The sequence below is a fragment of the Campylobacter upsaliensis genome, assembly GCF_900637395.1.
GTDB classification, from domain to species: Bacteria; Campylobacterota; Campylobacteria; order Campylobacterales; family Campylobacteraceae; genus Campylobacter_D; species Campylobacter_D upsaliensis.
Window position 1 is genome coordinate 1,209,794 of sequence record NZ_LR134372.1, and the last position, 57,671, is coordinate 1,267,464.

The 57,671-nt window shown below is 34.6% G+C and carries 52 protein-coding genes, 1 tRNA gene and 1 other RNA gene (1 of these 54 cut by a window edge); 24 read left to right on the forward strand and 30 right to left on the reverse strand.

Annotated features, from left to right (window positions below; translation table 11 throughout):
* Positions 1–1,177, reverse strand: partial view of a fibronectin type III domain-containing protein gene (locus EL158_RS06065; protein WP_027303592.1) — the 5' portion only. The gene continues 44 nt to the left of window position 1, outside the view; only the first 1,177 of its 1,221 coding nucleotides appear in the window; it begins with the start codon at positions 1,175–1,177; the stop codon falls past the left edge of the window.
* The gene (locus EL158_RS06070; RefSeq protein ID WP_027303593.1) at positions 1,125–2,102 is read right to left on the reverse strand and encodes an RluA family pseudouridine synthase; all 978 of its coding nucleotides are present in this window, start codon (positions 2,100–2,102) and stop codon (positions 1,125–1,127) included. The genes EL158_RS06065 and EL158_RS06070 overlap by 53 nt, the downstream gene beginning before the upstream one ends.
* 75 nt (positions 2,103–2,177) lie before the next feature.
* Between EL158_RS06070 and EL158_RS06075 the strand changes: the two genes are divergently transcribed.
* The 11 genes from EL158_RS06075 to EL158_RS06120 all read left to right on the forward strand — a co-directional run bounded on the left by EL158_RS06075 (position 2,178) and on the right by EL158_RS06120 (position 10,709).
* On the forward strand, positions 2,178–3,278 hold the full coding sequence (locus tag EL158_RS06075; protein ID WP_004277653.1) for an FtsW/RodA/SpoVE family cell cycle protein: 1,101 nt from the start codon (positions 2,178–2,180) through the stop codon (positions 3,276–3,278).
* Positions 3,279–3,329: 51 nt separating this feature from the next.
* Positions 3,330–3,406, forward strand: a tRNA-Ile gene (locus EL158_RS06080).
* Between the two features lie 169 nt (positions 3,407–3,575).
* Positions 3,576–4,283: a YebC/PmpR family DNA-binding transcriptional regulator gene (locus EL158_RS06085; protein ID WP_027303594.1), complete on the forward strand. Its 708-nt coding sequence runs from the start codon at positions 3,576–3,578 to the stop codon at positions 4,281–4,283.
* On the forward strand, positions 4,280–4,429 hold the full coding sequence (locus tag EL158_RS08555) for a hypothetical protein (protein ID WP_164715687.1): 150 nt from the start codon (positions 4,280–4,282) through the stop codon (positions 4,427–4,429). The genes EL158_RS06085 and EL158_RS08555 overlap by 4 nt, the downstream gene beginning before the upstream one ends.
* Positions 4,429–6,213: a motility associated factor glycosyltransferase family protein gene (locus EL158_RS06090; RefSeq protein WP_126361535.1), complete on the forward strand. Its 1,785-nt coding sequence runs from the start codon at positions 4,429–4,431 to the stop codon at positions 6,211–6,213. Before EL158_RS08555 ends, EL158_RS06090 begins: the two co-directional genes overlap by 1 nt.
* Entirely contained in the window at positions 6,194–8,053 is a 1,860-nt protein-coding gene (locus EL158_RS06095) for a motility associated factor glycosyltransferase family protein (RefSeq protein ID WP_174705426.1), read from the forward strand. The genes EL158_RS06090 and EL158_RS06095 overlap by 20 nt, the downstream gene beginning before the upstream one ends.
* Positions 8,047–8,529: a peptidylprolyl isomerase gene (locus EL158_RS06100; protein ID WP_027303597.1), complete on the forward strand. Its 483-nt coding sequence runs from the start codon at positions 8,047–8,049 to the stop codon at positions 8,527–8,529. The genes EL158_RS06095 and EL158_RS06100 overlap by 7 nt, the downstream gene beginning before the upstream one ends.
* Positions 8,529–9,137: a DedA family protein gene (locus EL158_RS06105; protein ID WP_027303598.1), complete on the forward strand. Its 609-nt coding sequence runs from the start codon at positions 8,529–8,531 to the stop codon at positions 9,135–9,137. Before EL158_RS06100 ends, EL158_RS06105 begins: the two co-directional genes overlap by 1 nt.
* Positions 9,134–9,910, forward strand: coding sequence for a threonine/serine exporter family protein (locus EL158_RS06110; RefSeq protein WP_027303599.1), 777 nt, complete (start codon positions 9,134–9,136; stop codon positions 9,908–9,910). The genes EL158_RS06105 and EL158_RS06110 overlap by 4 nt, the downstream gene beginning before the upstream one ends.
* Positions 9,907–10,410: a threonine/serine exporter family protein gene (locus tag EL158_RS06115; RefSeq protein WP_027303600.1), complete on the forward strand. Its 504-nt coding sequence runs from the start codon at positions 9,907–9,909 to the stop codon at positions 10,408–10,410. Before EL158_RS06110 ends, EL158_RS06115 begins: the two co-directional genes overlap by 4 nt.
* 44 nt (positions 10,411–10,454) lie before the next feature.
* Positions 10,455–10,709, forward strand: a complete 255-nt coding sequence (locus EL158_RS06120) for a TFIIB-type zinc ribbon-containing protein (protein WP_004275760.1) — start codon at positions 10,455–10,457, stop codon at positions 10,707–10,709.
* Here EL158_RS06120 and argS read toward each other — a convergent pair.
* The 15 genes from argS to cetC form a co-directional block, all read right to left on the reverse strand.
* A complete protein-coding gene (argS, locus tag EL158_RS06125) occupies positions 10,706–12,298 on the reverse strand; it encodes an arginine--tRNA ligase (protein WP_027303601.1) in 1,593 nt (530 codons plus the stop codon). The two genes, EL158_RS06120 and argS, sit on opposite strands and share 4 nt — an antisense overlap.
* 9 nt (positions 12,299–12,307) lie before the next feature.
* A complete protein-coding gene (tatA, locus tag EL158_RS06130; RefSeq protein WP_027303602.1) occupies positions 12,308–12,544 on the reverse strand; it encodes a twin-arginine translocase TatA/TatE family subunit in 237 nt (78 codons plus the stop codon).
* A gap of 1 nt (position 12,545) precedes the next feature.
* Entirely contained in the window at positions 12,546–13,163 is a 618-nt protein-coding gene (gene gmk / locus EL158_RS06135) for a guanylate kinase (RefSeq protein WP_027303603.1), read from the reverse strand.
* Positions 13,160–14,578: a hypothetical protein gene (locus EL158_RS06140; protein WP_027303604.1), complete on the reverse strand. Its 1,419-nt coding sequence runs from the start codon at positions 14,576–14,578 to the stop codon at positions 13,160–13,162. Before EL158_RS06140 ends, gmk begins: the two co-directional genes overlap by 4 nt.
* A gap of 54 nt (positions 14,579–14,632) precedes the next feature.
* The gene (gene fliR, locus EL158_RS06145; protein WP_027303605.1) at positions 14,633–15,400 is read right to left on the reverse strand and encodes a flagellar biosynthetic protein FliR; all 768 of its coding nucleotides are present in this window, start codon (positions 15,398–15,400) and stop codon (positions 14,633–14,635) included.
* Positions 15,387–16,022, reverse strand: a complete 636-nt coding sequence (locus tag EL158_RS06150; RefSeq protein ID WP_027303606.1) for an ABC transporter ATP-binding protein — start codon at positions 16,020–16,022, stop codon at positions 15,387–15,389. The genes fliR and EL158_RS06150 overlap by 14 nt, the downstream gene beginning before the upstream one ends.
* A 1-nt stretch (position 16,023) precedes the next feature.
* On the reverse strand, positions 16,024–17,100 hold the full coding sequence (gene tsf, locus EL158_RS06155) for a translation elongation factor Ts (RefSeq protein WP_004277669.1): 1,077 nt from the start codon (positions 17,098–17,100) through the stop codon (positions 16,024–16,026).
* Positions 17,100–17,888 (reverse strand): 30S ribosomal protein S2, encoded by a 789-nt coding sequence (gene rpsB / locus EL158_RS06160; protein WP_004277670.1) that lies wholly within the window; start codon positions 17,886–17,888, stop codon positions 17,100–17,102. Before rpsB ends, tsf begins: the two co-directional genes overlap by 1 nt.
* A 156-nt stretch (positions 17,889–18,044) precedes the next feature.
* Positions 18,045–19,172: a c-type cytochrome gene (locus EL158_RS06165; RefSeq protein WP_027303607.1), complete on the reverse strand. Its 1,128-nt coding sequence runs from the start codon at positions 19,170–19,172 to the stop codon at positions 18,045–18,047.
* Complete coding sequence (locus EL158_RS06170; RefSeq protein ID WP_027303608.1) at positions 19,169–20,419, reverse strand: cytochrome b; 1,251 nt, start codon at positions 20,417–20,419, stop codon at positions 19,169–19,171. Before EL158_RS06170 ends, EL158_RS06165 begins: the two co-directional genes overlap by 4 nt.
* Before the next feature lies 1 nt (position 20,420).
* Positions 20,421–20,924, reverse strand: coding sequence for a ubiquinol-cytochrome c reductase iron-sulfur subunit (gene petA / locus EL158_RS06175; protein WP_027303609.1), 504 nt, complete (start codon positions 20,922–20,924; stop codon positions 20,421–20,423).
* 113 nt (positions 20,925–21,037) lie between these two features.
* Positions 21,038–22,897, reverse strand: coding sequence for a tRNA uridine-5-carboxymethylaminomethyl(34) synthesis enzyme MnmG (gene mnmG / locus EL158_RS06180; RefSeq protein ID WP_027303610.1), 1,860 nt, complete (start codon positions 22,895–22,897; stop codon positions 21,038–21,040).
* Between the two features lie 55 nt (positions 22,898–22,952).
* A complete protein-coding gene (gene cetB / locus EL158_RS06185) occupies positions 22,953–23,447 on the reverse strand; it encodes a bipartate energy taxis response protein CetB (protein WP_027303611.1) in 495 nt (164 codons plus the stop codon).
* A 2-nt stretch (positions 23,448–23,449) separates the two neighbouring features.
* Entirely contained in the window at positions 23,450–24,835 is a 1,386-nt protein-coding gene (gene cetA, locus EL158_RS08900) for a bipartate energy taxis response protein CetA (protein WP_027303612.1), read from the reverse strand.
* An 85-nt stretch (positions 24,836–24,920) separates the two neighbouring features.
* Complete coding sequence (cetC, locus tag EL158_RS06195; protein WP_027303613.1) at positions 24,921–25,415, reverse strand: energy taxis response protein CetC; 495 nt, start codon at positions 25,413–25,415, stop codon at positions 24,921–24,923.
* Between the two features lie 205 nt (positions 25,416–25,620).
* On the opposite strand from cetC, the gene EL158_RS06200 reads away from it, so the two are divergent.
* Positions 25,621–26,946: a cation:dicarboxylate symporter family transporter gene (locus EL158_RS06200; RefSeq protein WP_051529113.1), complete on the forward strand. Its 1,326-nt coding sequence runs from the start codon at positions 25,621–25,623 to the stop codon at positions 26,944–26,946.
* Here EL158_RS06200 and EL158_RS06205 read toward each other — a convergent pair.
* Positions 26,943–27,767 (reverse strand): inverse autotransporter beta domain-containing protein, encoded by an 825-nt coding sequence (locus tag EL158_RS06205; protein WP_081788082.1) that lies wholly within the window; start codon positions 27,765–27,767, stop codon positions 26,943–26,945. The genes EL158_RS06200 and EL158_RS06205 overlap by 4 nt on opposite strands.
* A gap of 132 nt (positions 27,768–27,899) precedes the next feature.
* Between EL158_RS06205 and EL158_RS06210 the strand changes: the two genes are divergently transcribed.
* Positions 27,900–29,417 carry an inorganic phosphate transporter gene (locus EL158_RS06210; protein ID WP_027303616.1) on the forward strand — a complete coding sequence of 506 codons (1,518 nt, stop codon included), beginning with the start codon at positions 27,900–27,902 and terminating at the stop codon, positions 29,415–29,417.
* Here EL158_RS06210 and mnmH read toward each other — a convergent pair.
* The 8 genes from mnmH to EL158_RS06250 all read right to left on the reverse strand — a co-directional run bounded on the left by mnmH (position 29,395) and on the right by EL158_RS06250 (position 34,742).
* A complete protein-coding gene (gene mnmH / locus EL158_RS06215) occupies positions 29,395–30,399 on the reverse strand; it encodes a tRNA 2-selenouridine(34) synthase MnmH (RefSeq protein WP_027303617.1) in 1,005 nt (334 codons plus the stop codon). The two genes, EL158_RS06210 and mnmH, sit on opposite strands and share 23 nt — an antisense overlap.
* A complete protein-coding gene (locus tag EL158_RS06220; RefSeq protein WP_027303618.1) occupies positions 30,383–30,871 on the reverse strand; it encodes an HIT family protein in 489 nt (162 codons plus the stop codon). Before EL158_RS06220 ends, mnmH begins: the two co-directional genes overlap by 17 nt.
* On the reverse strand, positions 30,871–31,653 hold the full coding sequence (gene trpC, locus EL158_RS06225; protein ID WP_027303619.1) for an indole-3-glycerol phosphate synthase TrpC: 783 nt from the start codon (positions 31,651–31,653) through the stop codon (positions 30,871–30,873). Before trpC ends, EL158_RS06220 begins: the two co-directional genes overlap by 1 nt.
* Positions 31,640–32,920, reverse strand: coding sequence for a tetratricopeptide repeat protein (locus EL158_RS06230; RefSeq protein ID WP_027303620.1), 1,281 nt, complete (start codon positions 32,918–32,920; stop codon positions 31,640–31,642). The genes trpC and EL158_RS06230 overlap by 14 nt, the downstream gene beginning before the upstream one ends.
* Positions 32,893–33,267: a YkgJ family cysteine cluster protein gene (locus tag EL158_RS06235; protein ID WP_027303621.1), complete on the reverse strand. Its 375-nt coding sequence runs from the start codon at positions 33,265–33,267 to the stop codon at positions 32,893–32,895. The genes EL158_RS06230 and EL158_RS06235 overlap by 28 nt, the downstream gene beginning before the upstream one ends.
* Complete coding sequence (locus EL158_RS06240; protein ID WP_027303622.1) at positions 33,245–33,958, reverse strand: tRNA1(Val) (adenine(37)-N6)-methyltransferase; 714 nt, start codon at positions 33,956–33,958, stop codon at positions 33,245–33,247. The genes EL158_RS06235 and EL158_RS06240 overlap by 23 nt, the downstream gene beginning before the upstream one ends.
* A gap of 13 nt (positions 33,959–33,971) precedes the next feature.
* Positions 33,972–34,330, reverse strand: a transfer-messenger RNA (tmRNA) gene (gene ssrA / locus EL158_RS06245).
* A 1-nt stretch (position 34,331) separates the two neighbouring features.
* Positions 34,332–34,742 carry a histidine phosphotransferase gene (locus EL158_RS06250; RefSeq protein ID WP_027303623.1) on the reverse strand — a complete coding sequence of 137 codons (411 nt, stop codon included), beginning with the start codon at positions 34,740–34,742 and terminating at the stop codon, positions 34,332–34,334.
* A gap of 253 nt (positions 34,743–34,995) precedes the next feature.
* Between EL158_RS06250 and EL158_RS06255 the strand changes: the two genes are divergently transcribed.
* The 5 genes from EL158_RS06255 (at position 34,996) to motB (ending at position 44,547) form a co-directional block, all read left to right on the forward strand.
* On the forward strand, positions 34,996–36,282 hold the full coding sequence (locus EL158_RS06255) for an arsenic transporter (protein ID WP_027303624.1): 1,287 nt from the start codon (positions 34,996–34,998) through the stop codon (positions 36,280–36,282).
* A gap of 128 nt (positions 36,283–36,410) precedes the next feature.
* Positions 36,411–40,328 (forward strand): S6 family peptidase, encoded by a 3,918-nt coding sequence (locus EL158_RS06260; protein ID WP_027303625.1) that lies wholly within the window; start codon positions 36,411–36,413, stop codon positions 40,326–40,328.
* 51 nt (positions 40,329–40,379) lie between these two features.
* Entirely contained in the window at positions 40,380–43,019 is a 2,640-nt protein-coding gene (gene polA / locus EL158_RS06265) for a DNA polymerase I (protein WP_027303626.1), read from the forward strand.
* A 14-nt stretch (positions 43,020–43,033) separates the two neighbouring features.
* Positions 43,034–43,810 carry a flagellar motor stator protein MotA gene (gene motA, locus EL158_RS06270; protein ID WP_027303627.1) on the forward strand — a complete coding sequence of 259 codons (777 nt, stop codon included), beginning with the start codon at positions 43,034–43,036 and terminating at the stop codon, positions 43,808–43,810.
* 2 nt (positions 43,811–43,812) lie between these two features.
* Positions 43,813–44,547, forward strand: a complete 735-nt coding sequence (motB, locus tag EL158_RS06275) for a flagellar motor protein MotB (protein WP_004277694.1) — start codon at positions 43,813–43,815, stop codon at positions 44,545–44,547.
* Here motB and dnaJ read toward each other — a convergent pair.
* Positions 44,544–45,659, reverse strand: coding sequence for a molecular chaperone DnaJ (gene dnaJ, locus EL158_RS06280; RefSeq protein WP_027303628.1), 1,116 nt, complete (start codon positions 45,657–45,659; stop codon positions 44,544–44,546). The genes motB and dnaJ overlap by 4 nt on opposite strands.
* 168 nt (positions 45,660–45,827) lie before the next feature.
* Between dnaJ and rpoD the strand changes: the two genes are divergently transcribed.
* Positions 45,828–47,681, forward strand: coding sequence for an RNA polymerase sigma factor RpoD (gene rpoD / locus EL158_RS06285; protein WP_027303629.1), 1,854 nt, complete (start codon positions 45,828–45,830; stop codon positions 47,679–47,681).
* A gap of 20 nt (positions 47,682–47,701) precedes the next feature.
* Here the strand turns inward: rpoD and tpx are convergent, their stop codons facing one another.
* The 3 genes from tpx to EL158_RS06300 are packed head-to-tail and all read right to left on the reverse strand — an operon-like array spanning position 47,702 to position 51,118.
* On the reverse strand, positions 47,702–48,229 hold the full coding sequence (gene tpx / locus EL158_RS06290; RefSeq protein ID WP_027303630.1) for a thiol peroxidase: 528 nt from the start codon (positions 48,227–48,229) through the stop codon (positions 47,702–47,704).
* 10 nt (positions 48,230–48,239) lie between these two features.
* On the reverse strand, positions 48,240–49,052 hold the full coding sequence (locus EL158_RS06295) for a substrate-binding domain-containing protein (protein ID WP_162149162.1): 813 nt from the start codon (positions 49,050–49,052) through the stop codon (positions 48,240–48,242).
* Positions 49,053–49,096: 44 nt separating this feature from the next.
* Positions 49,097–51,118, reverse strand: a complete 2,022-nt coding sequence (locus tag EL158_RS06300) for an ATP-dependent helicase (RefSeq protein ID WP_027303631.1) — start codon at positions 51,116–51,118, stop codon at positions 49,097–49,099.
* A 113-nt stretch (positions 51,119–51,231) separates the two neighbouring features.
* Here EL158_RS06300 and EL158_RS06305 point away from each other — a divergent pair, with 113 nt between their 5' ends.
* The 5 genes from EL158_RS06305 (at position 51,232) to EL158_RS06325 (ending at position 57,630) form a co-directional block, all read left to right on the forward strand.
* Positions 51,232–52,161, forward strand: coding sequence for a hypothetical protein (locus tag EL158_RS06305; protein WP_027303632.1), 930 nt, complete (start codon positions 51,232–51,234; stop codon positions 52,159–52,161).
* Positions 52,162–52,173: 12 nt separating this feature from the next.
* Positions 52,174–54,786, forward strand: coding sequence for a valine--tRNA ligase (locus EL158_RS06310; protein ID WP_027303633.1), 2,613 nt, complete (start codon positions 52,174–52,176; stop codon positions 54,784–54,786).
* Position 54,787: 1 nt separating this feature from the next.
* Positions 54,788–55,795, forward strand: a complete 1,008-nt coding sequence (locus EL158_RS06315) for a methionine ABC transporter ATP-binding protein (protein WP_027303634.1) — start codon at positions 54,788–54,790, stop codon at positions 55,793–55,795.
* Positions 55,780–56,697 carry a methionine ABC transporter permease gene (locus EL158_RS06320; protein WP_027303635.1) on the forward strand — a complete coding sequence of 306 codons (918 nt, stop codon included), beginning with the start codon at positions 55,780–55,782 and terminating at the stop codon, positions 56,695–56,697. Before EL158_RS06315 ends, EL158_RS06320 begins: the two co-directional genes overlap by 16 nt.
* Positions 56,698–56,856: 159 nt before the next feature.
* Positions 56,857–57,630, forward strand: a complete 774-nt coding sequence (locus EL158_RS06325; RefSeq protein WP_027303636.1) for a MetQ/NlpA family ABC transporter substrate-binding protein — start codon at positions 56,857–56,859, stop codon at positions 57,628–57,630.
* Positions 57,631–57,671 lie beyond the last annotated feature (41 nt).

Sequence of the window (57,671 nt, forward strand, 5' to 3'; positions counted from 1 at the left end):
CAAGCTCATCAATAGCAATCACTTCATAACTATACTCTACTCCCGCTAAAGCTTTAATATCTCTTAGTCTTTTTTCTTTAATTCCTTTAAAAACAGCGTTTTGCTCCCCACCATAACGCTTGACTTCATATTCTACGGCTCTATTATCATTATCCGCCCACTCTAGCACAATGCCTTCGCTTGTGATTTGTGCTAAAATAATGCTAGGACTAGCAGGAAGACCCAAAGTCTTACCCTCGACACCCTTTTTAGGCATAGGACTTTCCAAGCCGTCTTTATCGACCATAGTGATTTTATATTGCTTACTTTCTCCAGCACCTTGCACTATATCTTCATAGCTGTTTTTATCTGTTTTTGCTAAAAGCGTAAAAGGTAAAAAGCTCGAGCTTGTCGCATAAATTTTAAAATAAGAAAAATCCTCATACACAGGCGAATCCCAGCTTAGCATAATCTTTCCATTAAGATCATTACTTGCACTTAAATGCGTTATTTCAGGCGGCAAAGCTTTACTAGTTGAATTTAACACTTCGCTAGGCTCACTTTGAACCCCATCAAAGGTCAAAGCACTTACTCTATATAAAAAATTTTCATTTGCCTTAACCTCATCGATAAATTCAGCACTCAAGCGGTTTTTCACTTCGCCTATTTTTGCAAATTTTTTATCCTCCACTTTCTTTTTTTCAATAATATAGGCATTAACCCTTAAATCCGTATGCGGACGCCAAATAAGCTTAATGCGTTCAGGTAAATTTGTAATCGCTTGCACAAAAGCTAAAGGCTCTGGGCGAGGCTGGGTTGCAATTTCTATTATCTGTCCTTCTTCTGAAAAATGTCCTTGCTCATTAAAAGTTTTCATCATATATTGATATTTTGTGCCACTTTCTAATTTTGTATCAACATAATGTGTTTGAAATTTGTCCTTAATAGTCGCTACAAGCTTCATTTGCGGCTCTTTTTCGCTTGAGCGGTAAAGATAAAAGCCTTGTATATTCTCACCATACAAAGGCTCCCACTCAAAAGCGACATTACTAAGATCGCTTATACTTTTAAGACTTTGCACTTTTGGCAAACTCTCATTTAACTGCGTTTGCTTAGGCGTGGTAAGTTCAGCCACACTACAAGCACTAAATAAAAGAGTTAAACTCGCCAAGCAAATGCTCAAGTGAAATCGTCTCATCATCTTCTCCTATTAAAAGTTTTTTTTCTAAAATTTCTTTAAAATCTTCCATTAAAGGCGCTTTAACAAAAACTAGCTCCTTTGTTCTTGGGTGTTTAAAATACACAAAATACGCATGTAACATCACTCTGCAAATTTCATTTCCCTTATAACCATAAAGCGTATCGCCTAAAATATGGCGGTTGATACTTGCTAAATGCGCCCTTATTTGATGCGTTCTCCCGCTAAAAAGCTTTGCTGCGATTAAATTGATATCTTTAGCAAGTGCCAAATTTATAAAAGCACTTTTAGCCTCTTTTGCCTTAATTTTTGGACTATAATTTTCTCTCTCAATCGCAATTTTTTTAATACGATTTTGCGTACTTCTTGTTAAGGCTTTATTGATGATTATTTTATCCTCTTTTAGTGGCAAGTCAATTAACGCAAGGTAAATTCGACCCAAGCTTTTATCTTGCAATTGCTCACTTAATCTTTGATGAGAAAAATTATTTTTCGCAATAATAATCGCCCCACTTGTTTCTTTATCTAGCCTATGCACAAGCCCAGCGCGAAGCTCTCCTGCCAAATTTGAAAGGGCATATTTTTTCGCAAGTAACCAATCGATTAAAGTCGCCTCCTTCACGCTACTTGCACCGTGAACAACCAAATTTTGTGGCTTATTTAAAACAAGCACATCTTCATCTTCAAAAAGAACATCAACCTCAAAATTTACTTCATATTGCGTTTTAAGTTCTTTTTGCGGCAGGGTTTTAAGCGTGATAATGTCGCCGTTTTTAAGCTTGAAGGAATTTTTATTTTGAATTTTATCATTGATTAAAACGGCATTATTTTCTATCAGTAAGCTAACTTGCGAACGACTTTGATTAAGAATTTTAGCAAGTTTGACATCTAATCTTGCCTCTTCATCAACTAAAAAAGTCTGCATTTTATTTTATCTTTCCTTAGCGTAAGATTTAAAATTCTAGCGTATAATTGCGTATTTTATCACAAAAGGCAAATTTTGTTTAAACTTGACAGAAGAATACTTACGCATTTTGACTATATCCAGCCCATACTTATCCTGCCTATCATTATGCTTTCTTTTTTTCTCATTTATGAAGCAAGTGCTAGATTAGCCGAAAAGCAGTTTATTTACATTTGTGTGGGCTTTTTGACCTTTTCTTTTTTCTTTCTTTTACCGCTTAGAAGATTTATTTGGCTTATCCCTGTGCTTTATTGGATTAATATCGCTTTGCTTTTGAGCGTAGATTTATTTGGCGTAGAAAATTTAGGAGCAAAAAGATGGCTTGCTATCCCTTTCACCTCCTTTACTATCCAGCCTTCTGAACTTTTTAAACCTGCTTTTATCTTAATGTTAGCTTATCTCATCTATCAAAATCCCCCACCAAAAGAAGGCTATGGAGTTAAAGATTTTATAAAATTAAGCTTTTTTATTCTTTTGCCCTTTCTTCTCATCACACAAGAACCGGACCTTGGAACAGCAAGCATTCTTTTAATAGTAGGCTTTGGTGTGCTTTTTATCATAGGGGTAAATTATAAAATTTGGCTTAGCATTTTTTTAGCCCTTGCCCTTGCCTCACCGCTTATTTATACACATTTTTTAAAACCCTACCAAAAGCAAAGAATTCACGATTTTTTATCCGAAAAACCAAGCCATCAAGTCGCACAATCTATCATCGCCATAGGTAGCGGAGGACTTAGCGGTAAGGTGCAAGATGAAGCTACGCAAACGCACTCTAAATTCCTACCCATTTCAACGAGTGATTTTATCTTTGCTTATGTTGTGGAGCGTTTTGGCTTTTTTGGAGCTTTATTTTTGGTGCTTTTGTATGCTCTACTCATTTTTCATTTATTAAGTTTAAATTACAAATTTAAAGAAGATTATTTCACACGCGTTGTGATTAATTGTGTCGCCTTATTTATCTTTATTTACACGGCTGTTAATATTTCTATGACCGTGGGTTTTGCACCGGTAGTTGGTGTGCCTATGCCTTTTTTTAGCTATGGAGGAAGCTCTTTTACAACCTTTATGGTCTTTTTTGGCATTTTACAACATTTAATTACCTTTAGATTTTTTTGGACGGATAAAATAAAAGGTTAAATTTCTTTTTAAGGATTTTAAGCTATAATTTCGGCTTTAAACTAAGCCAGTGGATTTATAGCTCAGTTGGTTAGAGCAACCGGCTCATAACCGGTTGGTCGCAGGTTCGAGTCCTGCTAAATCCACCATTATTTTATTCTATATTTTCACTAACCCCTTTCAAATATCTACAAAATAAGTATTTTTAAAAATTAAAAATTTTATCTTCATCTTTTTATTGCAAACATTAAATTTTTAAACACCCTTAAAGCCTTATTATTTTATACTTTCATCTTTAAAACACTAAGAAAGGACACTATGGGACGCGCATTTGAATACCGCAGAGCCTCAAAAGAAGCTAGATGGGACAAGATGAGTAAGCTTTTCCCTAAACTTGCTAAAGCCATACAAGTCGCAGCAAAAGAAGGTGGGAGCGACCCTGATATGAATCCTAAATTGCGTTCTGCCATCGCCACCGCTAAGGCAAATAATATGCCAAAAGACAACATTGACGCCGCAATCAAAAGGGCAAGCGGTAAAGATAGTGCGGAGATTAAAAGCATACATTATGAGGGCAAAGCCCCGCACGGAGCTTTGATAATGGTCGAGTGTATGAGTGATAATCCAACTAGAACCGTGGCTAATGTCAAGGCTATCTTTAACAAAAACGGCGGAGAAATGCTACAAAATGGGGCTTTAGGCTTTATGTTTGCTAGAAAGGCAGTTTTTCACTTAGAAAAATTTGAGGGCGATTTGGAGGAGCTTGAGCTTGACCTCATCGATGCAGGACTTGAGGAGCTAAATCAAGACGAAGAAGAGCTTTTAATTAGCGGTGATTATACCGCTTTTGGAGAATTAAGCAATGCCATTGAGGCTAAAAATTTGGTCGTTAAAAAAGCAGGGCTTGAATATGTGCCAAATTCGCCTGTAAGTTTTAATGAAGAGCAATTAGCCGATATAGAAAAATTGCTCGATAAATTAGAAGATGATGACGATGTCCAAGCTGTTTATACAAATATAGAATGAATACTTTAGAAAAAAATTTAAACGCCCTTGAAAACCAAACGCTAAAATTAGAGCTAAGAGACATTAAGCATACGCACATTAAACCCGTCTTTGGAAAAGATAGTTTAGAACTCAACTTTTCGAATTTAGAGGGGGGGGGGGGGTGATGTATCAAAATCCCTTAGTCGAGCTTAAGCAAAGCCTAGAATTTTATAATGAGCAATTTGCGTTTTATCCTGTGCTTTATTTTTACGGCTTTGGCAACGGGCTTTTATTTAAAGCCCTACTTCAAAGCCCTTATCATAAGCATTTGGTGGTTTTTGAAAGAAATTTAGAGCTTTTATGGCTGTGCTTGAGTCTCATTGATTTTTCAAAAGAGCTAAAAGAGCAAAAACTCATCATCTATCATCAAACAAATAATGAAATTTTAAGAGAGCTTTGCACAAAAGAACCTTTTTTAGCTTATGCTAAGACTTGCATTTTGCATTTGGGTGCTAAGTATTATGAAAATTTTCAGCAAGATTATGAAAGGCTTGAGCTTGATTTACAAGAAACCTTTTCTCAAGCGATGTTTAGCAAGGGAAATAACCTAGAGGACGCCTTGCAAGGTGTGGGACATTTTATCCACAATCTCCCTGCAATTTTAAATAGTCCTAGTATCAAAGAGCTTTTAAACAAAAGGCAAAACATTGCCAAAACTGCCATTATTGTAAGCACAGGACCAAGCCTTATAAAGCAACTTCCGCTTTTAAAAAAGTATAGAGAAAAAGCCTTAATTTTTTGTGCGGATAGTGCTTATCCTATTTTAGCAAAGCATAATATTAAGCCTGATTATGTGTGTATGGTTGAGCGTCCTGAAATCACGGCGGAATTTTTTAAGCACGATTTTAGGGATTTTGATGAGGGGATTTGCTTTATCCTTAAAAGTGTCGTGCATCCAAACGCTCTTAAATATATGGAGCAATACAAAAGAAACTATATTGTATTTAACGAAACCCTGCCTTTCATCAAGGCTTTTAGGCTCGATGCTTTTGCCCTGCATTATGGAGGTCCAAGCGTAGCGAATTTAGCTTTTGTGCTATCTTTATGCTTGAAAGTGCGAAATATCATTTTAATAGGACAGGACTTAGCCTATGATGAAAATGGCTTTTCACACCCTAAAGATTATCAGCACGGGCAAAATTACGAGAGCGAAAGTAAGAAATTTAGCGTTTTAGCTTATGGTGGGGAAGGTTTTGTAGAAACAAATTTGTATTGGAATATGTTTAAACATAGCTTTGAAGCCGATATTTTAGAGGCTAAGAAATGGCTTGATATTGACATTTTTAACGCCACAGAAGGTGGAGTCAAAATAGAAGGAACGATAGAAAAGAGCTTTAAGCAGTGTTGCGAAGAACTTTTAAAAGAAGAGCTAAAAAGACCTTTTGAGAATTTAAATTCCTTAAACCAAACCAAGCAAGACGAGCTTTTACTCAAATGCTATGCTAAAATTTATCAAAGTTTAAGTTTAAGCAAGGCATTTTTACAAGAGCTTGAAGAAAATGAAGGTGAAATTCAAAAAGCCTACGAGACTTTTTCTCTTTCTAATCCTCAAACCTTCAAAGAAACACAACAAAATTTAGTCCAGCTTATTGAAAATTGCAAAGAAAAGATAGAGAAAAATAAAAAAGACAAGGCTATTTTATTTGATGTTTTAAACCCTCTCCTAGCGCAATTTGAATTTGATCTTGCTACGATTTTGGTGCAAAATGCTAAAAATATCCAAGAAAATTATCAAAAAACCCTCCTTTATGCTAACGCTCATTTAAGTTTAATCTCCCTAGCAAAACAAGGCTTAACGGAGCAAAAAGAAACGATTATCAAGCACCTAAGCCCCCTCGAAAATGCTCTAACTCATCTTAATCCTTACAAAGATAAAATAAAGGAAAAATATGCAAGAAGCACTCTTTAACGCAAATTTAAACGCCTTAAAAAATCCTCTTTTAAAACAAGAGCTTCTTAGCATAAAAGAAAGCAAATTTAAACTCATCGTAGGCAAAAATGAACTTGATGTCAATTTGCTCGATGAGGGGGGGGGGGGGGTGATGTATCAAAATCCCTTAAGTGAATTGAAGCAGAATTTAGAGCGTTACACTGATAAATTTGCCCTTTATCCTGTGCTTTATTTTTACGGCTTTGGCAATGGGCTTTTATTTAAAGCCCTACTAGCAAACGCTCATTTAAAACACATTGTCATTTTTGAAAGAGAGCTTGAAATTCTTTACACTATCTTTCACCACATTGATTTTTCAAAAGAACTAAAAGAGCAGAAAATCTTACTTTTTAACGCTAACACTATAAGTGCTGAGGAGCTTCGCTGTCTTTGCTACTTAGAGCCTTTTTTTAGCTATGCTAGAGTGTATTTTCTAGAGCTTTGTAGTGATTATTATGAAAAATTTAGCGATGATATTATAAAGCTTAATCAAACCCTACTTCAAAGCTTTACCTACGCCATTTGCTCTCAAGGAAACGATCCGCTTGACTCCTTACAAGGCATAGAGCAATTTATCCTCAATCTCCCCGCCCAGCTAACTCACCCAAGTCTTAAAGAATTCCTAGATAAAAGACGCAATATAAGCAAAAACGCCATTATCGTAAGCACAGGACCAAGCCTTATAAAGCAACTTCCTCTTTTAAAAGAGTATAGAGAAAAAGCCTTAATCTTTTGTGCGGATAGTGCTTATCCTATTTTAGCAAAGCATAATATTAAGCCTGATTATGTGTGTATGGTGGAAAGAAGTGATTTTACGGCGGAATTTTTTAAGCACGATTTTGGGGATTTTGATGAGGGGATTTGCTTTATTTTGGTTTCTTTAGTGCATCCCAATGCTCTTAATTATCTTAAAGATAAAAATTATATTCTTATTAATAAAACTTTAAATTTCGCACATTTTATGGATTTTAAAGAATATGATTTTGAGCATCCGCTTTCTAATGTCGCCTGTATGGCTTATTCTCTTGCTTGTGAGCTTGGTGCTAAAAATATCATTTTAATAGGACAGGACTTAGCCTATGATGAAAATGGCTTTTCACACCCTAAAGATTATCAGCACGGGCAAGATTATGAAAAAGATAGTGCCAAATTTGGCATTTTAGCTTATGGAGGAGAGGGTGAAGTTCTCACTCACACCACTTGGCTTTTATTTAAGCAAAATTTAGAAGATATTATTTTACGCCAAAGCCCCACCTGCTACAATGCCACAGAAGGCGGTGCTAGGATAGAACATTGTATAGAAAAAAGCTTTAAGCAATGCTGCGAAGAACTTTTAAAAGAAAAGCTAAAAAGACCCTTCCCACCCCTTACAAAATCAACAAATTCAAAAGAACTTTTGCAAAAAGCCTATCAAAAAATCATTTTAGCTCTAAAACATAGCGATGAATTTCAAATCACACTTTCACATTTTCATAAACGCTTACAAGAAGAAATTTTAAAGCTTGAAAGTGTTAATCTAAAGCATTATGAACTTGAAATTTTAGACGAAATTCAAAACTCTCTTTCACACACTAAGGAAAAATATTACGAATTATTTGAACTTTTAAGTCCTTACATTACCCAGTTTAAACTAAATCTTGCTAGAATTTTGGTTTTAAATCCAAAAACCTTAGAGGATCAATTTAATAAAAACTTAATTTTATTGCAAGAAAATTTAAAGTTGATAGAATTTATCTTTCAAGCTTTACAAACGCTAGATTTAAGATTAGAAAACGCTCTAAAACTTTTGGAAAACGCCATAAAGGAAAATCAATGCTAAAAACCATAGATACAAGTAAAGTTAAAGATTACAAAGGCGCAATCATCAAAACCCAAAAAGGCGACATCAAACTCAAGCTTTTTGGCGAAGAAGCTCCGCAAACGGTGTGCAATTTTGCAAATTTAGCCAAAGAGGGTTTTTATAAAAATTTAAACTTTCATCGCGTTATAAAAGACTTTGTGATTCAAGGAGGTTGCCCACACGGAAATGGCATAGGCGGTGCCGGTTATGAAATCATTTGCGAGTGTGATGACCAAACACACAAGCATTTAAGAGGCACGCTCTCTATGGCACACGCAGGACGCGATACGGGCAGTTCGCAATTTTTCATCACACATAGCCCACAGCCTCATTTAGACGGCGTTCATACCGTTTTTGGACAAATTGACGAAAAAGACAAGGAAAGTCTTAAGGTCTTAGACTCCATTAAACAAGGAGATAAAATCATAGATATTGAAATTTTAAGCCAAATTTAATGCAAGAAATTTTTAATTTCATCATCGAAACAGCCAGTGCGTGGGGCTATCTTGGCATTATTATCTTAATGACCATAGAAAGTTGCTTCATACCCTTTCCTAGCGAAGTTGTGATGATACCTGCTGGCTATTTAGCACATAAGGGAGAGCTTGATTTTAGTCTTTGCATTTTGAGCGGGGTTTTTGGTTCTGTTTTGGGAGCTTTAATTAATTATTATCTTTGTTTTTTTTGGGGGAGAGATTTTATCTTGCGTTATGGGCGTTTTTTTGGCATTACAGAAGAAAAATTTGCTAAATTTGAAGTTTTTTTTAATAAGCACGGCGAATTTTCTACTTTTGTTTGTCGTTTGCTTCCGGGCATTCGTCAATACATCTCTATGCCAGCAGGCTTGGCTAAAATGAGAGTGATTAATTTTGTCATTTTTACCGCTGCTGGAAGTGGAATTTGGGTCAGCATACTTGTATTTTTGGGCTATTTTTTAGGAGAAAATGAAGACTTGATTAAAGAATATTTACATCAAATTTTACTTTTTATCTTGCTTTTTGTTCTCATTGCTAGTCTTATTTATATCAAAATTAAAAAACCTTTTACTAAAGAAAAGCGATGAAAAAGCCACAAGTTCAAGCCTTAAGCGACTTTCTAACAGAATACACAAAGCTAATGTTAAGCTCAGGCACTTACACAGCAAGGGTTTCAAAATGTGTCGAAAGAATCGCACAAATTTACGGCTATGAGGTTAATATTAACTTTTTCTTTCATCATTTTTCTATCAATATAGTCGATAAAGATGATAATTCCATTAATCGCACTTATATCATACCCAACAAACACGCATATTTGAATTTTAAGCTTATTTTAGATTTAAGTGCTTTAAGTTGGGCGATTTATGATAAAAAATACACATTAGAAAACGCCAAAAAACTTTTTTATCAAATCAGCACGCAAAAAAAGCATCCCTACGCCTTAACTTTGTTTCTCGTCTCACTTGGAAATGCCGCTTTTTGTAGGCTTTTTGGAGGAGATTTTGGGGGCTTTTGTTTAGTGTTTTTAGGCACACTTGCAGGACTTAGCTTAAGATATATTTTAACCAAAATTAAAATTGATTTAAGAATTCAATATGTCATTTGTGCTTTTATTTCATCGTGGATTGTTTTTTTAGGAGTCGATACAAATTTAACAAAAGAAGCCGATATAGCTTTAGGTTCAAGTATTTTATATCTCATACCGGGAGTATTTTTCATCAATTCTGTTATCGATATTTTAAAAGACCACATTTTAATGGGACTTAGTCGTATTATTAGCGTTGTGATTTTAGTATGCTGCATTGCTATGGGGATTTATACAACCTTAAGTCTTTCAAATTATGGGATTTTACAATGAGTGCCTTGCTTAATGATATGCTTTTTGCTGCAATTGCTGGATTTGGCTTTGCTTATGCTTGTAATCCTCCCTTAAAAACGCTCATTTTTTCAGCCCTACTTGCTGCTATCGCACACGGATTGCGTTTTGCTTTATTAAATTATTTTCATTTTCAAACCCTAGCCATAGCGACCTTTATGGCTTCTTTTTGCATAGGCTGTTTAGGGATTTTATGTGCTAAAATCAGCAAAACCCCCGCTGAAATCATCACTTTCCCAGCCCTTATCCCTATGATACCCGGAATTTACGCCTATCAAGCCATTTTATATCTTTTCTCTTTTATAAGAAGCGAAGATTTGCAAGCTAAAACAAATTTCTTAATTGGCTTTTTTGACCATTTTTTCACAGCTCTTTCTGTAACCCTAGCCTTAGCTGTTGGCGTGTCTGTAACCCTACTCATCTTTTTTGAACAAAGCTTTATGATGACTAGAAATCGCCAAGAATTTAAACGCATTATTTAGAAAATTATGCTTAAATTCAATAAATTTCAAAAAAAAGGATACATATGCTTTGCCCAGTTTGTAATGTCGATTTAATGATGAGTGATAGAAGTGGCGTAGAAATTGACTATTGCCCTAAATGCCGCGGCGTGTGGCTTGATAGAGGTGAGCTTGATAAAATCATCGAGCGTAGCACACCTGTCAATGAAAGAGCAAATTCTTCTTACTCTAGAAATGACTATCATCAAAGCCACCACAATGATGGCTATTACAAAAAGAAAAAGAGAGAAAGTTGGATAGGGGAGCTTTTTGACTTTTAATGCTCCATCTTATCTTTTGCCCGAATTCCCATAAGGGCAAACCCTGTCTTAATACTAAGTGCCACTAAAGCAAAAAGCTTTAACAAGCTATCTTCATTTTCCGTTCCTATGACCCTATTTTCATAATAAAATTTATGAAAAGAAGCCGCCAATCCTTTAAGATAATCAGGAATTTTCTGCAAAGCTCTTTGCTCAAAAGCATCGTTTAAAACAGATCCCAAATTTAAAGCCTCAAATAACAAATTTGTCGCCTCATCGTTTAAATTTGACAAATCAGCCTCTAAAACATCATCAAGACTTTTTCCTGCTTTAAGAAAAATTTGTTTTACTCTTGCGTGAGCGTAATTGATGTAAAATATGGGATTAGAGCTATCTTCTTTTTTAAGAATATCAATGTCAAATTCTAAATGCGTATCACACTTTTTACTCAGAAAAATAAAACGCAAAGCATCACTTCCTATCTCATCTAAAATTTCACTCATCAAAATGAAATTTCCCGCTCTTTTACTCATTTTATAAGGTTGATTATCTTTTAATAAAGATACCATTTGTGCAAGGATAATTTCCAAATTTTGTGGATTAAAACCTAAAAATTCAATCGCAGCCTTCATTCTTGGGATATAGCCGTGATGATCCGCTCCCCAAATATTAATGCACTTATCATAGCCCCTACTCATCTTATCTTTATGATAAACAATATCTGCCGCCAAATAAGTCCCACGCCCATCATCACGCACGATAACGCGGTCTTTTTCATCGCCCTTTAGCGAAGAAGCAAGCCAAATTTTATAATCCCTTTCATAAACACCGCCGTGTGCTTTTAAGGACCTAATCGTATCTTCCAAAGCGTTATAATAAGACCTTTCGCTTACATAATGATCGATTATGATATTTGCCTGTGCTAAATTTTTCTTAATCAAATCAAGCATTTTGTCCTTAGCCCAAAAAGCTAAATTTGACACATTGTCCATTGTAAAAAAGTCTTTTTCAAAATTTGCAAAAGCCTCACGCGCCAAATCGTCAATATACTCGCCCTTATAAGCGTTTTCTGGGTATTCAAGCTCTTCATTTAAGCAAAGTATCTTAACCTTAAATAAAACTGAAAGTCCAAGTAAATCAATTTGATTACCCGCGTCATTAACATAATATTCCGTATCAAATTTATAACCCAAATGTCTCGCCACTCTTGCTAAAGTATCACCAAAAATAGCCCCTCTCGCATGCCCTATATGAAGCGGTCCTGTAGGATTTGCACTAACATATTCAAGTAAAAAGCTTTCATTTTTTGCCTTACCCTTACCAAATTCATCAGGCTGCTTTAAAGCTTTTTTAGCAAGAATGTCTAAAAAAGCTTTAGAAAGTCTAAAATTTAAATAGCCATTTACTGCTTCAACTTTTTCGAAATAAAAATGATCTTCAAATTTCAACGCCAAATCCGCAGCGATCAAAGCAGGAGCCTTTTTAAATTCTTTAGCTAAAGAAAAAGCAAGTGGAGTGGCAAAATGTGCCAAAGCTTTATCTTTTGGATTTTCAAGGATAAAATCTCGTCCTAAAATTTTATAAATTTCTTCATAAACTATATTTTTCAAAATGAAACCTTAAGCTTTTTTTGTTTCATCTAAATTCGCTTCACTAGTAGCCTTTTTCTCCTCAGACTTTTCTTCTATCTTCATCGCATTTTTTGGCTCATCATCATTATCCATTTCGCTTCTAAAGGTCTTAATCCCTTTACCAACACCTTTGGCAAGCTCTGGGATTTTCTTCGCTCCAAAAAGCAAAATTACAATCACTAAAATAATAATCCAACCACTAACACCTATATTTCCTATACCCATATCATACTCCTTTATTCCATAAATTTTGAATTTGCCCTATATCTTGCCTCTTTGTTTTATATTTTAAAGAAAGAAAAATAGAGCGTAAAGCCTCATAACTTTTCTCTAAATTATCATTAATAATGAGATAATCATACCCCTCAAGCTCTTCCATTTCTTCGCTAGCATTTTCAAGCCTTTTGTCAAGCTGTGCTATTGTATCAGTGTTTCGCTTAAGAAGCCTTTTTTTTAACTCCTCCTTGTTTTTCGTTGTGATAAAAATAGAGTCAATTTGATCTCCTAAACTCTCTTTTGCAATCCTAAAACCTTGCACATCAATGTCAAAAATGACAATTTTTCCCTCATCTAAAGCCTTATTTGTATGCCTTAAAGAAGTGCCGTAAAAATTCTCATGCACCCTAGCCCACTCCAAAAAATCTCCATTTTTTATGCCATTTTGAAATTCTTCTTGGCTGATGAAATGATAATGCACCCCATTTATCTCACCATCTCTAGGCGTTCTTGTTGTGGAAGATATGGAAAAATAAAGCTCGTCTTTAAATTCCTCAAAAAGCTTTTTAAGCAGGGTTGATTTTCCAGCTCCACTAGGACCGGAAATGAGCAAGATAAAGCCTCTCAATGCCCTTCCTCATCAAAACTTATCTTAATATTTATATTCATATTCATACCCTTAAGTGCGGCTTTTAGCGTATCATCTTTAATGCTTGCACTTATCGCCTTGCTAATGCCTTGACTAAGCTCTTCCATAAGCTCATCTTGTGAAATTTTAAGCTCTTGCTTTTCAAAATCATTTTGTATTTCTGTCTCTTTTGTGGTCTGTTCCTCTTCAAAATTGACTTCCTCGCCTAAAGCTTGTTTGATATCCCTTTCTTTTAAGTTGGCAAATTCATCTAGTTCTACATTTGGCACGACAAGCTCTTCATCGCTAACGCCTAAAACTTCATCATCTAGCACGGGCTCATCTTTAAATTCCTCTAAAACTTTCACCCCATCTTCTTGATTGATATCCATATCAAGCTCATCAAGTTGTGCTAATTCATCTTTAATTTGCTCTTCTGTGCTTAAAGGCTCATTTTGCGTCTCTTCTTGTTCATTTTCCTCGACCACAGGTAAAGTTTCTTCAGCTTCAACACTCTGCTCTTTTTCTTGTCCCAAAAATTCGGCATCTTCTGGTAAATCATCAAAACTTACCTCGCTCTCTTGCTCTTCAACCATAGGCAAAAGATCTTCTTCGCTTTTTAAATTTTCAACTTCTACATTTTCACTTTCTTGCTCATTTTCCAAATTTTCAAGTTCTAAATTTTCGCTTTTCTCTTCGCTTTCACTTTCTAAAGTTTCTTGTTCGCTTTCTTGCCTTTCTTCTTCCTCGCTCAAATTTAGCTCCAAATCTTCTTCTTTAACTTCTTCTTTTAAATTTTCATCTAAACTTAAATCTTCAAAACTTTCTTCGTTTGAAATTTCTTCATTTTCTAAATTTTCACCCTCTAATTTTACATCTTCTAGCTTTTCGGGCTCCAAATTTTCCCGTTCCTCTTCTTGTTCGTCCAAATTTTCTTCTAAAGAAAGAGTCTCCTCGCTCAAATTTTCACCTTCTTGTTCCTCATCTAAGCTTAAATCCTCAAGCCCCACTTCTCCCACCTCTTCTTCCTTGCTCTCTTTCTCATTTGGCACATCGTCCAAATTTAAAGCATCTAAATCAAGGTTTAAATTTGCGTAAGGATTTTCATCTTCTATCACAGCTTCTTTTGACGGCTCTTGGCTTAATAAATTTAAAAGATCTGTCGGCAAAAAAGGCTTAGATAAAATTTCTACATCAAGTTTGCACTCTTTATTGCGAGGATTAAGATAGATAAGCCTTTTGCATTTGTCTTTTAGGAAGTCAAGGTCGGCTTGCGTGTCGCTATCTACAATAATCACATCATAAATTCCATCCTCGTAAGCACTCAACTCACTGATTTCATAAGACATTTTTTGCGCACTAAGATTGATAAGCTTAGAAACAACAGGATTTTCATTTAAAAGTAAAATTTTCATCATCTTTCCTTAAAAATAATTGCTTATTTTATGATAATTTTTTTTATTATTAGCTTAGGTAAAAAAAAGAGTTTGCATATTTGAAAAAACCTCCGCAATAAGTTCTTTAAAATATTCCATCATAATAAGCAAAATGGCAATTAAAACCACAAAAGCAAGGGCGATTTTAATAGGATAGCCAATTACTAAAAGATTAAATTGTGGCATAGTTTTCATCAAAATGCCAAAAATCACATCGGCAAGCAAAGAAATGGCAAGTATAGGAAAAGCCATAGTAAAGCCTATCACAAACACGCTCAACATACCAGAATTTAGATATTGCATAAAATTTTCGCTAGGATAAAAGCCACCGAGATTAATATAAGTTAAACTTTGACTTAAAAATAAAAGCATTAAATGATGTCCATCAAAAGCCAAAAAGAAAAGCAAAGCAAGTAAATTTAAAATTTGTGAAGTAACAGGCATATTAATACCCGAGCTAGGATCTAGCACACTTGCCATAGTAAAACCCATAGTAAAAGCTATTTGCTCACCTGCCATCATTATGATAACAAAAACAAATTGGATAATAAGCCCCGCTATCATACCAAAAAGCACCTCGCTTAAAAGCTGCAAGATAAAAAAACTATCCAAATGCAAAACTTCAATTTTCGCTAAAGGATATAAAAACATCGTGAGAAAAAATACTATAGTTGTTTTTACCACCATAGGAATGCTATTATGCGAAAAGAAAGGAAAAAATACAATAAGACCACTAAGTCTAGCAAACAAAAGCATAAAAGTTGCTACATTTTTATCGCCTAGATAATTAACAAATTCCATTTGCTTTTAAAATGTAGGTTTTATCACAAAGACTTGCAAGCGTGTCATCGTGCGTTACGAAAAACAAAGCAGCATCATTTTCTTTCACATAATCCATCAAAATGCGTAAAACATTTTTAGCGTTAGCAAAATCCAAATTTCCTGTCGCTTCATCAGCAAAAATAATGCGTGGTTTTTTACAAAGCACCCTAGCGATGCTCACTCTTTGCTGCTGTCCGCCACTTAATTTGCCTATTTTTTGATCCAAAAGCATATCTATACCTAACTTTTTTAATAACCTTTTATCTAAATCCTGCTTAGATAAAACACTAGCAAGTTCTATATTCTCTAAAGCACTAAAGCCTTTAAAAAGATAGTGTGCTTGAAAGATAATGCCAAAGTCTCTACGGCGAATTTCAAGCCTTTTATTTTCATTTAAATCATATAAATTTTGATTTTGATATAAAACAATGCCAGAATTTGGCTTTAAAAAAGAAGATAAAATATGCAAAAGCGTAGATTTACCACAGCCACTACTTCCTTGAACGGCTATGCAATCTTTAGCTCTCAAAGATAAGTTTAAATTCTCAAAGAGCGGATAATCAAAGCTATGACTTAAATTTTCCGCTCTTAGAAGTTCCATTTTAGCCTATTTGTGCGGCAACCTCTGCCGCGAAGTCTTCAGTCTTTTTCTCCAAGCCCTCACCTACTTCAAAGCGGATAAATTCGACTATTTTAATTGAACCTCCCAACTCTTTTTCTTTTTCAGTGATTACTTGTGCAATGGTTTTTTTATCATCCATTACATAAAATTGTCCCATTAAGGTTAATTTGCTATCAAGCTGTGAATTCTCGGCGATAAAGCTTTCTATCTTACCCGGGATAATTTTATCCCAAATTTTCTCAGGTTTATTTTGAGCTTTAAGCTCTGCTTTAATATCCTCTTCAGCCTGCTTTAAAATAGCTTCATTAAGTTGCTTACGACTAGCAAATTTAGGAATTTTATGCTCTGGCTTGTTAGGATCTTTAAGCCTTCTTCTCTCTTCATTTTCCTTTTCAAGCTCTGCAACCAAAGCCTTATATTCACTCTCTACAAAGTCCATATCAAGCTCATCATAGCTTAAATAAGTCGGTTTCATCGCTGCTATATGCATACAAATTTGCTTTAAAAAATCCTTAGCTTTATTTGCCACTTCAGTGCTTTCACAAGCTGCCGCAATGATAACTCCCACGCGTCCATTTGTGTGAATATAGCCATTAACAACGCCTTTTTCACTTGCCTTTAGCGTGGCAAATCTCCTCACAACCAAATTTTCACCTATGGTCGCAATTTGACTTTTTAAATATTCTTCAAATTTAACACCGTTAATTGTGCTAACTTGAAGCTCCTCAATGCTCTTAAGACTATGATTTTGAATATGTGCTGTAGTATCTTTAGTTAAGGCAATAAATTGCTCATTTTTAGCGACAAAATCTGTTTCTGAATTAATCTCACTCACAGTTGCACTAGTAAAATCATCACTTACCTTAACGCTTACTAAACCTTCAGCTGCAAGTCTATCAGCTTTTTTGGCAGCCTTACCCAAACCTTTCTCTCTTAAAAGCTGAACTGCTTTTTCAAAATCGCCCTGAGTCTCCTTTAAAGCGTTTTTGCAATCCATCATTCCAGCACCTGTGCTTTCGCGTAGCTCTTTGACCATTTGTGCAGAAATTTCAGCCATTATTCTTGCTCCTCTTCAAAATCTTCTTCACTCATAGCTTCTTCTAAAACTTCTTGTTTTTCTTCTTCGCTGATTTCTTTTTCTTCGCTTTCTACAACGCCATCTTGCTCTCTTAAAGCCTTGCCCTCATTAATAGCCTCAGCCATTTCTTGACAAAAAAGCTGCACAGAACGAATCGCATCATCATTTCCCGGGATAGGATAGGTTACTAAGTCTGGATCGCAATTTGTATCAAGTGGTGCTACCACAGGAATTTTAAGTCTATTTGCTTCAGCAACGGCAATTCTTTCTTTCACGGTATCAATTACAAAAATCATATCGGGCTGACTTTTCATATAACGAATTCCACCAAGATAAGCGAGTAATTTTTCTTTTTTTCTTGTTAGCATTAAAGCTTCTTTTTTAGTTAAAAGCTTAATGCTTCCATCTTCTTCCATTTTTTCTATCACTTCGAGCTTACGAATACTTTGCCTTATCGTGCCAAAATTTGTCATCATACCACCAAGCCAACGATGATTCACATAAGGCATACCACATTTTTCAGCGTATTCTTTAATGGCTCCGCCCGCTTGTTTTTTAGTGCCGACAAAAAGTATAGTTTTGCCCTCAGCAGCAGCATCACGGACGATATTATAAGTGTATCTAAAATATCTTAGGGTCTTTTGCAAGTCAATCACATAAATACCCTTTCTCTCACCAAAAATGTATTTTTTCATTTTTGGATTCCAGCGTCTTGTTTGGTGTCCAAAATGCACACCACATTCTAACAAATCCCTCATACTAACCATGAGTTTCTCCTTATAATTTTAGCTTTTTCCTCCGCATCCCTTCATCACCTAAGCAGCTAAATAAGGACTGATGCGTGTGAAATAAGCCGTGATTATACAAAATTTAAGTTTAGTTTTTACTTAGATAAAGAAAAGTCGCCCAAAAGGCGACTTGCATTAATGTAGTTTAGACCAGACAGAACGCTTCCATAAAATCGCAAAAATACTAAGAATCACAAAGAAAATCATAATGTAAATTCCAAGACTTTCTCTTTCTTCTTTTTTACTATCGCCTACTTTTTCAATGTAAGAAATCACTTTCGCTTGTGTGGCTTCATTTAAACCTACCCTTGGCATAGCCGTTCCTGGAAGAAGTTTTTGCGTATTATTGACAAAATCGTTAAGATACTGCTCTCCTCTACTTCTTATCATCATCGATAAATCAGGCGGAACAGAACCTAAATAGCCCTTTAAATCATTTTTAGCTGAAGGACTAAAAAAGCCATCATACCTCATATCGTGGCAACGACCGCAAGACTCGATAAAAAGCATTCTTTCTTTAGCAAAGATTGTTTCTTTCTCCATTAAAGCAGTTTTTTCAGCACCTTCTTCAACTTTAGCGTATTTTTCTTCGACCTCTTGTTTAATTCTAGCATTTTCTTTTTCTTCAAATTTTAAAGCCATCTCTTTAAGATAAGCAATCACATCGGCTATGTTTTGATTAACAATTTTCTCGCTCTCGCCAGAAGTTTCACTATTGTAAGCTGTCATAATAAAGGCATCACCAAATTTATGATCAACCTTCAATGCTAAAGCTGGATTTAAAATCAAAGCAGCCAAAAATTTCTCATCGTAAAGCAAAGCAGCCGAGCTTAAATCAGGCGGTATCACACCATAAGCAGAAGAATCTGTAAAATTTGAAGCGATCCCATCTTCTTTTAAGCCGTGGCAAGCAAAACAATTGCCTTCAAAAAATGCCTTACCCTTAGTTGCATCACCTTTTGCAAAATCTATTTTTTCCACACTAGCCCAAAGTGCTTCATTTTTTGCTAAATTCTCTTTAGCTGCATCAAGGGCTTTAGTCGCACTTTCTACCTGTGAGACATCATTTTCTTTTTGTGCCTGAGCTAAAAGGGCTTCTTTGTCCGCAACTACACCTTTAGCAAAGCTCAAGTCCTCTTCCGCAAAATTAAAATTCGCAGGGCTTACATGAGGCTTCATTATAGAGTGTGCGTAAGGCTCAACGCCCCAGTATGTAAGGGCTGTAAATGCAACTACAACTAAAAATATCTTTAATTCTCTCATTTTTTAGCTCCTTTTTTTTCCATTATTGTAATCATAGGTAAAACTACAATAAGCAACAATAAAAATACGATAGAAGCATAAAATCCTACCCAAGCATTGATGCCTGTTGGAGGCAATTTACCATACACAGTTAAAACAATTAAATCTATAAGTAAAACCCAAAACCATATAAAAAATAGAGGTCTTTCATGAGCTGGTTTGACCACATCACTTCTATCAAGCCAAGGAAATAAAAAGAAAATCACTTGAGCGATACCAAAAGCAGCCAAGCCTATATCAAAAGCCTTAATACCACCCACATCAAAGAAAAAGCCTCTTAAAACTTCATAACTCCACAAGAAATACCACTCAGGATAAATATGTGCTGGGGTTTTAAGAGCATCCGCTGGGTCAAAATTGATAGGATCCATAGCAAAGCTAAATTTAAAACTTACCAAATAGAAAAAGAAAATCATAAATAAGCTAATATATACAAAATCCTTACTTAAAAAGCCCGGCCAAAATGGTATAACCTTAGAGCCTTTTGTATCTCCTGCCATATATTTTTCCGCTTCTAGGTCAAAGTCTAATTCTTCAGCTATTTCATTATTGACATGTGGAATTCTTAAGGAATAAAAGTGAAACACTATAATCATAATAATCACAATAGGAAGCAAACAAACATGAAGCATAAAAAATCGCGTTAAGGTTGGGTCAGATACTGCATAATCGCCTCTTATCCACACAACTAAAGCATCACCTATGAAAGGAATTCCGCCAAAAAGATTTGTAATAACTTGTGCCGCCCAATAACTCATCTGTCCCCAAGGAAGCATATAACCACTAAAAGCCTCAGCCGAAAACACGACAAATAAAAGCATGCCGCTTATCCATATCATTTCACGACCCTTTTTATAAGAGCCATAATAAATCCCTGTAAGCATATGAATATAAATGACCAAAAAGACAACAGACGCCGCCACTCCGTGCATATGACGCCACAGCCAACCATACTCAACCTCTTGCATAATAGTTTTATTAACACTATCAAAAGCTAAAGCCACATCAGGCTTATAATACATCACAAGTAAAAGCCCTGTTACAAAAAGTATGGTAAAAAGCGTGGTTAAAATCACACCCATAGCCCATAAAAAGTTAATTTGTTTTGGTATCCAGTATTTATTCATCAATACATCAAGCAATTTGTGAACCGCGAGTCTTTGATCAAGCCAATCCACTATGCCATTTGCTTTTCTAATCTGTGCCATCTTAAGCCTCCGCTACCATTTTTTGATACTCAGAACCCTCTTCTCCTAGAACGAGTTTTGTCCCCTCTATTTTAAAAGGAGGAATATCAAGCGGTCTTGGAGGAGGTCCAAAAACATTAACTCCACTAATATCAAATTCGCCTCCATGACAGGCACATTTAAAAAGCTGTTCGCTTGGAGCATAGGCAGGAATACAACCCAAATGAGTGCAAAGCCCTATTACAACGGTGTAAGAAGCATTTTCTATCACTACATCACGCTTTGAATCTTTTGCCATATCCGCAGCCTTTTTTAAAATAAAAATAGGCTTTTTACGCCACTCTATCGTTCTAAGTTCGCCATCTTGCATAGAGCTTAAATCCACCGTGGTAAAACCAGCCGCCTTAACGCTAGGAAGTGGGTCCCAAGTCTTTTTCATCGCTACAAGTGAAAAAGCACCACCCACAGCAGCCACAGCTCCAAATGCAAAGCCCATAAAGCCTCTTCTACTTTCAGAGATAGCCATAATTTTCCTTTCCTTGAAATTTAATTTAATAAACCTAGCAGTTTATCTAAAATAAAATAAATTTTTTCTTTTTTGCTATTTTTGTTTAAAATTTCTAACTTGAAACTTAAAAATTATTTACTTTTATTTTTTGTTTTAATATAAATGTGTAAAATGTCTAAAGCAGCAGGGGTGATCCCGCTAATCTCACTTGCAGCAAAAAGTGTAGGCGGTCTAAATTTTTCAAGCTTTTCGACCACTTCATTGCTCAAGCCGCTTACATTTTTAAAATCAAAATCCGCTGGGATTTTAAGAGAGCTTAAGTTTTTCATTTTTTCCACTTGTGCTTTTTGCATAGTGATGTAATGATAATATTTTGCCTCGCTTAAAATTTCTTGTAAAGAATATGCGTCCATATTCTCAAAAAATGAGTCAAGTTTGCGTAATTTACCCACATCAAAACTCGCTCTTGCGACTACTTTTTGAAGACTTACAATAGAAGTAATTTTCTCCTCACCTAACTCCTTTAAAAAAGCGTTATTTTCATTACTTGGAGTTAATTCTTTAGTTAGCAAAAAATTTAATCCTCGCTCGATATTTTCACGGCTTTTCTCTATCATTTGAAATTCTTTTTCGCTTAAAAGCCCAAATTTAAAGCCATATTTACCTAGTCTAATAATGGCATTTTCTTCCCTTAAAAGTAGCCTAAATTCCGCCCTTGAAGTAAACATTCTATAAGGTTCTTTCGTGCCTTTCATTACCAAATCATCAATCAAAACTCCAATATAAGCCTCATCACGCCCTAAAACAAAAGGCTCTTTATCTTCCAAAGCTAATGCGGCATTAATCCCAGCCATAAAACCCTGAGCGGCGGCTTCCTCATAGCCTGTCGTGCCATTAATCTGCCCCGCACAATATAAATTTTTAACCTTTTTAAGCTCTAGGCTGTGATAAAGCTCGGTTGGGTCAATATAATCATACTCAATAGCGTAACCAAAACGCGTTATTTTGGCATTTTCAAAACCCTTAATGCTTTTTAACATTTGTGTTTGCACCTCGTAAGGTAAAGAAGTCGAAAAGCCGTTAATATAATACTCGCTAGCCTCTTTAGTTTGCGGCTCTATGAAAAGATGATGGCTTTCTTTATCGCTAAAGCGGTTAATCTTGTCTTCTATGGACGGACAATACCTAGGACCAACGCCCTCAATTTGCCCAGTAAAAAGTGGAGCTCTATAAAAATTATCTTTAATGATTTGATGTGTATTTAAATTCGTCCTTGCGATAAAGCAAGGCAGTTGCGTAGGTGAAAAATTCTTCGTTCTAAAACTAAAAGGCTTAGGCTCTGCATCTCCGTGTTGAATTTCCAAAACGCTAAAATCAATGCTTTTTGCATCCACTCTAGGGCAAGTTCCTGTTTTAAGCCTACCTATCTTTAAGTCAAGTTTTCTTAAGGAATTTCCAAGCTTTATAGATGCCATTTCACCTACACGCCCTGCCTCAATTTGATTTTCTCCTATATGAATCAATCCATTTAAAAAAGTGCCTGTGGTAAGAATTATTTTTTTCGCGTAATAATTGTGATTTAAATTTGTTCTAACGCCTTTTATTTCATCATTTTTGAAAATTAATTCTATAACTTGCTCTTGGGAAATTTCCAAATTTTTAAGTTGTAAAAGCTTATTTCTAGCAATAATGCGGTAGCGGTCCATATCAATTTGTGCCCTACTACCTCGCACGGCTACACCCTTGCTTTCATTTAAAATGCGAAATTGAATACCCGCCTCATCGGTAATTTCTCCCATTAAGCCACCCATAGCATCAAGCTCTTTTACTAAATGCCCTTTAGCTAGTCCCCCTATGGCAGGATTGCAACTTGCCGCACCAATTTGCTCAATAAGAGTTGTTAAAAGAAGAGTTTTCTTACCCATTTTAGCAGCAGCAGCACTCGCCTCTATGCCGGCGTGTCCGCCACCTATTACGATAATATCATACATTATAAGCCTTATTTTTTTTAAAGGCTGAAATTATATAAGAATTTAGCAAATAAAATCACTTTGCTTCTTGCAAAGAAAAAATAAGCTCATTATAGCTTTTATGGGAATTTTTACAAAAATCTCTTAAAAATTCCACACCTCTATCCAAACTCATTTGTTCAAATTTTAAAAGCTCATTATAAAGAGGTTTAATCTGCTCCAAAGCTTTAGCATTAGGCTTTCTACGCACGGAATAATAGCCTATAATTTGATTATTGACATCAAAAGATGGCGTTACATTGGCAAAAACCCAGTAATAATCATTATTTTTCGTCTTATTTTTTACAAAAGCAAAAATTTCCTCGCCCCTTTTCATATAATCCCATAAAATTTTAAACACGGTGCGAGGCATATCCTCGTGTCTTACTATATTGTGCGGTTTATATAAAATTTCGTTCATTTTATAACCTGCATATGTTAAAAAATCATCATTTGCATAGACAATTTTGCCCTTTAAATCCGTCTTTGAGGTAATAAGACAATCTTTTTCTAAAAAAATTTCCTTCGCCATACTTATTCCTCTATTTTAAGCTTTGCTAAAATTTCCGCACTCTTACCCTCTAATGCTGTTACTTTACTCACTATGGAGTCATAAGCTTCCTGTCCTATATATGCGGCTTTTGACTCTTCTATCGCACAGCTTGCATTTTCTTTAATTGCCGCTCTTACCTCATCTAAATCCTCATCACTTACAAGCTCATTAATAATCATCTTAGTTCTTTCTTCGTGGCAAAGATGTGAAATGGCATCAAAGCTATTTAAATCAAAATTATGTGTGCCATTAAGGGCGAGATAGATGTTGGATTTATAGAGTATATGATCAATCTTTGCGACAGATAAAATGAGTTTTTTTGCAAAGGAGGTAAAATTTACACCAAGTTCGGAGCTGTTTTCTTCAAGTCGCTTAAATGCTTGAGAGAAATTTGAAATGCGTTCTTCTGAATTGCTAACAATGTCGAAAACTTGTTCGCTTCCTGATTGTATATTGTCAAAATCTTGTTGCATTGTTTGTATAGCTATGGAAATTTCGCTCGTTGATTTTTGCGTTCTTTCTGCTAGTTGTCTTACTTCATCTGCTACGACTGCAAAGCCTCGTCCGTGTTCTCCAGCCCTTGCTGCTTCAATAGCAGCATTAAGCGCTAACAAATTTGTTTGATCTGCTATATCACGGATAACCTCAATCACCGAAGTGATATTTTGCGAATTTGCCACAAAAGCTTCCACCGTTTCCTTGCTAGAATTAACAACTTCCATTAAGGTATTCATAGACTCTTGCAAAGATATGACCTGCGAACCATTTTCAGTAGCGACCTTAGTGATAGAATAAACCACATCGTAAATATTATTCATCGCGTTAATATCCGCATTTAAAGAAGTTGTAATGCGCGACATATCTTTATTTTGACTGCCTAAGCTTAAGTCCATCAAAGTCTTAGAAAGAGCGTTTTTAAAGGCTGATTTTGCCGTTACCTCTATATTAGATAAAGCCTTATTGATAAATTCTATATTGTGAGCAAAAATTCCTTTTAAACCTTCAGGCAAAGCCTTGCGATAAAATTCATTATTTTGCGAACAGGTAATGGAGGTATTAATTTCTCTTAAATAAGCCTCAAGCCCATCTATCATATTATTTAAATTATCGGCGATTTGGGCGAGTTTCTTGCTTTTACTCTTAATATAAATCACCCTTTTGTCAAAATCTCCCTCTTTAAGATAATTAGAAAGCGCAAAAAGCTTTTCTATCATCTCACTTTCATCTTTATGTAACAACATAGCATAAATAAGTAGCACGACCGCAGCGACAAAACACACCGACCCAACATAAACATTAAGCATAAAACTTAGCAAAATTCCAGCTACATTTAGCATAATCGCTGACACAAAAATACTTTTCATCATCTTCCTCACTTTAAACTTAACTTAAATAATTCTCAAAATTCTAAGATAAAATTACGGATTATATTTAATAGAGATTAAAAAACTCTTAATTATTTTCTTGTAAATCAAAAATTAACTGATTGTAAGTAACCTTATAAGAATTGACAACCTCCATTAAAGTTTCCACACCAGCTTTAATGCCTCCTTGCTTTTCCTTTTCAAGCAAGGTTTTATAAACACTTTCCATTATAGAAATGGCTTTAGGATTAGGCTTTCTACGCACGGAATAGTAATTAATAATATTACCATTTTCATCAAAAGAAGCTGTAATATTTGCAAAAACCCAATAATAATCTCCACTTTTTGCCTTATTTTTTACAAAAGCAAAAATTTCGTGTCCCTTAGTAATATAATCCCATAAGCATTTAAACACGGTGCGTGGCATATCCTCGTGCCTTACTATGCTATGTGGCTTATATAAAATTTCGTCCATTGTATAGCCTGCGTATTTTAAAAAATCATCATTTGCATAAATAATATCACCCCTTAAATCTGTCTTTGAGGTAATGAGTGTATCATCTGCTAAAACTATCTCTTTCACCACTAATCCCTTATAATAAAATATTTATAAAATATTTTATTTTTATTAATTAAAACAAAATCTTGTTTATTATACCAAAAATTCAGCCCTTAAATCAAAAAAAAAAAACGCTTATAAAGCTAATTTTAGCTACAATTATTAAATAATTTTTATTACAAAAGGGTAAATTTTGTTTCTTTTCATCACAAAAGAAAAATGCAAAAATATGCTCAAAAGTCTTGCTTTTTGGGTTATTTTAGGCATTATTTTGGGAATTATTTTAGGCTGTGTGCATAAGGAGTTGGCTTTAAATGTTAAAGTTGGAGTGGATTATTTTATCCACGCTTTAAAAATTCTCATCGGTCCCATTATTTTTGTAACGATTATTTTAGGCATCATCAGTCTTGATAATCTTAAAAAAGTTGGCTCCATAGGGCTTAAATCCGTGATTTACTTTGAGCTTGTTAGCACTCTTGCTTTGGCTGTTGGAATTTTCATTACAAATATTTTAAAACCAGGCGCAAATATGAATTTAAATCCTAATGAAATCAATAGCAAAGGTATAGAGCAGTATCTTGCAAAAAGCAATGCCGACATTAGTGCAAGCTCTGAAATCATACAAATCTTAAAAGACGCTATCCCAACGGATCTCATCAGCCCATTTACGGAGGGAAAAACCTTACAGGTTTTAGTCCTTGCTATACTTACAGCTCTTATCATTTCTTTAATGAAAAATGAAGATAAGCAAAGCATACAAAAAGTCTTTGAAGTCGTGCAAAATTTCGTTTTTAAAATCTTACAAATCATAATGTATTTTAGTCCCATAGCCGCCTTTTGTGCTATGGCTTTTCTCATCGCACAATATGGCTTAAGCTCGCTTCTTAATCTTGGCTATTTACTTTTAGTGATGCTTTTTGCTTGTCTTGTGTTTATCTTTGGAATTTTAGGGATTATTTGCTATTTGGCGAAGGTCAATATCTTTAAATTTATGCGTTTTATCGCCGCAGAGGTTTTAATCGTCTTTGCCACAAGCTCAAGCGAATCCGCTCTCGCCCCTTTAATGAAAAAACTCGAAAAAGCAGGAATTTCAAAAGCCACAGTAGGACTTGTTTTACCGACTGGATATAGCTTTAATTTAGACTGCACAAATATCTATTTATCCGTGTGTCTCATCTTTTTAGCACAAGCTTTTGGTGTGAATTTATCCCTTAGCCACGAACTTAGCATTTTACTTGTTTTAATGGTCGCTTCAAAAGGAGCAGTTGGCGTTACAGGCTCTGGTTTTATCGTGCTTGGAAGCACTTTAGCCGCACTTGGCGGTATGCAAATAGAAGAAGCTGGAGGCACTTTAGCAGAAGTTTTACCCATAGCTGCCATTAGCATTTTGCTAGGAGTGGATAAATTTATGTCAGAAATGAGAGCTGTGGGAAATTTGTGCGGAAATAGTGTCGCCGCACTTATCGTTGGCATTTGGGATAAGCAAATTGACTGGGAGAAATTCAATTACGCTATCAATCATCCTGAAAAATTTCGCAACGAAACTTTAAACTAACGATTTCTTTGAAAGAAATCGTAGCGATTAATTTCCTCAAATTTGCTTTCATCTTCTTTTAATTGTCTTAAAAAACTTTTATTTAAGCTAAAATTAAAGCCTACGCGGACGGCATTTTGAATTTCATCTTCTTTATTTTGACTTTGAAAAAGATTGAAATTAAGCACCTTATAAGGCTTATAGGTGATTTGATAATTTGCCTTTTCATTATCCTTACTCACATCAAAAATGACGGATTCGTAAGACGGAACAACAAAGCTAAGACCTAATTGCAAATTCCTCTCCACGCTTTTATCTTGAGGCATATAATAATTTGTATAAGCTTTAAGCGTATCCGTATAGCCAAATTCCGCACCCCAACTTGAGCTATCGCTATTTTCTTCTTTGTGCTTATCGATAAAGCCATTAACGCCAAACAAAAAATTCTCGTGCATATAGCGATTAATCAAGCCACCAGAATAATTATAGCTTTCTTGAGAAACGAAAATTTCTTTTTGAAAAAGCAAGGAGTCGTTTTCTCCTTCATAAAGAGAAGTGAGGTTTTTCATTTGAAAATTTTCATTTTGAAAATCTAAATTCCCTTCCGTTTGATCAATGCCATTATTTTTTTCAAAAGCACTTGAAAGAGCGGAATTTAAAGCTGCTTGAAAATCTACGCTTTCTTCTTGCACCTCTGGCGTATTATTTTCATATTTAAATTTAAAACGCGTCCAATTGCCCTCTTTATTTTCCTCTAAAGCCTTACCCAATACATCTGCAAAAATAAAAGAATTTTGTGCAAAAAGGCACAACAAAATCCCTATCAATGTCTTTTTCATCATTTCTCATTATAAAAAATAAAAACAAATAAAAGTAAATTTAGAATTTATTAAGTTATATTTAAAACACTTTTGTTAAATTTTTTAGTTTAGGATATTACAATTGTCATTTTACTTTAGCACAAAGGTTTCGCTTTGAAAAAAGATAATTTTCTCGCCTTTAGCATTTTTGCCATTAGTTCGGTTTTTTTTATGATTTGGGGTTTTAATTATGTTGCCTCTCATCAAGTTATACTTTTTATCCTTGCCTCTATCTTTGGTATTTTTATGGCATTTAATATAGGTGGTAATGATGTAGCAAATTCCTTTGGAACGAGCGTTGGAGCTAAGACGGTTACCATTAAACAAGCCTTAATTATCGCCGCAGTTTTTGAACTAAGTGGAGCGATTTTTGCAGGAGGAGAGGTAACTAAAACAATAAGAAGCGGTATAGTCAATTTTCCAAGCTCACTTGATCCTATGCTTTTTGTCGCCATTATGTTAGCTGCACTTTTAAGCTCGGGGCTTTGGATTTTTATAGCAACTAAAAGAGGGTTACCTGTTTCAACCACACATAGCATAGTGGGCGGCATAGTTGGAGCTAGCATTATGATGGGACTTTTGGAATTTGATGGCACTCAAACCTTAGCTATGGTGAAGTGGAGTGAAATTTTAAGAATAGCCATAAGTTGGATTGCTTCGCCACTTTTAGGCGGTTTGGTCGCTTACATCATCTATTCTTACATAGATAAAAAAATTTTAAAGCCTGCTAAAAATTTAAATGAAGACATCAAAGAGCTTAAAAAAGCAAAAAAACAATTTAAAGAAGAATTTTTTAATGAGCTTAGAAAAAAAAGCGATGAAGAGCAAATTAGAGAGCTTAGTATCATAGCCTTAGATGATGATGAAAGTTTTTATAAAAATAAAATTAAAGAATTTAAAGAAAAAGAAAAAGCCATTGATATTTATGGAATTTTAAAAACCCATATGCCAATTATGGCTTGTTTAGGGACTATGGTTATTGCTTCAATGTTTTTGTTTAAGGGCTTAAATAATGTCAGCACCTTAGATGTTTTGCAGAATTTTTGGATCGTGGGAATTTTAGGCACAATTAGTTATGTCGTTACCTTTGCGGTTGTAAGCATAGTGAAAAAAACGGAACTTAACAAAACAACCGATAGAATTTTCTCTTGGTTTCAAATTTTTACCGCTTCAAGTTTCGCCTTTTCACACGGAGCAAATGACATTGCTAATGCCATAGGTCCTTTTGCAGCCATTTTAGATGTGCTTAAAACTAATGCCATTAACGCCACCTCTCCTGTGCCTTTTGCCGCTCTTGCTATGTTTGGCGTGTCTTTGGTAATAGGCTTATGGTTCTTAGGAAAAGAAGTTATCACAACAGTTGGTCAAAAACTCGCCTCTATACGCCCTACAACAGGCTTTAGTGCAGAACTTGGTGCTAGCATAGTCATACTCTTAGCCACTCAGCTTGGAATTCCTGTAAGCTCCACACACATTTTAATCGGTGCGGTTTTGGGTATTGGGCTTTATTCTAAAAATGCAAATTGGATTATGATGAAGCCTATAGGCTTGGCGTGGGTTATCACCCTACCAGCAGCAGGCTTAATGGCAGCAGCCGTATTTATGGGCTTTAAAATTGCTTTAGGACTTTAAGCCTTTCTTCATAAAGAGCCATAAGCTCTTTTTTAGCTTTTAAAAGATCATCTGTTAAAAGCTCATAGTGAATTTGTGAGCTTTTTTTATAGCTTTTATCATAATACTCCAAAAGCATAGCAATGAGTTTTTGCCATTGTTCCTTTTTAAAAGCGTCCTCTAAATCTAAACGCAAATTAAGGCTAATATAAGGACTAATTTTTCTTAAAGAGCTGTAAAAATTTACCTCATTCATTTTGCTTTTATAAAGTTTTTCTATACGCTCTATACGCTTTTCTTGCGAAGCAAAACAATGAATTTTGAAGCTTTTTTGCATCGCTTCATAAAGCTTTAGGGGTAGGGTTATAGAGCCTATTTTACGACTTTCGCTTTCTATAAAGGCAAGTTTTGTTTGCATAGAATAAAATAAAGCCTCATCAAAAGCCTTTTGGCTAGGCTGCTTTCCTAAAATATCTCCAAAAGAAGAGCCTAAGTGATTTGCCATTTTTTCTAAATTAATGGAATGCCCTAAAAGCTCCAAAAGCTCCGTTTTTCCACAAGCTGTATTACCACATAGCACAAGTAATTCACATTGCAAAGGTTTTGAAAAAAAGTCGTTTAAATACGCTCTATAAGCCTTAAAGCCACCCCTTAAACGCACAACCCTATATCCTAGCTCACTTAAAATCACCGCCATAGACTTTGAACGCAAACCTCCTCTAGCACAATAAATTCCAACCTTAGCACCGATTCTAAACTTGTCTGTAAAAAGAGGGATATGTTTTGCCATATTGGCACAAATATATTCAGCGCCCTTAGCTTTGGCTTTGGCTTGATTATGCTTATATAAAATGCCTATTTCTTGATGTTCTTCGCTATTTAAGGCGTAAAAATTCAAGGCTTTATTAAGATGAGAGTGAGAGTATTCAAGCGGACTTCTCGCATCAATTAAAGCATCAAATTTTTGCTTTAAAAACTCTGCATAATCAAGCTCTTCTAGCATTAAAAGCCTTAAGTAGTTTGTGATAAATTTTTTCCAAATCCACACCGCAAACCCTCGTTTGTCCTATGGAAGTGATAAAATTCGTATCTCCTATCCAACGCGGCACTAAATGATAATGGCAATGCGGTGCTATACCAGCACCAGCAGCTACGCTTAAATTCATACCTATATTAACCCCACTCGCTTTTAAGTGTTCTTTTAAAATTTGCACTCCCTCTCTCACAAAAAGACTCATTTCCACCCACACTTCTTCGCTTAAATTCTCTATATGTTCTTCGTGTTTATAAGGGATAACCATAAAATGCCCCGGCGTATAAGGATAGCGATTCATCACGCCAAAACAATGTTTTGCCCTAAAAAGTATGCCAAGCTCTTTATCTTTTTGAAGTTCACTTACACATAGGCAAAAGGGACATTGCTCACTTTTATCATTTAAATACTCGCTTCTCCAAGGTGCGTAAAGATGCTCCATTAATCCTCACATAAGGCTTTAAGAGCCTTACCCTCATCATTTTGTCTCATAAAATATTCACCGATTAAAAAAGCATCAACGCCTATTTTTTGAAGTTCTTTCAAAAATTCCTTATCTTCTAAACCACTTTCTGCGACGATGATTTTAGAATTTGGAATTTGAGGGATAAGCTTCTCGCAAAGACTCATATCCATAGTAAAATCGTCCAAATTTCTATGATTAATCCCGATAATATCAGCTCCAGCTAAAATCGCTTTTGTTAAATCTTCTTTATTGTGAATCTCCACTAAGGCTTCAAGTCCCAAATGCCTACTAAATTCCAAAAGTGCCTTAAGCTCTTTTGTGCTTAACATTTTTGCGATTAAAAGCACAAAATCCGCCCCATAAACCAAAGCTTCTAAAATTTGATACTCATCGAAAATAAAATCCTTTCTAAGCAAAGGAATTTGCGTATAACGGCGTATAAGACTAAGATATTCTAAAGAGCCTTTGAAATAAAAAGGCTCCGTTAAAATAGAAAGTGCGGCGGCGGAATTTTTTTCATAATTTAAGGCTATATTTAAAGGGTCAAAATCTTCTCTTAAAATTCCCTTACTAGGACTAGCCTTTTTCACTTCAGCGATGATTTTTATCTCATTACCAACTCTTTTTAACGCCTTGCAAACATCTTTTGGAAAAAAGGGATTAGCCGCTAAAGAGCGTCCAAGCATATCGTAAGGTAGGGTAAATTTGCGCTTTTCTAATTCTTCTTTTGTTTTTAAAAAAATTTCATCTAATATCATTTAAACAAGCCCTTATCGCTTTTTGATGCTCTTTGCTTTCACTCGAATTTGCGAATTCTTTATCCACAAAAGTCTTTTCTAAAAGCCCCCAAGCCTTTTTGCAATCTTTTAATTTATAATAGCCCCACGCCAAAGAGTCTAAATAATAAAAATTATTCGGCTCTTTTTGAAGAGCAAGCTCCACAAATTCCATGCCCTTTTTAACATCTAAGTCATAATCAATCAGCAAATAACCATAATAATTTAAATAAAGAGGGGAATTCTCTTTTGTCATCGCTTTTTCAAATTTTTTAGCCACACTTTTAGCGACCTCTAAACTAGGCTTTGTATTAAAACTAGCTTCTTCAAATTCAAATACCGCCGCACGAAGCAAATGCTCCTTATCTCCATTTTTTTCATAAAGCTTTAGGCTTAATTCTTTTGCCTTGTCAAAACGCTTTAAATTTTGTAATAAAAAAACCTTAAGTTCATCGTCTAAGTCATACTGAAAGGCTAAATCTAGGGCTTTTTGCCTTTGATTTTGCTTGATATAAATTTCAATCAAAGCGAGTAAAAAATTCTCATTAAAGCTTAATTCATAAAGCTCTAAATAAAGACTTTCAAGCTCTTTATAATTTCTCTCATCTAAATAAATTTTTGATAAAAATACACAAGTTTTTAAAGTGCAGCTTTGCTTTTGACGCATATCAATAAGAAATTTCTTCATACCTTTAATGTCATTTAAAAGCGTGTAAATTCCTATCATTTTTAATGCCATTGCTTCATTTGGTAGTTGCTTATAGGCGATTTTATAATATTTTAAGGCTTCTTTGAGCTGATTTTTTCTTAGTAAAATATCTCCATAAAGCTCGTAATTTCCGGGATAATCATCATTTTTTAAAAGCTCAAGAGTTAATTTCTGTGCCCTTGCTAAGTCCATATTTGAAAGAGAGTAAAGCACACTTAAACGCTTGATGTTAGGATTTGTTTGAAGAAATTTTTGTGCCTTTTCATTAAGTTCTTTTGTTTTGCTCAAATTATGCGTTAGACTTAAAAAGAAAGCCTGCTCTAAAAATTTAGCCTCGCCATTTTTTTCATACAAATTTAAGTAAATGTCTCTAGCACACTCAAATTCGCCATAATATTCACACACAAAAGCTTTCATTAAATCCTTATCAAGCGTATTTTCCATCACAGGTTTAAATTCTGCTTCAATGTGATGATTCTTACCCGCACAAGCTCCTAAAAAAAGACAGGCGATTAAGATAAATAAGTAATTCCTATACATTCTTTTTCCAATTCCTTTTTATGTGTTTTAAAATAGTCCCAAAAGGGAAAGGTTTTACATTGCGTAGGACGCAAAGCATAAATGGAACAATTTCTCCTCTTTGTATCAAAAAAAATACAAGCAAACCCATCCTCAAATTTCTTTTCTTTTAAGCTAAATTTAAAGCCAACCTTTCTTAAAAAACGCTCCCTAAATTCTAATTCGTCAAGCTTAAAATGCTCTCTTAAAAGTCTAATTTCTTCTTGATTAACAAAAATATTACCACTTTCTCCCGTGCAGCATTTACCCCCGCAACTTTCGCATTTACTTTCATCAAAGCTATATTTAAAGCCCTCTTTTAAAATCATAACTTTCAATCCTAAATTTCGTGTTAAGCTCTCTCATTTCCTTGCTTAAAATTCCTTCCTCATAGACAAATAAGGGTGAACTTATTTCGCAAAGACTTTTTGCACTTTTAGCTACTTTTACTAAAATAAGCCTTGCTTTAACACCCTTTTTGCTATGAATAAAGCGAATTTTAGTCATTTTTAGCTTGTATTTCTCTAAAATCACACAAATTTCACTCAAAGCCAAAGCCTCGTAACAAAAATAAAACACTCCACGCGGAGCAAGTAAAGAATTAACGCCCCTAACCAAATCCTCAAGCGGTAAAAAAGAAGCACTTTTACTCATACTTTTATGTAAATTCGTGCTTTTTTGCGCTTCTTGCCTATAAAAAGGAGGGTTACAAACGATGCAGTCAAATCGCTTTTCACTTTTAAATTCTTTAAAATCTTTATGTAAAATTTCCGCTTCAAAATTATTTTGCTTTAAATTTTCTTGAATTAGCATAATATTTTCTTTTTGAAGCTCCAATAAAGAAAGCTTTAAATTTGTGTTAAAACTTTTAAGTAAAATCCCTATAATCCCACAGCCAGCACCTACATCTAAAAGTGTTTTTTGATTTAATTTATCCTCTAAAACAAAAGCACTTAAGAGTAAGGAATCACTATTATAACGATAAGCATTTGAAAATTGAAAGAATTTTAAAATTTGCATTGTAACCTTGTGGTGGTGGAGACGAGGGGAATTGAACCCCTGTCCAAAAATAGCCCAAAAAAGACCTCTACATACTTAGCAAAGATGACTCTTTCATCAAATTCCGCTCATCTTCCAAAACTTAAGAACTTGACTAGACTAAACTTCGCTTTAAGGTGCGTCAAGCCTTAAAACTACACTACCAAAAATGACTAAAACTTAAGCTAGATAGTATCGCTCAAGCTCTAGGCTCAACTGAACTTACGCAACTTTAGCGTAAGCAGGAGCAAATTTCGCGTTGTTTGCGTTTAATTTTATTTAGGCTTTTTACGCTTTGCCCAAAGCGGTATGCCATCCTAGTCAAACTACTCCTGTCGAAGCCAGGTCGTCCCCATTATTTAGAAATAACATTTGGAACATTAACAATTAAAGGATTAAAAATAGCTAAAACAGAGGCGTCATTTTCATAACTTCTACAATATTTCTCAAACTGATCGCCAAGCAAAAGCATCCAGTCCATAAATTCCTCACTCGCAGGTCCCTCAAAACGCTTTGCCTGTGCCATCATCTCCTCACAAAACACACAAAGATCCGTTACCTCATCTAAGCTCAGTCTCCTCGCAGCCCAAGCGGTATTATGTGCTAGAGTTTCAAGCTCACTTATAGCTTCTTTATATTTCATCTTATCACTTCCAAGTTTTATAATCAAAGGCTCAAACCCATCGCACATCTTGCGAAAAAATTCCAAAAATTTCTCCACTTCATCGACATCATATTCAAGTTCTAATTTCGTCAAAATTCCCATAATATTATTCTAACTCCAAATCAAACATTTTGAAATTATAACAAATGTTTTAAAATGAGAAAAACATCTTTGAATTCTCAAATTAATTATATCAATCTTGATTTATTGATACAATTTTAATACACTTCTTCTCAAAATAAAATCAGAGGTATGTATGCAAATCTCACAAATTTTTATGGGATATTTTCTCTGCTATTTTATAAAACTCTCTTTGTTGTTTTAAATAATTTATTGACTATGATGGAAAATTTTTATGAGTTATGTAGACTTCATCATTTTTATACTCACTTTACTTTGCATTTATATCCGTCCTTTTAATTTGCCTTTGTGGGTGTATAGCTCTCTTGGGGCGGCACTTTGCTTGGGATTTGGGGTTGTGAGTTTGAGCGATGTGGCGTTTGTGTGGGGTATAGTGTGGGATAGCACCTTTAGCCTTGTTGGGCTTATTATTTTTGCATTATCTTTAGAAAAGCTTGGATTTTTTGAAGTTTTAGCCCATTACACGCTAAGGCTTTCTACACATAAGCAAACCTTGCATTTACAAACTTGGAAATTTTTTGTCTTTATAGGTGTGCTTACAAGTGTGTTAGCGACATTTTTTTCTAATGATGGAGCGATTTTAATCCTAACGCCTCTAATCATCGCACTTTTAACCCATATCAAAAATGTCAAATTCTCACGCTCTCCGCTTATCATCTTTTTACTATTTGTAGGATTTATGAGCGATTTTGCTTCAAATACATTTATCTTTTCAAATCTCACAAACATCATCACCGCAGATTTTTTTACAATCAAATTTATCGATTTCGCTTTAACTATGGCATTACCACAGCTTTTTGTCATTTTTGCTACCCTTGTGTTATTTTGGATTTTATTTACACGCAAACTCCCAAAAACGCTAGAGTTTAAAGTGCATACACAAGCTTTGCCAAAGCCTAGTATTACGTTATTTTGTTTTGCCTTAATCTTACTTTTGCTCTTTGGCATTATTAGCGGGGAGAAATTTGGCATTGCTCTTTGTGTTTTCACGCTAGGCGTGGCATTTTTAAGCACGCTGTGTGGAATCCTAACGCACAAAATTACGCTCACACAAATGCTCAAACTTGCCCCTTTAGGCATTGTAACTTTTAGCTTGGGGTTATTTATCGTGGTATTTGGGCTAAATAATATGGGGCTTGTTGGCTTACTAGCTGAAGGGCTTAAGCGTTTTGATACCCTGCCATTGTTCGCACAAATCTTTAGCGTAGGTATATCTTCAAGTCTTGGCTCTAGTGTGATAAATAATTTGCCTATGGTCCTGCTAGGAGATTTAGTATTGCAAGATTCTAGTAACGCACTTATTTTTGCTCATTTACTAGGCTGCAATGTCGGGGCAAAGCTTACTCCCATTGGCTCACTAGCAACTTTGCTTTGGCTTTTTAGCCTTAAACGCTACGGAATTAGCATTAGCTTTTTGCAATATATGCTCGTAGCTTTGCTTATCGTGCCTTTTGTGCTTTTTTTCGGACTTTTGGGACTTTGGCTTTGTGCGATGATGTAATAATATTTTAAAATATTTCTATATTAGTTTTTATTTAAACAAAGAATAAATAAATTTTTATCTAATTCTTATCATATTTGCTTTATATTGGTACAATCTTGGTTTTGTATATTTGATAAGGATAATTGATGAAGACAAGGGCATTTTTATTATCAGTTGCGGTGGCACAAAGTTTGTATGCGATGAATGTAGATAAGAATAATTTTTATACGAGAGATTATTTAGACTTTGGACAGAATTTAGGGCAATTTACTCCCGGAGCGACTAATCTTAGCATTATCAAAAAAGACGGCTCAAAGGTCGCTTTGCCTGATTTACCCTTTCCTGATTTTTCTAAATTTAATGGTGCAAATAAGACTTCAGTTGGTGGAGCTTATATGGCTTCAGCAAAACATATCGTGCATCCAAATGGCAGACCAATAGTTTTAGATTCAAACATTAAGCTTGGCGATTCATCATATGCCGATAAGCAAGTTACAACATACGCAAACGACTCAGCATATACAAGAGTGAATAAATTTATCGTAGAGGGGGGCTATAAGGTTATAAGCTTTAATGATTTGAAAAAAAATGCAGCAAATTATATGACTCATTATAAAGATGAAGAACGCATTATTATATATAGAAGCGGTGATGGGATTATGAGTTTCCAGCATTGGGATGGTAGCCCTAATGCTAAAGAGATGGTAAGAACAGGAGCTAGAGCAGGGAACTTATTTTATATCAAGCCAAGTGATATTGGTAGCAATCAATTGGTTGTAAGACCAAATGGCAATCATTATGGACCTCTTAAGGGTGTTATTAACTCAGGAGATAGCGGAAGCCCTATTTTTGTCTTTAATAAAACAACGCAAGAATGGGAAATTGTAGGGACTACTCACGGCGGAACACCGAGTGGTCAAAAAGTTGCAAACACTTTTTGGGCTATTACTGATCCCAATCAGCTTGATAGTTTTAAAAAACAATTTGAAAAAGAAAGAGTTGCAAATGGTGGGACATATCAAAACGAACAAAATAAAGACAGCGTATATAACGATAGTGGAACGATAACTATAAATGACGCAGTAAATCAAGGCATAGGGGGAATAATCTTAAGGGGGGATAATAAGACACTAGAAATTAGTGGTAGTGGCTCTTTTGCTGGGGCTGGGATCGATATAGTAGAAGAAAATTCTAAGGTTGTGTGGAACACAGGAGTTAGTGGCGATTTACACAAAATCGGCAAGGGCGAACTCGAAGTAACAAAGCAAACAAATGGTAAATTGCGTATGGGGGAGGGTGTCGTTAGACTCAAGGCTGAAAATAGCTTTAGCGAAGTGCATTTGGCTAATAGAGATGGTAGATTGATTATTGATAACGATAAAGCGACTGATTATAATAAATTAAATTTTGGTAAAAGTGGAGGAATACTTGATTTAAACGGACATAGCGTGAGTATGAGTGGGGTTAAGGCTTATAATTCAAATGCTATGATTACAAATGAAAATAAAAATCAAATTTCTACCCTTAATCTTAATAATTCGAATAAAACAATTATACACGCAAATATTAGTGGGAATACAAATATCCAAATAGGAAATTCTACGCTAAGTGCGAAAAATAATGCGAGTCCAACAAATAGAGAAATTATCTTTGACGGAGGATTTGACATCGGCACTTTAAATGGGAGTAATCAGCATATTGTTTTACAAGGTAAGCCTGTGCCACACGCGACTTGGAAGGGAGGCTGTGCGCAACCTGCCTTTTTGGGTATTTGTGAGGTGGGACATTATATTGATAAATATGATAGAAACAAAGCTAATCAAATGGGTCAAGGACATAAAGTTATCAATCAAACCGTAACTTTTAACCAGCCTGACTGGATACAAAGAGGATATAAGGGAAATATCACACTTGATAATGGCTCTAAGCTTTTCATTGAAAGAAATGCTAATGTTAGTGGGGACATTACGCTAAATAATGGCTCAACTCTCACTCTTAATAGCAAAACCCTTTATATCGATAGTGGCGATAGTAAGTCTTTACAACAGAGCATACAAAGTCAAAGCCTTAGCGCCGATGTGAAAGATACTATCACTTATCAAGGAAATTTAAAGGCTAGTCAAGGCTCTACTATCACTTCGCAAGGCATTAAGCAATTTAGCGCAAGTGTGGATTTAAATAAGGCTACTTTAACAGCTAGTAATGATGAAATTACGCTTTTAGAAAGGGGCTTGAAGCTAGAAAATGAAGCAAAACTTACAGCAAAATCTTTACATATCAAAGATACAAACAATGCTATTTCAGTCGATGAGAAATCACAACTTAGCATTGATGAGTTAAAAATAGAAAACAGCACCGTATCCTTAAACACTCAAAATAAAAATTTAGGTAAAACAATTAATGTCAATAGTTCAACCCTAAATGTCGCTGATGGTTCAAAAATCCCTCAAAATGTGAATTTAAAGGCTTCTACCCTAGCTTTTGATAATCTTAATTCCACTTTTTCACTCAATGGCTCTAAGTTTGATGACACTTCACGCTTAAGAGCTAAGAATCTAAGCCATAAGCAAAATGATAATATTACTTGGAAAGATAACAATGTAAAGCACATTGACATAACGGAAGCTTTAAAGTTAAGTGATGTGGGTAGTGGTGTGGGAGATAAGAAATTTTTAGCGCTTAAGCTTGAAGATATGCAAATGAAATTTGAAAAAGATGGTGAAGTTCTTGTTTCTTTTGCTAAAGATTTAAATAAAGATAGCGTTGAAATAGGGCGTGAGTATGATATGCTCTTGCTTAAAAAGCTTATAACGCAAGATAATTTTTTAGTGCGTTTTGAAGGACAGGATAGCAATAGTAAGGTTCAAGCCCTCGCTACTAAGACAGACACAGGCATAAAACTAAGCTTTACAAAGGACAATCAAGTCAATGCTAATGATATAATGAATACTATCGGCAATCGTGCTAATTATCATCAACTTTTTTTACTTAATGACTTAATTGCCGCAAATCCAAATCACCCATTGGTTTTAGATGTAGCTTTTAACAGAAATAATACGAGTGCTATTAATAGAATTGTTGCAAGAATTCAAAAGGTTGATGATGATGCTAAAGATATTGCGAAAACCCTAAGTCAAAGTGCAAATTTACAGCAAATCAATCATCATAATAAAATCACAAGTAAGAGAATTAATTCTATTAAAATCAATAATCTAAGAGCAAGCAATGAAATCGGCTCTTATTTATACGCCTCACTTGCAAGTGATGTGCCTTTGGTTTATCCTATGAGTAACGATTATTTGGCTAATAATATGTGGATAAACACTGGAGGCGGATACTTTGAGGGAAGTGGGTATTTAAAATATTTTAACACCAATATAGGCTATGATAGGCAGTTTAGCTTCGATGAAAATGATATGATTTTAGGTGCTTTTGTAAGTTTTGGTAGAAGCTATGCTGATAATGGTGGTTATAATGATAATGTAAATAATTACGGCTTTGGCTTATATAGTGCTTTAACTCACAATGCTCACGAACTGCAAGTAAATGCTAATTATATTATAGGCAAAAGTAAAAAATATAATGATTTGGCTACAGCTAAGATGACGGATTATAGTTTTGGCGTAAGTGGGATTTACAAATATGCCTTTGAACTAAATGAAAATCAAGCCATTAAGCCTATTTTGGGGCTTGAGTATGTTGTTAATCAAATGGCAGGATATACGCTTGATATTATGAAAATTGCGGATTATGATTACCGCGCGTTAAATGGAATTTTGGGTGCTGAATATGCTTATATAAATGAAAATTTATTTTTTAGTGCAGGAATATCTGGTAAAAAGGCTATTCATAGTAGCAATGATAAAATTCGCATAGGAATTGACGGCTCAAATCGCTTTATAGGATATGATTTACAAGGTGATAAGGTAACTTATAATCTTGATTTAATGACAGATTATAAAATTAATAATGCTTTAACACTAGGAATTAATGCCAATTTTCAAACAACCTTTAGAGGTGAAAGTGGTGCAAGTGGATTATTTAAGGCGGAATATCATTTTTAATTTATAACGCGAGTATCAAAAATTCGTTATAATAAGCAAAAAAGGCATTTAATGAAAACTTTAACGATTATTGATACTTTTGGCTTTTTTTTTAGGCTTTTTTATGCTTTAAAAAATTTCAAAAATTCAAAAGGTGAGCCAAGCGGTATGGTAAGTGGCTTTGCAAATTTCATTTACTCACTTAAAAATGAATATAAGAGTGATTACATCATCTTCGCTCTAGATTCTAATGGCAAAACCTTTCGTAGTGAGATTGACCCTAATTATAAAACAAATCGCACTCCTCCCCCACCTGAGCTTTTAGCTCAAATTCCCATTTGCATTGAGATGATAGAAAAAATGGGCTTTGTAAGCATTTCTAAAGAATATTATGAAGCTGATGACATCATCGCTTCTGTGGTAAAAAGCTGTAATGATAAGGACATTTTCGTGCGTATTATCACGCAGGATAAGGACCTTTATCAGCTTATTAAAGATGGAAAAGTTAGCATTTATAGTCCCATTTCTAAAAATGACTATGATGAAGCGGCTTGTTTGGAAAAATACGGAGTAAAACCTTCGCAAATTAAAGATTTCTTAGCTCTTTGTGGAGATAGTGCAGATAATATCCCGGGCGTTAAAGGCATAGGTGCTAAGGGTGCTAAAAATTTGCTTGATGAGTTTGGTAATATTGAAGAAATTTATGAAAATTTGAGTTTTGTGCGTAATGAAAGAAGTAAAAATTTGCTTTTAGAGGGCAAAGAAAATGCTTTTTTGAGCAAAAAACTTGCTAGTTTGTATGAAGATTTAGATTTAGAGGATTTGATAGAAAAAAGCGTCTATACGCAAGAAGAGCCTCTTTTAAGGGTGCTTGATTATTTAGAGCGTTTTGAGCTAAATTCTTTACTCAAAAAGCTAAAGGCAAATCCTCAAAATCGTAATCAAAATTTAGGCTTTAAAGCGACCTTAATCCTCGATGAGAACACGCTTTTTGATAAGCTTGAAAGCCTTGAGAGTGAAAGCATTATCGCCTTTGATACTGAAACAACAGGGCTTAATGTAAGAGAAGCTAAAATCGTAGGCTTTAGCTTTTGTGTGAGTGAAAATGAAGCCTTTTATGTGCCGTTAAATCACACTTATCTAGCAGTGCCTAGTCAAATTTCAATGCAAGCGGCAAAAAGAGCTTTGGAGCAAATTTATTCTCATTTTATCATAGGGCATAATTTAAAATACGATTTTGCCATAATTGAAAATAATTTTAAACTCACCCCTCCCAAAAAATATGCCGACACTATGATTTTAGCGTGGCTTTATAATCCAACTTTGCGTGTTAATATGGACGATTTAGCTCTAAGACTTTTTGATTATAAAACCCTGCATTTTGAAAGTGTGGTAAAAAAAGGAGAAAATTTTGCCAGTGTAGAACTTGAAAAGGCTTGCAATTACGCTGCTGAGGATGCTTATATCACCTTAAGATTTTACTTATATTTTTTAAAAAATTTAGAGCCAAATTTACTAAAACTTGGCTTTGAAAGCGAATTTAATTTTATAGAAGTTTTAAGAAAAATGGAACAAAGTGGCATTAAATTAGAAACGCAAAAGCTTCAAAATTTAATGCAAGAATTTGAAAAAGAAATCAAGCTTTTAAGTGAAGAAATTTACACGCTTTGCGATGATAAATTTAATCTTAATTCCCCTAAGCAAGTAGGCGATGTGCTTTTTGAAAAGCTTAAGCTCCCTAGTGCCAAAAAGACAAAAACGGGCTATTCTACTGATGAAAAAGTGCTAGAAAGTCTGACAGATAGGCACCCTGTCGTGAGTAAAATTCTAGCTTATAGAGAGCTTGCCAAGCTTTACTCGACCTATTGTGAGCCCCTATTAAAACTTGCTTTAAAAGATGAAAATTCGCGTATTTATTCAAGTTTTTTACAAACAGGCACAGCCACAGGACGCCTCTCTTCCAAAGAGCCAAATTTGCAAAATATCCCAGCTCACGGACAATATGCTAAGGACTACAAATCTTGCTTTATCGCACAGGAGGGCTTTAGTTTTATCAGTCTTGATTATTCCCAAATAGAGCTTAGAATGCTCGCACATTTTAGCGAAGATGAAAAGCTTTTAGAAGCCTTTAAAAATGATGAAGATATACACGCAAGAACGGCTATAATGATTTTCGGTGAGAGTAATTATGAAACAAGAAGCATTGCTAAAAGCATTAATTTTGGACTTATTTATGGTATGGGCTATAAAACCTTAAGCCAGAATTTAAAGATAGAAGCAAGTCTAGCAAAAACTTATATAGAAAGGTATTTTGCTAATTTCACAAGTATTAAAAGCTTTTTTGAAAAAGTAAAAAATGATGCAAAAATTAATGGTTTTATCAGCACATTAAGCGGTAGAAAGCGTTATTTTGACTTTGCTAATGCAAAACCTATGCAAGTGGCGATGTATGAGAGAGAAAGTATTAATTCTATCCTTCAAGGCTCGGCTGCGGACATTATCAAACTTGCTATGCTAGAACTTTACAAGGAGCTTGATGCAGATAAAAGGCTTATTTTGCAAATTCACGATGAGCTAATTTTCGAAGTTAAAGATGAATTATGTGAAAAATTTGAAAAAAGAGCTAGGGATATTATGGAAAATATAGTAAAATTAAAAGTTAATTTAAAAACAAGTTCAAGTATCGCTAAAAACTGGGGCGCTTTAAAGTGAAGGAGTAATAAAAAATGGATTTAACGACCATACTTGGAATGGTGCTAGCTGTTACTAGTATCTCTGTGGGGGATATTTTAGAGGGGGGAAATCCTCTGCATGTTTTGCACTTCTCATCATTTCTTATCGTGATGCCAACGGCAGCTTTTTGTGCTATGACGGCTACACATAAAAAAATTGTGAAAGCCGCCTATAAAGAGCTAAAAATCGTTTTTAAGGGGTCTGGCGTGAATTTACCAGAACGCATCGCACAACTTATAGAATTTGCTATTGTCGCGCGTAGAGATGGACTTTTAGCCTTAGAATCAAGAACAAATGAGATTGAAAACGAATTTTTAAAAAATGCTATGATGATGTTAGTCGATGGCAAAAGCTTTGAAGAAATTCACGAAAGTATGGAGATTCAAACTGAACAATTAGAGGAACATTATAAAGAATGTGCGGAATACTGGATAGTCTTTGGAGAAACCTGCCCTACAATGGGACTTGTTGGAGCGGTGTTTGGACTTATCCTTGCGTTAAAACTTTTGGATAATCCTCAAGCTATGGCGGCGGGAATTTCTGGTGCATTTACCGCTACTGTTACGGGAATTTTTGGAGCTTATGCGCTTTTTGCACCTTGGGGAAGAAAAATGAAAGCTAACGGCATGGATTTTGTCAAAGAGCAAGTTGTCATTACTGAGGCGATTAAAGGTATAGCAGAAGGGGCAAATCCTAGAGATTTAGAAGCAAAACTTTTTAATTTCTTAAGCCACGATGACCCAAGAATTTCACAATTTGACAAAGGGTAAAAATGGCTAAAAAACACAAATGCCCCGAATGTCCAGCTGGTGAAAAATGGGCTGTGCCTTATGCGGATTTTTTAAGTTTGCTTTTGGCACTTTTTATTGCACTTTGGGCTATTTCTGAAACAAATCCCGCTAAGGTCGAAGCTTTAAAAACGGAATTTGTAAAAATTTTCGATTATACAACAACCCAAGCGGTTAAAACAGAAAGTCAAAATACTGAAAAGCACGCAGGTGCTTCAAGAACTCCAAATGATGAAGTTGAGGCGCTAAAAAGACTGACTTTAAGTCAGCAAGAAACAATTAGAAAACTTAAAGCCGCCCTCGATCAATCCGAAAATCAAATCGCTCTTAATCTCCCCTCACGCGTAGAATTTGCTAAAAATAGTGCGGAAATTGTCTCTGCCGATGTGCAAGATTATCTCAAGCGTATGGCACAACTTTCTTTGAGTTTGCCACCACAAGCAAAAATCGAAATTCGTGGCTTTACGGATAATAGTGATAGTGCTTTAAGAAGTTTTGAATTAGGCTATGAAAGAGCTAAGGCTGTGATGAATTATTTTATTGATGGCGGAGTAAGTGTGGGAAAACTTAGCATTAAAAGTTATGGTTTTAATGAGCCTTTACTCAATCACGCTCCAAGCGATCTTGCAAATAATAGAGTTGAAATTTATTTTAAAGTCGATATAGACGATGATAATGCACAAAGATCTATATTAGAACTACTTCAAAGGGCTAACTAGCCCTTAAACCAAGTGGCTATTTTATCAAATAAGCCTTTTTGCTCGTGATGCATACCATCCTTGATGCCAAAACTTTCGCTTAATTGCTCTAAAAGTTTTGTTTGCTCTTCATTAAGTGAGTTTGGAAATTTAATGGCAATTTGCACAATTTGCCTACCTATATGTGAACTGCGAACATTTTTAACGCCCTCATTTTCAAGCACAAATCTTTGCCCATCTTTTGCACCTTTTGGCAAATTTAAAGTCGCTTCACCGCGAATTGTAGGAACTTTCACGCTTTGACCCAAAATAGCTTGTGTGAAAAAAACAGGAAATTCTATATAAATATCTTCATCATCACGGATAAAAGTTTCATCTTCTTCTGCGTGAATTTTAACAAATAAATCCCCCCTAATGCCATTTTTAGTAATATTTCCCTTTTCGCTAACCCTCAAATTCATTCCACTATCCACACCCTCAGGCACTTTAAGCTCAACCTTATCTTTAAGCTCTTCATAGCCAAGCCCCTTGCACTGCGGACACTTATCACTCGCACAGCTTCCGCTACCACTACAATCGGGACAAGTTTGCGCAAAAGACAAAAAGCTTTGCTTCATAACGATTTGCCCTCTACCTTGACACTTAGGACAAGTTTGCATTTTGCCGTCTTTTGCCCCACTGCCATTACAAGTTTTGCACGAGTTTTTATAAGTAAAATCAATTTCCTTTGTGCAGCCAAAAACAGCTTCTTTAAAGCTAAGATTAAGCCCCACAACAAAATCGGCGTTAAATTTATCTTCATTATTTTTTTGTCGCGATTTCCTGCCGCCAAAACCTTCTCCAAAAAAACTTGTAAAAATATCTCTAATATCCTCAAAATCACCAAAACCAGCACTTCCACCAGCCCTACTCTTTAAAGCTTCTTTGCCGTATCTATCATAAATAGCTCTTTTTTCATCATCACTTAAAACTTCATAGGCTTCGTTGATAAGTTTAAATTTGTCTTCAGCTTCTTTATCTCCTTGATTTCTATCAGGATGATATTTTAAGGCTAGTTTTCTATAAGCTTTTTTAATGCTTTCTTTATCGGCACTTTGTGTTATTTCTAAAATTTCATAATAACTGATTTCCACGCATTTTCCTTATTTTGATTAAAAGTTGTGATTCTATCAAATTTTAATTAAAAAATGATAATAAATTTGCAAGCGTTGAAAGTTAAGAAAAACGCCTTAAAGTCGATTATACAAAAGTTAAGCAAAAATAAGCTAAAATCGCAAATTTATCTTTGTAAAAGGAAAAAAATGGACGCTAAAACTCAAAATTTAGAGCTTGAAGAATTATTTAAGGAAAATAAAGAAGATTATATTACCTATGAGAAATTAGTTAAATATCTTAATAAGCAGCCCAATCTTACAGCGATTAAAAAAATTCGCTCTTTGATGAAAAAATATAAAGTTGAGCTTTATTCTGCGGCACAAATTGCCCAAATGCAAAATGTAGCCGATGCGAAAAGATTAGAAGAAGAGAAACAAAAGCTCCAAGATACTGGGCTAGAAAATGAATTTAATTTAGCAAACGAAAATGAGCTTTTAGAGTGGAGTCGCTCGGACTCTCCTGTGCGTATGTATTTAAGAGAAATGGGGCAAATCGCACTTTTAAACAAAGATGAAGAAGTCGAAATTTCAAAGAAAATTGAATTGGGTGAAGATATTATCATCGATGCTTTTTGTTCTGTGCCTTATTTGATTGATTTTATTTTAGACTATCAAGAACCTTTGATTAATAGAGAAAGGCGTGTAAAAGAGCTTTTTAAAAGTTTTGATGAGGAAGAAGACAAGGAAAATGATAAGCTCGATGAAGAAGAAAATGATGAAGAAAGCGAAGAGGATAAAAAAACCAAAAAGCCTAACAAAAAGGAAGATGAACGCACCTTAAAAGTGATAGAAAAATTTAAAGCCTTAGAAAAAGCAAAAAAAGAATGGCTTAAAGTTTCTAAAGAAACTAAAGCTAAAGAAGATGAGCTTTTAGACAAATTAAGCATAGCTTTTAAAAAGAATATTTTAAAAGAAAAATTAATGGACCTAGGACCAACTTCAAAGCTTATTAGTGAAATTGTCAAGTCAATGGAAACAGCGCTTAAGAGTGATGATGAATTTGACAAGGAACTTAAGCGTTTAGAATACCGTCTTCCTATGTTTTCAGATGAGCTGAAAGCTAGGCATGCGGATATTTTAAAAGAAATTACCAAATTAAGCAAAGATGAAATTGCCGAAAAAGCTATGGAAACGACTATGGTAAGCACTTATATGGAGATTAAAAAACTCTTTCAAACTAAAGAAGCGAGTAAAAAAAGCTTTGATTTGGAAAAAAGTCGTTTAAAAGAAATTTTAGAACAAATCAAAAGAGGTAAAAAAATTTCCGATGAAGCTAAGGGTAGAATGGCAAAGTCAAATTTGCGTCTTGTTGTCAGTATAGCCAAGCGTTATACAAATAGAGGCTTGCCATTTTTGGACCTTATACAAGAAGGCAATATAGGCTTAATGAAAGCGGTGGATAAATTTGAATACAAGAGAGGTTATAAATTTTCCACTTATGCGACTTGGTGGATAAGACAAGCCATTTCAAGAGCGATTGCTGATCAGGCAAGAACAATTCGTATTCCTATCCATATGATAGAAACAATTAATCAAATCAACAAAATCATAAGAGAGCATTTGCAAAAAAATGGCAAAGAGCCAGATGTCAATGATATTGCTAAAGAAGTGGGCTTGAGCGTTGATAAGGTAAAACAAGTCATTAAAATTACCAAAGAGCCTATTTCTCTTGAAGCACCTATTGGCAGTGAAGATGATGGAAAATTTGGAGATTTTGTAGAGGATAAAAATTCGCTTTCTCCTATGGATAACATTTTAAAAGATGACTTAAAAGAACAAATCGATGAAGTGCTTGATCAGCTAAATGATAGAGAAAAGGCTGTAATTCGTATGCGTTTTGGCTTACTTGAAGATGAAAGTGATAGAACTTTGGAAGAGATAGGAAAAGAACTTAATGTAACACGCGAAAGAGTAAGACAAATAGAAAGTTCGGCAATTAAAAAACTAAAGCACCCAAAAGTAGGACGCAAACTTAAAAATTATATCGAAGGGTGGAAATAAGCCTTTTTCAAGGCTTATTTTTAGTGGCAGCCGCAACCCCCACAACAACTTCCAGAACCTTTAAAAAATTCTTCAACAGCTTCAAAATTTGGCATTTCTGTGATTTCTTTTACAAGCTCTTTATAAGCGATTTTGCCATCTTTAATCACAAAAACAGCTCTAGCTAAAAGCCCTTCTAAAGCACCATTAGCGATTAAAACGCCGTATTTTTCTCCAAATTCTTTAGCGACAAAATCACTTGCTACGACTAAATTGTCAATATTTTCAGTCGAGCAAAATCTTCCCATAGCAAAAGGTAAATCCATACTGACAACAATCACTTCAGCACCCTTAAAAGCAGCGATTTTTTGATTAAATTCTCTTGCTTCACTCGCACAAACAGGAGTGTCGAGGCTCGGCACAGTAAGGACAATTTGCACCTTATCTTCTTTTGCGATTTCTACAACGCTTAAATCCTTAGCCTTAAGACTTACTTTAGGAGCTTTTGCTCCAACTTCTAGCACATTTCCCTTTAAATCAACGGGATTTCCTTTAAAATTAACTGACATTTTTTCTCCTTTAATATGATGTATTATATTGATGATTTCTATTATGATGTGGCAAAAGCGGCGGTTGATGAACTCTACCTCGCTTAAAATCGCCCTCTAAACTCCAAATAGTATCTTGTAAAATCCTCTGTCCCTCCTCGCTTTTTGTGAAATTGATAAATTCTTGCACTTTTTGATTTTGCAAACCTTTTTTTGTAGGGGCTAATTCCATAGCCTTATACATAGCAAATTCCTTTCCCACCTCAACAAACAAAGCCTCATTTTCTAAAGTCTTTTTCCAACATGAAGAGCCAATTAAAACATCGATGTTTGGATCTTGCCTCCATAAGCTTAAGGCTTCTTTTGGACCTTTTGCATACACAATAATATTTTTTCTAAGCTTAGTTAAATTTTCCCCATTTCCCATTTTAAGGGCTATAAATTCATAGCTATTGTGTCCTCCACTCATCGCCATAATTTTAACTTTTTTATCCAAAAGATCGTTAAAGGAGGTGATTTTTAGAGGATTGTTAGGACGCACCATTAAATTTGTTTGACACAAATGGATAATGCTAATATCATCTATACTTAAATTTGGCACTAATTCAATATACCTCTCCATACTCTTAGCACTTGGTGCATAAAATAAATCCGCATCCTGTCTAGCTTTATAAAGCCAAGTTTTAGAAGGACCGGAATTCACAACAACCCTTTCTCCGCTTTTTTTCTCAAATTCTAACGCAAGCTCTCTCATAGCTAAAGCTGCTGGATCTGGTCCATAAAGTAAAATTTCAGCACTTAATAAACTAGCCATTAAGGTGTTTAAAAATAACAATTTTTTCATCATACACCTCTTTCAATCGTTTCATTTATACTAACACTTAAAAGTTAATACTCCTCTTTACATAACCCAGCTTCGACTAAAAAACAAGACGGCTTATAATGCGTTTTTTTATTTTTATCGTATTTTGCGTAACTAAGATAAAGTATATTTTTTGCCCTTGTTACAGCGACATAAAAAAGCCTTCTTTCTTCCTCTAAACTTCCTCCCCTAGACATTAGTTTTTTGTTGGGAAAACGATTTTGTGCTAAATCTACCACAAAAACTAAATCAAACTCAAGCCCCTTACTTGCATGCACACTTAACAAATTCACGCCTTTTCCGCTACTCATTTCACTTGAGCCTAGTGTTAGAAAATTATAATATTTATAAACATCGCTATAATTTTTCGCAAATTCTTTTAAAATTCCAAATTTTGCTTCTATCTTTTGTAAATTTTCATTTTTTCTTAGCAAATCGACCTGCCCTGCTTTATTTGTCGCTCTTTTTGTAGCAAGCTCCTCGCAAATTTCTTTAAAAAATTCATTATTAAAAATGCAATTTAACACTTCTAAAGAATGCCTTTTACGCTCCACTTCTTTAAGAAAAAAATAAAGTTTTTCCAAATTTCTCGCACAAAGCTCATTGATTTTAGAAAGTTTTAAGATGGGGTGTGCTTCAAATTCGCTTTCAAAATGAAAACGCTTTTCATTTGCCAAATCATCTAAATCCGCAAAAAGCCCTAGTTCATAATTTCTTTTTTGATAATTTTTCAAACTTACACTTTTATCAGGCTCTAAAAAACCCTTAATCAAATTTCCATCTCCAAGCTTTAAAAGTGCGTCAAAAATATCTTTTGCTAAAACTCCCCCCACACCTTTTGTATATTGTATAAGATGAATAAAAGCCATAATATCTTTGGGATTGACAATTAGAGCCAACATCGCGCAAAATGCTTTAACTTCTAAACTTTCAAAAAAGCTCCCACTCCCCTTTCTCACACTTGCAATCCCTCGCTCCCTTAAAGCCACTTCCATACCATCAGCACTAGAATTATTACGAAAAATCACAGCGATTTCCTCCAAATTAATTCCGCTTGTATATATCATTTTAGCGATGTTTTGATATTGAGAAAACAATTCATCAAAAATGAGCAAACTAGGTGCCTTAAATTCATCTTGACGCGTTACGATAAGCTCTTTTGGATAAAGTCTTTCATTATTTAAAATGACTTTATTAGCAAGGGCTAAAATGCTTTTTGAGGAGCGGTAGTTTTTATTGAGTGAAAAAATTTGTGCATCCAAAAAACGCTCCTTAAATCCTCCTATAATGTTAATATCCGCCCCATTAAAAGCATAAATACTTTGGTCATAGTCCCCCACACAAAATAGACTTTTACTTTCAAATGCCTCGATAAGTGAGCTTTGCAAAGAATTTGTATCTTGATACTCATCAACTAAAATTTCATCAAATTCGTGCTTTTGGGTCTTTAAAAGCTCTTTTAAATTTAAAAGCAAATCGTTAAAATCCACATAATTAAAACGCTTTTTTTCCTCTTCATATTCTTTTAAAATATCCTCATAAATTTCCGCGTAAATGCTTTGTTCTGGGTAGTTTTGACAAAACCAAGTGTGAAATTCCTCATTATGAGTTTTATTTTGGAATAAAGAATAAAGTTCGTATAAAGAGGTGCTTGCGTAGGGATTTATATCGCTTAAATGCGAAAAACGCCGTTTTTCATACACACTTTTAAGTAGGGTTTTTAACTCACTTGCTTGCTTTAAAATGATGGTTTTATCAGCATTTTTAAGGAGAGTGTAGGCAGTGGAATGAAAGGTGCCGGCTAGAATTTTTCCTGTGATTTTTTTATCAAAATAGCGTGAAAGACGCATAATCATTTCTTTACTTGCCTTATTGGTAAAGGTTAAAAGCATAATTCTTTCAGGCTTAATGCCCTGCTGTAATAAAAAAGCTATTCTAGCGACTATGGTAGAAGTTTTACCCGTGCCAGCACTTGCGATGATGAGATTGTGTCCAAAATTTGCTTTAGCAGCTTTTAATTGCTCTTCATTGAGTTTAGAAAGTGGCATTCTTCTCCTTAAAATAAAAGGCGTAATTATAAAAAAATTTGCTTAAAAAATGAAATTTTGACTTTCTTATTGTATAATATAGATTTTATTTTATTTAAATTTAAGGAAAAGAAATGAATGTTAAGGTTTTTTCTATTTTAATAGCCATATTAATCGCTTTAATTTTCGCACTTGGCGGGACTTATTATTATCTTTTTGAGCGTGATACAAGTAGTGCAGTCAATCAAACTCCTACAATTCAAACCCAACAACAAACTCTCCCACAAGAGCCACAACAAAAAGAACAAGATTTCATTCAAGAAACAAATACTAGCTTAAGCCCTATTTTGCCAACACAAATACAAGAGCAAACGCAGGTAGATCTTAATCACACAGTAAAACAAGAAGAGAAAAAAGAAGAACCTAAGCTCACAAAACAAGAAGAAAACAAAAAGCCAATCGAGCAGCCAAAACAAGCCATTAAAGAAGTAAAAGATATAAAGAAAAAAGAGCCTCAGCAAAGCGTAAAAAAAGAAGAAAGAAAGAAAGAAAGAAATCAAAAGCAAATTCGCCTAAGCACCATAAAAGAATATCAGCAAAAAGGTAAAGATAGCCGTTTTGAGCCAAAGCTTAGTTCTGAAACGATGAAGGTTTATGTGATGCACGGCAAAGCCTTGACTCAATATAGAATCGAGCTTTTAGAAGATATGCTTATCCCTGTTCAATCAAGGGCGCAAGATTATAACTTAACCGTTTTTATAGAAATGCTACCAAAACATAAAATGAATATAAGCATTTACAACAAAGATATTATTTTTTCTCATATGAAAAAAGCTTATAGATACATTGATATTAAACAATTAGCCCCGCATCTTGGCAATCTTAATGAATTAAATTCAAAGGTTAAAAGAGAAGAGATTATCGAAAGGATAGAATTTAAAAGTGATGAGGAATTTAAGGGAAGCGATTTTGCTAAGCATATTAAAAGCTTAAAGAGAAGGCTCGAAACAGCTCAATTTTTCTTCCCTTTTACAGAAATCATTGAAATCAAATCTCAAAAATAGGAATTTTTCTCAATGTATGATAAAAATTTAGAAAAAAAATACTATGAGCTTTGTGAAAAACGCGGATATTTTGAGATAGATTCAAACAAAAGCATACAAAAAGAGGGTAAAAATTTCTGCATTATGATGCCTCCACCTAATGTAACAGGCGTTTTGCACATTGGGCATGCTCTTACTTTTACCCTGCAAGATATTATCACGCGTTATAAAAGAATGGATGGCTACAAAACGCTTTATCAGCCCGGACTTGACCACGCAGGTATCGCTACACAAAATGTCGTAGAAAAGCAACTTTTGGCACAAGGCATTACAAAAGAAGAGCTTGGAAGAGAAAAATTTATAGAAAAAGTGTGGGAATGGAAAGAACAAAGTGGGGGCAAAATTTTAGAACAAATGCGGACACTTGGTATAACTCCGGCGTGGAGTCGTTTGCGTTTTACTATGGATGATGGCTTGGCAAATGCCGTTAAAAAAGCCTTTGTAAAGCTTTATGATGAAAAGCTCATTGTGCGGGGAAATTATATGGTAAATTGGTGCACTCACGATGGTGCTTTAAGCGATATAGAAGTCGAATATAAAGAAAACAAAGGCAAACTTTATCACATTAAATATTTTTTAAAAGATAGTGAAGAATTTCTTATCGTTGCTACAACTCGCCCTGAAACTTTTTTCGGCGATACGGCAGTAATGGTGCATCCTGATGATGAAAGATATGCTAAATTTGTAGGAAAAGAGGTCGTTTTGCCTCTAAGTAAAAAAACTATTAAAATTATCGCTGATGAATCTGTGGAAAAAGACTTTGGAACAGGTGTAGTAAAGGTAACTCCAGCACACGATATGAATGATTATGAGGTGGGTTTAAGACACCATTTAGAATTTCTTAGCGTTTTTGACGAAAAAGGAATTTTAAATGAGCATTGTTTGGAATTTATGGGTTTAGAAAGACTTGAAGCGAGAGAAAAAATAGTCCAAAAACTCGAAAATTTAGGTTTTATCGAAAAGATAGAAGAGCATCATAATCAAGTGGGCTATTGCTATCGTTGTAATAATATTGTAGAGCCTTATATCTCTAAACAATGGTTTGTCAAAAAAGAAATCGCTCAAAAAAGCATAGAAAAAGTCGCTTTAAATAAGACGCAATTTTACCCTAGCCACTGGGTCAATAGCTTTAATGCTTGGATGCGAGATTTGCGTGATTGGTGTATTTCAAGGCAGCTTTGGTGGGGACATCAAATTCCTGTTTATTACTGCGAGTGTGGATGTGAGTGGGCAAGTGAAGATACACCCAAATCTTGCCCAAAATGTGGCAGTACTAATTTTCATCAAGACCCTGATGTCTTAGATACTTGGTTTAGCTCAGGTCTTTGGGCTATGAGCACACTTGGCTGGGGTAATAAGGACTGGGGCAAGGATCAATTTTGGTTTGAAAAAGATTTGAGGGAATTTTACCCCAACTCCTTGCTTATTACTGCTTTTGACATTTTATTTTTCTGGGTCGCTAGAATGATGTTTCAAAGCACAAACGCCCTAGAAGAACTTCCTTTTAAGCATATTTATTTACACGCTTTAGTCAAAGATGAGCAAGGACGCAAAATGAGCAAAAGTCTTGGTAATGTCATTGACCCAAATGAAAGCATTAAAACTTATAGTGCTGATATTTTGCGTTTTACTCTTGCTTTGCTAGCGGTGCAAGGACGCGATATAAAATTAAGCGAAGATAAGCTTTTGCAAGTAAGGAATTTTACAAACAAAATTTACAATGCGACAAATTATCTTCTTTTAAACGAAAACAAATTTGAAGATTTAGAAAACATTACTATTCAAAGTGAGCTTGCTAAATTTATTAACGCAAAATTTCAAGAATGCCTCAAACAAGTAAGAGAAAATTTAGAAAACTACCGCTTTAATGATGCGGCAAATTATCTTTACAGATTTTTTTGGGACGATTTTTGTGATTGGGGGATCGAGCTTAGTAAGGCACAAAAAAGTAGCGTTAAAGAGCTTGGAAGCATTTTTAAAGAAGCCTTAAAAGCCTTGCATCCTTTTATGCCTTTTATAAGTGAATATGCCTACCATAAATTAAGTGGAAGTGAGCTTGAAAATAGTGCTTCGATTATGATAAGTGCTTATCCAAATTTAGGTAACAAAGATGAAAAAATAGAACGCATTTTTTCTTTATTAATAGAAAGTATCATTAGCATACGCCGAGCAAAAAGCTTAATCGAGCTTGGTAATGCTAAGATTGAAAAGGCTTATATTAAGCTTAATAATTCTGCTATGCAAAGCGAGATAGAAAAATATCAACATTTCATAACTCTTCTTGCAAAATGTGAAAGTGTAGAATTTATAAGCGAAAAATTAAACAACGCCATTTGTGATGTGAGTGAAAATTTAGAAATTAACATTAAGCTTGACAATATAGATTTAAGTGCGATTATTTCAAGGCTTGAAAATCAAAAAATAAAGCTAGAAAAAGAATTTACTAAAATCAACGCAATGTTAAGCAATGAAAAATTCCTATCCAAAGCACCAAAAGACATTATCCTACAAAATCAAAATGCCTTAAATAATCTTAAAGAGCAATTTGAAAAGGTGCAGATGGAACTTAAAAATTTAAGGGGTTAATTTGATAAAAATACAAAATTTGCAAAAATATTATGGTAAAGAGCTGGTTATCAACGATGTTTCTTTGGAGATTAAAAAAGGTGAAATTTGTGCCATAGTGGGACATAGTGGAGCTGGTAAATCTACACTCTTAAGGTGCATTAATGGGCTTGAGACCTACCAAAAAGGTAGTCTTAAGGTTTTTGATTTAGAAATTAAAGACCTCCTTGAAAATGAGCCTGAAAAGCTTAAAAATTTAAGAAAAGATGTGGGAATGATTTTTCAAAATTTCGCCCTAATGAATCGCAAAAATGTTTTTGAAAATATTGCTATGCCATTAAGAACGCACTATACCCAGTGTAAAATGATGGCGAGTTTGTTTAGAAAAGATTACATGAGTGAAAATGATATTAAAAAGAGAATTAATGAGCTTTTGGACATTGTGGGTTTAAGTCATAAAAAAAATTCTTATCCTAAAGAATTAAGTGGAGGACAAAAACAAAGAGTTGCTATTGCAAGAGCCTTAGCGCTTAATCCTAAAATTTTATTAAGCGATGAAGCGACCTCGGCACTTGACCCTAACACGACTAAAAATATTTTAGAGCTTATCCTTAAAATCAATAAAGAATTTGGCATTAGCGTTGTTTTAGTAACACACGAAATGGAAGTTGTCAAGGATATAGCGCAAAAAGCTATTTTGCTCGAACACGGACAAATTATTGGTAGCGGAAAAATTGATGAGCTATTTTTAAAGCCTAATGCTAAGATGAGAGAATTTTTGGGAGAAAGCGATTTTTTACCAGAAAATGGACTAAATATCAAGCTTTATTTTCCTAAGGAAGTCGCTCAAAATAGCGTTATAACTCATATGGCAAGGACATTAAATATCGATTTTAACATCGTGTGGGGTAAAATTGAAAAACTCAACGGCGTGGCTTTAGGAAATTTGGTCATTAATATTGATGAAAAAGATAGGGAAGAAGTTTTAGCTTATATAGAAAAAAGTGGTGTTTTATGGGAGATGGTTTAATGGGTGAATTTTTGACTAGATTGACTGGTTTTTTTACTGAAAGTTCTTGGCAGGGTATGAAGGAAACGCTTGTGGCTTCTGTTACAAATTTTTCTCAAAATTATGATTTGATTTTGAAACAAGCCTTAAATGAAACGATTTATATGAGCTTGATGAGTGTTTTTGTGGGCTTTTTGTTGGCTATTATTCCAGGGATTTTACTTGCGATTTGGGGTCGTGATGGTATTAGAGAGAATTCCTTTGCTTACGCTATTTTGGATTTTATTACAAATATTTTAAGGGCTTTCCCCTTTCTTATTCTTATCATCGTGCTTTTGCCGCTTTCTAAAATCGTTGTTGGCACAAGCATAGGAACAGATGCTGTTATCACCCCTCTTTCCATAGGTATAGCACCTTACTTGGCTAAAATGATTGAAAGTGCTTTTAAAGAGGTCGATAAGGGTGTTATAGAGGCAGCAAAATCCTATGGTTCTAGTGATATACAAATCATTTTTAAGGTCATTTTCGTAGAAGCCCTGCCAAATATCATTGGTGGCTTAACCCTAACTTTAATTTTTACCATAGGTTTTTCGGCTCTTGCTGGGACAATTGGCGGTGGAGGACTTGGCGATGTAGCGATTCGCTATGGTTATGAGCGTTTTGATAGCGTGATGATGATACAAACTGTTGTTATTTTGCTAATTTTAGTGCAAATGGTGCAAATTTTAGGTAATTTCTTTTATGCTTGGACTAAGGATTGCAAAGAAATTTACATTATCGTGGGGCTTATTTTGATTGATTTGGCTAAGATAATATTTGATTTCTATCATCAAGAGAATGTAGTACTCGAAGTCTCATTGGGAATTATTTTAAGCTTAATTTTAGTTTTTAAAATAAAAAAGCAGAGAAATTTAAATAATTAATATTATATTAATAATTTTTAAGTTAGAATCAAACCTAATTAATTTTTTGAAAGGATAAGCTATGATGTCTCAGATGTTTTAGCCTGACTATCTTAAAAACTCTTTCTGGTAGTCAGGGCGTAAGATAAGCAAGCACAATGACTTAAAGAAAGGAAAAAAATGAAAATCAAAACACTACTTTTAGTAAGCCTTTTAGGCTTTACTCTTAATTTAAATGCCGCAGAAAAAATTGTTGTCGCAGCGACTCCTGTTCCACACGCTGAGATTTTAAATCAGGTTAAAGAAGATTTAAAGAAAGAGGGTTACACTCTTGTGGTAAAAGAATTTACCGATTATGTCTTGCCAAATCTTGCCACAGATAATGGTGAAGTCGATGCAAATTTCTTTCAGCATACGCCTTATTTAGAAGAATTCAATAAAAGCAGGGGTACGAAACTTGTCAAAGTTGCAAGTGTTCACATTGAGCCTATGGCTGTGTATTCTAAAAAATATAAGAGCTTTGATGAATTAAAAGATGGTGCTAAAATTGCCGTTCCAAATGACCCAACTAACGAAAGTAGAGCTTTAGATATTATTGCAAAAGCAGGACTTGTAAGCTTTAACGATAAGCCTTTAAAAACCCCACTTGACATCGTGGATAATCCTAAAAAGCTTCAATTTGTAGAGCTTAAAGCCGCACAATTACCTCGTGCTTTGAGCGATGTTGATGTTGCGGTGATTAATTCAAATTATGCTCTTTTGGCAAATTTAAGTCCTGTAAAAGATTCTATTTTTATCGAGGATAAAGATAGTCCTTATGCCAATGTTTTAGTTGTTAAGGAAGGTAAGGAACAAGATTCTAAGATTAAAGCCCTTGCAAAAGTTCTTCAAAGTGAAAAGATAAAGAAATTTATCGCAGAAAAATACGACGGCGCTGTTGTACCAGCTTTCTAATCCTTTCCCCGACTAAATCGGGGATTTTTCCATAATAATGA

Excerpts from the sequence above, each read along its gene's own strand:
- mnmH (WP_027303617.1), bottom strand. The coding sequence starts at position 30,399 with ATGCTAGAAGAGCTTGATTATGCAGAGTTTTTAAAGCAAAAATTTGAT.
- EL158_RS06110 (WP_027303599.1), top strand. The coding sequence starts at position 9,134 with ATGAAAAAGCCACAAGTTCAAGCCTTAAGCGACTTTCTAACAGAATAC.
- EL158_RS06235 (WP_027303621.1), bottom strand. The coding sequence starts at position 33,267 with ATGATTTTAAAAGAGGGCTTTAAATATAGCTTTGATGAAAGTAAATGC.
- EL158_RS06140 (WP_027303604.1), bottom strand. The coding sequence starts at position 14,578 with ATGAAAATTTTACTTTTAAATGAAAATCCTGTTGTTTCTAAGCTTATC.
- EL158_RS06165 (WP_027303607.1), bottom strand. The coding sequence starts at position 19,172 with ATGAGAGAATTAAAGATATTTTTAGTTGTAGTTGCATTTACAGCCCTT.
- EL158_RS06310 (WP_027303633.1), top strand. The coding sequence starts at position 52,174 with ATGTATGATAAAAATTTAGAAAAAAAATACTATGAGCTTTGTGAAAAA.
- tatA (WP_027303602.1), bottom strand. The coding sequence starts at position 12,544 with ATGGGTATAGGAAATATAGGTGTTAGTGGTTGGATTATTATTTTAGTG.
- rpoD (WP_027303629.1), top strand. The coding sequence starts at position 45,828 with ATGGACGCTAAAACTCAAAATTTAGAGCTTGAAGAATTATTTAAGGAA.
- EL158_RS06305 (WP_027303632.1), top strand. The coding sequence starts at position 51,232 with ATGAATGTTAAGGTTTTTTCTATTTTAATAGCCATATTAATCGCTTTA.
- EL158_RS06200 (WP_051529113.1), top strand. The coding sequence starts at position 25,621 with ATGCTCAAAAGTCTTGCTTTTTGGGTTATTTTAGGCATTATTTTGGGA.
- rpsB (WP_004277670.1), bottom strand. The coding sequence starts at position 17,888 with ATGGTTAGTATGAGGGATTTGTTAGAATGTGGTGTGCATTTTGGACAC.
- EL158_RS06100 (WP_027303597.1), top strand. The coding sequence starts at position 8,047 with ATGCTAAAAACCATAGATACAAGTAAAGTTAAAGATTACAAAGGCGCA.
- EL158_RS06300 (WP_027303631.1), bottom strand. The coding sequence starts at position 51,118 with ATGCCACTTTCTAAACTCAATGAAGAGCAATTAAAAGCTGCTAAAGCA.
- EL158_RS06090 (WP_126361535.1), top strand. The coding sequence starts at position 4,429 with ATGTATCAAAATCCCTTAGTCGAGCTTAAGCAAAGCCTAGAATTTTAT.
- tsf (WP_004277669.1), bottom strand. The coding sequence starts at position 17,100 with ATGGCTGAAATTTCTGCACAAATGGTCAAAGAGCTACGCGAAAGCACA.
- EL158_RS06220 (WP_027303618.1), bottom strand. The coding sequence starts at position 30,871 with ATGGAGCATCTTTACGCACCTTGGAGAAGCGAGTATTTAAATGATAAA.
- EL158_RS06150 (WP_027303606.1), bottom strand. The coding sequence starts at position 16,022 with ATGGAACTTCTAAGAGCGGAAAATTTAAGTCATAGCTTTGATTATCCG.
- tpx (WP_027303630.1), bottom strand. The coding sequence starts at position 48,229 with ATGTCAGTTAATTTTAAAGGAAATCCCGTTGATTTAAAGGGAAATGTG.
- polA (WP_027303626.1), top strand. The coding sequence starts at position 40,380 with ATGAAAACTTTAACGATTATTGATACTTTTGGCTTTTTTTTTAGGCTT.
- EL158_RS06325 (WP_027303636.1), top strand. The coding sequence starts at position 56,857 with ATGAAAATCAAAACACTACTTTTAGTAAGCCTTTTAGGCTTTACTCTT.
- EL158_RS06120 (WP_004275760.1), top strand. The coding sequence starts at position 10,455 with ATGCTTTGCCCAGTTTGTAATGTCGATTTAATGATGAGTGATAGAAGT.
- EL158_RS06205 (WP_081788082.1), bottom strand. The coding sequence starts at position 27,767 with ATGATGAAAAAGACATTGATAGGGATTTTGTTGTGCCTTTTTGCACAA.
- petA (WP_027303609.1), bottom strand. The coding sequence starts at position 20,924 with ATGGCTATCTCTGAAAGTAGAAGAGGCTTTATGGGCTTTGCATTTGGA.
- EL158_RS06105 (WP_027303598.1), top strand. The coding sequence starts at position 8,529 with ATGCAAGAAATTTTTAATTTCATCATCGAAACAGCCAGTGCGTGGGGC.
- EL158_RS06085 (WP_027303594.1), top strand. The coding sequence starts at position 3,576 with ATGGGACGCGCATTTGAATACCGCAGAGCCTCAAAAGAAGCTAGATGG.
- EL158_RS06320 (WP_027303635.1), top strand. The coding sequence starts at position 55,780 with ATGGGAGATGGTTTAATGGGTGAATTTTTGACTAGATTGACTGGTTTT.
- EL158_RS06255 (WP_027303624.1), top strand. The coding sequence starts at position 34,996 with ATGAGTTATGTAGACTTCATCATTTTTATACTCACTTTACTTTGCATT.
- cetB (WP_027303611.1), bottom strand. The coding sequence starts at position 23,447 with ATGGCGAAGGAAATTTTTTTAGAAAAAGATTGTCTTATTACCTCAAAG.
- EL158_RS06115 (WP_027303600.1), top strand. The coding sequence starts at position 9,907 with ATGAGTGCCTTGCTTAATGATATGCTTTTTGCTGCAATTGCTGGATTT.
- EL158_RS06240 (WP_027303622.1), bottom strand. The coding sequence starts at position 33,958 with ATGCAAATTTTAAAATTCTTTCAATTTTCAAATGCTTATCGTTATAAT.
- trpC (WP_027303619.1), bottom strand. The coding sequence starts at position 31,653 with ATGATATTAGATGAAATTTTTTTAAAAACAAAAGAAGAATTAGAAAAG.
- EL158_RS06070 (WP_027303593.1), bottom strand. The coding sequence starts at position 2,102 with ATGCAGACTTTTTTAGTTGATGAAGAGGCAAGATTAGATGTCAAACTT.
- EL158_RS06230 (WP_027303620.1), bottom strand. The coding sequence starts at position 32,920 with ATGTATAGGAATTACTTATTTATCTTAATCGCCTGTCTTTTTTTAGGA.
- EL158_RS06295 (WP_162149162.1), bottom strand. The coding sequence starts at position 49,052 with ATGAAAAAATTGTTATTTTTAAACACCTTAATGGCTAGTTTATTAAGT.
- mnmG (WP_027303610.1), bottom strand. The coding sequence starts at position 22,897 with ATGTATGATATTATCGTAATAGGTGGCGGACACGCCGGCATAGAGGCG.
- cetA (WP_027303612.1), bottom strand. The coding sequence starts at position 24,835 with ATGATGAAAAGTATTTTTGTGTCAGCGATTATGCTAAATGTAGCTGGA.
- EL158_RS06170 (WP_027303608.1), bottom strand. The coding sequence starts at position 20,419 with ATGGCACAGATTAGAAAAGCAAATGGCATAGTGGATTGGCTTGATCAA.
- EL158_RS06250 (WP_027303623.1), bottom strand. The coding sequence starts at position 34,742 with ATGGGAATTTTGACGAAATTAGAACTTGAATATGATGTCGATGAAGTG.
- EL158_RS06260 (WP_027303625.1), top strand. The coding sequence starts at position 36,411 with ATGAAGACAAGGGCATTTTTATTATCAGTTGCGGTGGCACAAAGTTTG.
- fliR (WP_027303605.1), bottom strand. The coding sequence starts at position 15,400 with ATGGAATTTGTTAATTATCTAGGCGATAAAAATGTAGCAACTTTTATG.
- EL158_RS06095 (WP_174705426.1), top strand. The coding sequence starts at position 6,194 with ATGCAAGAAGCACTCTTTAACGCAAATTTAAACGCCTTAAAAAATCCT.
- motB (WP_004277694.1), top strand. The coding sequence starts at position 43,813 with ATGGCTAAAAAACACAAATGCCCCGAATGTCCAGCTGGTGAAAAATGG.
- motA (WP_027303627.1), top strand. The coding sequence starts at position 43,034 with ATGGATTTAACGACCATACTTGGAATGGTGCTAGCTGTTACTAGTATC.
- EL158_RS08555 (WP_164715687.1), top strand. The coding sequence starts at position 4,280 with ATGAATACTTTAGAAAAAAATTTAAACGCCCTTGAAAACCAAACGCTA.